Origin of the sequence: Bradyrhizobium hereditatis, from assembly GCF_020329435.1 — a bacterium.
GTDB lineage: Bacteria > Pseudomonadota > Alphaproteobacteria > Rhizobiales > Xanthobacteraceae > Bradyrhizobium > Bradyrhizobium hereditatis.
The window spans coordinates 171,011-224,356 of sequence record NZ_JAGKJK010000013.1 but is presented as its reverse complement, the minus strand read 5'-3'; the positions used below and the strand labels follow the sequence as shown (position 1 = coordinate 224,356).

Sequence of the window (53,346 nt, the reverse complement as noted above, 5' to 3'; positions counted from 1 at the left end):
CACCCGACCCACCCACAGCTCGCCGTCAGCGGCGCGATCTTCCGTGACGGCAAGGTCCTCCTGGTCCGCCGCGCCCGTTCGCCCGGCAAGGGCTTCTACTCCCTTCCCGGCGGCCGGGTCGAATTCGGCGAATCGCTGCACGCCGCGCTGCACCGCGAGGTGGACGAGGAAACCGGCTTGAGAATCGAGATTCTGGGGCTTGCCGGCTGGCGAGAGGTGCTGCCGGGGGCGTCCGGCGGCGGCCATTACCTGATCATGTCGTTCGCGGCGCGATGGGTGGCCCGGGAGCCGGTCCTGAACGACGAGCACGACGACTTCAAATGGCTGGCGCCTGGTGAGCTCGGTGATCTCAAGGTCACCGGCGGTCTTCTGGAGGTCATCGAGGCCGCCCGGAAGCTGGTCTAGGCGGTCCCTCCCGCCTTGCCTCGGACGCCGTGAGGGGGCATATGGCCCTCAAATGCTCAAGCACGCTCTCGCCGCCCTCATCCTCGTTTCGGCATGCCATCTGGCCCCCGCACGCGCCCAGGACGCCGCCGCGCCGTTTGACGGCGAGCTGCAGCGGCTGGCCGAGATTCTCGGCACCCTGCACTACCTCCGGGGCATCTGCGGCGCCAATGAAGGGGCGAAATGGCGCAACGAGATGCAGGCGTTGATCGACGCCGAAACCCCCTCCGGCGACCGCCGCGCCCGCATGATTGCCGGCTTCAATCGCGGCTATAACGGTTTTCAGCAGACCTACCGGACCTGCACGCCGGCTGCATCGGTTGCGATCCGCAGATATATTGAGGAAGGCTCAAAAATTTCGCGCGACCTGACCGCGCGCTACGCAAACTGAAGAAATGGACGCGATCTATTTCGACCTCGATGGCACGCTGACGGATCCGAAGCCGGGCATCACCCGTTCGATTCAATACGCACTGCAAAGGCTTGATCATCCTGATATTCCGACCGAGGACGAACTGACCTGGTGCATTGGCCCTCCGCTGCGCGCCAGCTTCGTGCGACTGCTCGGCGCCGATCACGCCGCCGACCGCGCGGTGGCGCTCTACCGCGAGCGATTTTCCGACATCGGCCTCTACGAGAACGGCGTCTACGATGGTATTGGCAATCTGCTGACGTCGCTGTGCGCCTCTGGCCACCGGCTGTTTGTCGCGACCAGCAAGCCGCACGTATTCGCCGAGCGCATCGTCGATCATTTCGGCCTGCGCGGTCACTTCGAGCGCGTCTTCGGTTCCGAACTTGATGGCACCCGTGTGGACAAGTCGCATCTGCTCGAATACGCGCTGAAGCAAGTTTCGGTCGATCCGGCCAAGACCCTGATGATCGGCGACCGCAGCCACGACATGGTCGGCGCTAAAAACAACGGCATGAAAGGCATCGGCGTGCTCTACGGCTACGGCAGCCGGGACGAACTGCTCAGCGCCGGCGCGCACCATGTCTGCGCGACGCCGGGAGCGATCCTGGACTGCATTTCCTAAGATCGGTGGAACCTGCGTGGGCCCTGCCTGAAATTCGCGCAGGCCTGTTAACCTTTCCTAAAGATGTGGCTAGGCGCGTCAGCACCGCGTGCTACAGCTTATTGCGTCAGGATGCGATCCGCCCTGGTTCGCGCGCAGATTTTCGTTGAGTTCATGAGCCGCCCAGCTGCCTTTTCGATCGCCCAAGACCCGCTTCCCGATCTCGAACAGAAGCAGACTGCCCTCAGCTACCTGAGCGAAGCCTGGGCGGAAGCGCGGCACGATGGCGTCGACGGCGACTGCCTCGCGCAGGCGAGCCTGTTCACGGCGCTGGCCGAACTAGTCTCGACCTACGGCGAGGATGCGGTGGCGAAGTTTGCGGAAGGACTGCCGGCGCGCGTGCGCAACGGCGAATTTTCGCTGAAGCTGGCGAAGCAGTAGCGGCAACTCCAGATGTCGTCACCCGCCACCGGGTCGCGCGAATGCGCGCCCAATGACAGGCTCCGGCGGGTGACCAGTACGCTGCGGCTTCTCGATCGAATTACAAACGCCTCTGGAATGCTGGATCGCCCGGTCAAGCCGGGCGACGACACCCGTTGGTTTGGAACGAGCTCCGAACTACGCCTTCAACGTCTCCAGGAACCGCACCGGCTCGCCGGTTGAAGGCGTCGTGAGCTCACCCTGCCACATCACGCGCTTGCCGCGCACGAAGGTGCCGACCGGCCAGCCGGTAACGCGCATGCCGTCATAGGGCGTCCACCCCGCCCGCGAGGCCACCCACTTGTTGGTGATGGTCTCGCTCCGCTTGAGATCGACGATGGTGAAGTCGGCGTCGTAACCGGCCGCGATGCGGCCCTTACAGGCAATGTTGAACAGGCGCGCGGGACCAGCGCTGGTCAGATCGACGAAGCGCGCCAGCGACAGCCGCCCGGCATTGACGTGGTCGAGCATCAACGGCACCAGCGTCTGCACCCCCGTCATGCCCGAGGGCGAAGCCGGATAGGTCTTCGCCTTTTCCTCCAGCGTGTGCGGCGCGTGGTCGGAGCCAAGCACGTCGATGATGCCCTGCTCGATGCCGCGCCAGATGCCGTCGCGGTGATCGGCCGAACGCACCGGCGGGTTCATCTGCGCAAGCGTCCCGAGCCGGTCGTAGCATTCGGGCGCCGCCATGGTGAGATGGTGCGGCGTCGCCTCACAGGAGGCGACATCCTTGTGCTCGCGTAAGTAATCGATCTCCTGCTTGGTCGAGATGTGCAGCACGTGAATGCGCTTTCCCGTTTCGCGCGCAAGATTGACCAGCCGCTGCGTCGCCATCAGCGCGGCCGTCTCGTCGCGCCACACCGGATGCGAACGCGGATCGCCCTCGATGCGCAGCGGCTTGCGCTCGTTGAGGCGGTATTCGTCCTCGGCGTGAAAGGCTGCGCGGCGGCGGATCACCTGGAAGATGCGTCGAAGGCTTTCATCGTCTTCGACCAGCAGCGCGCCAGTGGAAGAGCCGATAAACACCTTGACGCCGGCGCAGCCTTCCGCGCGCTCCAGCTCAGGCAGATGGTTCACGTTCTCGCGCGTGCCACCGATAAAGAACGCAAAATCGCAATGCATGCGATGATGGCCGGCCTTGATCTTGGCGGTGAACGCCTCCTCGGTGACCGTGAGCGGATTGGTGTTCGGCATCTCGAAAACAGCGGTGACGCCGCCCATCACGGCGCTGCGCGAACCGGTCTCGAGGTCCTCCTTGTGCGTCAGCCCGGGTTCGCGGAAGTGCACCTGCGTATCCATCACGCCGGGCAGGATGTGCAGGCCCTTGCAGTCGATCGTCTCGGCGGCAGAAGCCTGTCCGAGCCCGCCGATCGCGGCGATCCGGCCGTTGGAGATGCCGATGTCGCGGATGCCCTCGCCATCCTGATTGACCACGGTGCCGGATTTTAGAATGGTATCAAATCGTTGATTCATCGGTCCTCGACGCCTGCTTTAGGCTTACGCACAGGCCTTGTTGGCGGCACCTTAGCGCCTTAACTTCGCATGGGATATCCGTCACCTGCGTTTTCCCAGGAACTTGAAAACAACGTCAAAAGAGGCCGATTTAGCTTATGAAAGCAGCGTTTCTTCCTGATAGGGGCGTGGTGAAGGTCACGGGCGAGGATGCCCGCAACTTCCTCAACGGCCTCGTCACCACAGACGTCACGCTGCTGCAGCCCGGACTTGGCCGGTTTGGCGCGCTGCTCACGCCGCAGGGCAAGATCACGACCGACTTCCTCATCACCGAAGCTCCGGCCGGCCATGGCGGCGGCTTCCTGATCGACGCGCCCCGCGCGCTGGCGCAGAACCTTGCCGATAAGCTCGGTTTCTACAAGCTGCGCGCCAAGGTCGCGGTGGAGAATATCTCAGACGGCATGGGCGTGCTGGCGGCATGGGACGGCGAGCCCGCGACGAAGCCCGATCTGGCGTTTGCCGATCCGCGGCATGAAACTTTGGGCTGGCGTATTCTCGTGCCCGAAGAGCTCAAGCAGAAGGTGGCCGACCTGATCGGCGCCGACCTCGTTGGCAGCGATGCCTATGAGGCCCATCGCATCGCGCTGGGTGTGCCGCGCGGCGGGCTCGATTTCATGTACAGCGACGCCTTTCCGCACGAGACCAATATGGATCGCCTGCACGGCGTCGATTTCGACAAAGGCTGCTATGTCGGCCAGGAGGTGGTGTCGCGGATGCAGCATCGCGGCACCGCGCGCACGCGGATCGTGCGCGTCACGCTCGAAGACTTTTCGCCCGAAACCGGCGTTGCCGTTCTGGCCGGCGACAAGCAGGTCGGCACCATGGGATCGACCGCCGGCGGCCATGGCCTCGCGCTGGTTCGGATCGACCGCGTTGCCGATGCGCTTGATGCCGGACTATCATTGACGGCCGGTGGCCTTGCGATCCGCCTGACCGATCCGAACGACGTTCGCCTCCCACCGAAGCAGACCGTCGCATGAGCAATGTCCTATGAGTAAATCTGCCGCGCGACTGCACGCCGACGGCAAGACGCGGTGCCCCTGGCCCGGCGAAGATCCGCTTTACCTCGCCTATCACGACACCGAATGGGGCGTGCCCGAATATGACGATCGGGCGCTTTATGAAAAGCTGATCCTCGATGGCTTTCAGGCAGGGCTGTCGTGGATCACGATCCTGCGCAAGCGCGACAACTTCCGCAAAGCCTTCGACGATTTCCAACCGGAAAAGATCGCGCGCTACAGCGACAAGAAGGTCCACGCGCTGATGAACGACGCCGGCATCGTGCGCAACCGCGCCAAGATCGAGGGCGCCGTCAGTAGCGCCAAGGCCTATCTGAAGATCATGGAAGAGGGCGCGGGCTTCTCAAAATTCCTGTGGGACTTCGTCGACGGCAAGCCGATCGTAAATCAGTTCAAGACTACGGCCAGCGTGCCGGCCTCGACGCCGGTCTCGGTCAAGATTTCAAAGGAGCTCGGCGCACGCGGCTTCAAATTTGTCGGACCGACCATCGTCTATGCCTTCATGCAGGCGACCGGCATGGTCAACGACCATCTGGTCACGTGCTTCTGCCACGAGAGCTGCAGCGGCAAACTTCGCAAGCCCCGCCTCAAGGCCAAATGACGCAGCGAAAGCCGTCGAGCATCACGACCCGCGCCTGGCAGCGGATGCTGTCGGGGCGGCGGCTCGATCTGCTGGACCCCTCCCCGCTCGATATCGAGATCGTTGACATCGCCCATGGCCTGGCGCGCGTCGCACGCTGGAACGGACAGACCAGCGGCGCACATATTTTCTCGGTGGCGCAGCACACGCTGCTGGTGGAAACCGTGATGCGCGAGCAGATGCCTCGAGTCGACAATCACTTCCGGCTCGCTGCGCTGCTGCACGACGCGCCGGAGTATGTCATCGGCGACATGATCTCACCGTTCAAGGCTGTGCTCGGCGGCGACTACAAGGTCGTGGAAAAACGCCTGCTCGCCGCGATCCATGTTCGCTTCGGCCTGCCGGCGGTTCTGGCTGACGAGGTCACCAAGGCCATCAAGGCGGCCGATCGTGGCGCCGCCTATCTCGAAGCCACCCTTCTGGCCGGATTTTCGGAAAGCGAGGCAAAGCGCCTGTTCGGCAGGGACCCCGGCCTGCCGGAATCCACCGTGCGCGATTATCTGACGCCTTGGACCGCAGCCCGGGCCGAGAAGCAGTATTTGGCGCGATTCAACCTGCTACTCGGTTGATTGCCCGTCCCAAACCTGCTTTCACCGCTCTGTCAGCGGGCTATAATCGCGACAAAAGCTTGCCAGGGAACGCTTCGAAGGATTGTCATGCTTCACGTCTGTTCGCTTGCCGCACTTCCCGAGACCGTGCGAGCCACCGGCGCCAGCCACATTCTGACCGTGATGGCCAACGTCGATCAGGTGCTGCGTCCGGCTTCGGTGCTTGAAGCCAACCACCTGAAAGTATCGATGGACGACATTACCGAGCACATGGACGGCTTTGTTGCACCGGCGGATCATCATATCGAAAGGGTGCTGGATTTCGTTCGGAGCTGGGACCGCAGCGCGCCGATGGTGGTGCACTGCTATGCCGGCATCAGCCGCTCGACGGCGAGCGCCTTTGCCGCGGCCTGCGCGCTCAATCCGCATCGCGACGAGATCGAGATCGCCCGGCAGATTCGCGCCCGCTCGCCGATCGCCTCCCCCAACCGGCTGATCGTCAGCCTCGCCGACAAGGCGCTGCGGCGCGAGGGGCGGATGCTGCGCGCGCTGGATGAGATGGGCCCGGGCAGCATGATGGTCGAAGGCCGGCCGTTCCAGCTCGATCTGGACTAGCGTCGAATTTGAACTTTTAGCTGATAACGGCGCACACAGGATTGCAACCGGGCTGCGGACGTGGCCGGTTAACGCCCTGACGCGCCCGCCCGGAGGCCTGATGTTCGACGACCCCTTCGTTTTCTTCGCGCTCGTAATCGCAATCATGGCCCTGATTTTCGCGCGAAAGGCCATGAACCAGGTGGCGGAATTGCGCCAGCGCCTGGAGGCGATACAGGCCGCGCCGGGGGCCGCCGCTGCGCCCATGCCGCCGCCGCTCACGCCGTTTGAAGCATTTGAGCAGAGCCTGCCGCCGGCTCAGACCGGGGCCACTCCAACACCACCGCCCATCCTTCCCGAGGTCGAATCCATCGCGCCCGTTCCGCTCAGCGATCCCCAGGCTCAGGCTGCCCCAGGCGGGGCGGCACCACCGCCCCCGCTCCCGCCGCAGCCCGATCGCGGATTCGAGGAAACCGTCGGCACTCGCTGGGTGGTGTGGATCGGCGGGCTGACGCTCGCGCTCGGCGGCTTCTTCATGGTGCGCTATTCGATCGAGGCCGGCCTGCTTGGCCCCGGCGTGCGCACCATGCTCGGCGGCCTGTTCGCGCTGGCCCTGCTGCTGGCCGGCGAATGGACGCGTCGCAAGGAGAGCGTGTCTTCCATCGCCGCGCTGCCGATCGCCAATATCCCGGCCATCCTGACCGCTGCAGGCACGGCAGTGGCGTTTGCCACGGTGTATGCCGCCTATGCGCTCTACGACTTCCTGGTGCCTGCGACCGCGTTCGTCCTGCTCGGTCTGGTCGCGATGGGCACGCTGGCCGCGGCGCTGCTGCACGGCCCGGCGCTCGCCGGCCTCGGCGTAGTTGGCGCCTTCGTCACGCCCATTCTGGTCTCGTCCGGCAAGCCGGATTTCTGGGCGCTCTACATCTATCTCGCGATCGTCACCGCGGCGGCCTTTGGCCTGGCGCGCGTCCGGCTGTGGCGCTGGCTCGCGGTCACGACGATCGTATTCGCGCTGCTGTGGACCTTCCCCTGCCTGCAATGCGGCCCCTCGATGGTCGGCCCGCATGCGTTCCACGTGCTCGCCGGTTTCGTTCTCGCCGCGCTGCTCGTGGTATGCGGCTTCATGTTCGGCCCGCCCGCGGATGAAGGCCAGGTCGAGCCGATCTCATCCGGCTCGCTGGCGGCCTATCTGCTCGGCGCGATGTTGATCGTGCTGAACAGTTTTCATGCCGATACGGCCATGATCGTGTTCGGCTTGCTGGTGGCCGGCAGCATTGTCGTCGCCTGGCGCAGCGATGCCGCAGCCGGCGCTGTCGGCGCCGCCGCAGCACTGGTCTTTGTCGTGTTCGCCGAATGGGCCATTCGCGCCAATCCCGATATGCTGGTGCTGCCCGGCGGTCCGTTGCAGGGCATAGGACCGAGCGCCACGGATGGATCGGTGTCGCTGCACCTGATAGCAGCCGCGATCTTCGCCGCAGGCTTTGGCGTGGCGGGATTCCTCGCGCAAGGTCGCTCCGCGGGAGCAGTCATACCGGTGATCTGGTCGGCTGCGGCGGCCTTTACGCCGCTGGCGCTTCTCGTCGCGCTCTACGCTCGCATCGCGCATCTCGATCGCTCTATTCCGTTTGCGGTTCTCGCAGTGGTGCTGGCCGCAGCGTATGCCGCCGCGACCGAGATCCTCTCCAAGCGCGAGGACCGTCCCGGATTGCAGGCTTCAATCGCGCTGTTTGCGACCGGCACCCTCGCAGCGCTGGCGCTGGCGCTCACCTTTGCACTGGAAAAAGGCTGGCTGACCATCGCCCTGGCTCTGATGTCGGCCGGCACCGCCTGGATCTCGACGCAGCGGCCGATTCCGTTCCTGCGCATGCTCGCGGCCGTTCTCGCCGGCATCGTCGTGCTGCGCATCGGCTACGAGCCGCGCATCGTCGGCCAGGCCGTCGGCACCACGCCGATCTTCAACTGGCTGTTGTGGGGCTATGGCATTCCGGCGGCATCGTTCTGGGCGGGCAGCATCCTGCTGCGCCGCGGCGGCGATGATGCGCCGCTGCGGACCGTTGAATCGGCGGCGATCCTCTTCACGGTGCTGCTGGCCTTCATGGAAATCCGCCACGCCGTCAACAATGGCGACGTCTATCGCCAGAGCGCCGGCCTCACCGAGGTGGCATTGCAAGTCTGCGTCGCGCTTGCCATGGCAATCGGACTGGAGCGCCTGCGCATCCGCACCGGCAGCGTCATTCACAACGCGGGCGCGATCCTGCTCACAGCGTTTGCCGGACTCGCGACACTGTTCGGCCTGCTGTTGCTTGAGAACCCGATGCTCAGCTGGATCGATGTCGGCGGTGTCGTCATCAACCTTTTGCTGCTTGGCTACGCCCTGCCCGCGGTGCTCGCGCTGCTATTGTCCTACTCCGTGGCTGGCCACCGTCCGGTCGCCTACGCCAACACGATCGCAGGGGCAGCGCTCGTTCTCGCGCTAGCCTATGTGACGTTCGAGATCAGGCGAATCTATCACGGCCCGGCGATTGCCGTCGGCCCGACCACCGGTGCCGAACAGTATACCTACTCGATCGCATATCTCGCGTTCGGCGTCGTGCTGCTCGGCATCGGCATTCTCGTCAATTCGCAACGCGCGCGACTGGCCTCGGCAGTCGTCATCGCACTGACGATCCTGAAGGCCTTCCTGATCGACATGTCGACGCTGACAGGCGTCTATCGCGCGCTGTCCTTCATGTGCCTTGGCCTGGTGCTGGTGGCGATCGGCTGGCTGTACCAGCGGATCCTGTTCCGCAGGCAAGCGGCGGCGCCAGTTGCGCCGGCCGCTCCAACAGGGAGTTGAGCACTACGCGGCGCGTACCGACTCGAGGAATTTGGCGACCTCGACCTTCAGGCGGTTGCTGTCGCCCGACAGCAACTGCGCCGCGGCGAGAACGTGCGACGAGGCGGTCTCCGTCTCCGTCGCGCCGCGTTGTACGTCCGTGATGTTGGCGGAGACCATCTGCGTTCCCGCTGCGGCCTGCTGCACGTTGCGCGAGATTTCCTGCGTGGCCGCGCCCTGCTGCTCCACGGCAGCGGCGATCGCCGAGGAAATCTCAGCCAGCTTTTCGATCGTGCCTGAAATCTCCTTGATGGCGGCAACGGAGTCCTCTGTCGCGCCCTGGATGCCGGTAATCTGCTGACCGATCTCGCCGGTCGCCTTCGCAGTCTGCTCGGCCAGCGCCTTCACCTCCGAAGCAACGACCGCGAAGCCGCGGCCAGCCTCACCGGCGCGGGCGGCTTCGATGGTTGCATTGAGCGCGAGCAGATTGGTCTGGCCGGCGATGGTGTTGATCAGTTCGATCACATCGCCGATCCGCGCGGCGGCCTTGGACAATTCGCTGACCCGATCATTGGTCCTTGCCGCCTGATCCACGGCATCGCTCGCCATCTGCGCGGATTCCTGTACCTGTCGGCTGATCTCGGTGACCGAGGAAGCCATCTCCTCTGTGGCGGATGCGACCGACTGCACATTGGTGGAAGCCTCTTCCGAGGCCGAAGCGACGGTGGTGGCGAGCTCCTGCGCGCGCTCCGCGGTCGAGGTCAGCGTATCAGCGGAAGCCTCGAGCTCGGTCGATGCTGAGGAAACGGTTTCGACGATCTCGCCGATCATGGCTTCGAATTCCCGCGTGATGTTGTCGACGCGGCGACCGCGCTCTATCTTGGCTTCGGCATCGCGGGCCGCAGCCTCATCGGCCGCCTTCTTGGCGATCAGCGCATCCTTGAAGACCTGCAAAGCGTCAGCCATCGCGCCGATTTCGGTCTTCTCACCGCGGCGCGTCACTTCCGCAGAGAGATCGCCGTTTCCGAGTGCCTGCATCGGCTTTACAATGGCAGTAATCCCGCGCGAGAGATCGCGAACGAGATAGAGCCCGACGCCGATGCCACAGATAATGACGGCAGCCACGATGCCCAACACTGTCCAGAACGCGAGGTTGTAGCCTTGCGCTGCCTGCCTGGTCGCGTTGTCCGCGCCCGTGTTGTTCAGATCGATGGCCTTTTCCAGGAACTTGTCGGATTCCGCGGCGATGACGGCAACCTTCTTGGAGATGGCTTCGCTTGCCTCATGCGGAATGCGGCCGATGCTCTGGCGCGATAGCTCGATAACTTCCTGAACACCCGTAATGTATCGGTCCCAGGCGTGCGCCCAGTTCTCGTATATCGAGCGCTCCTCGGACGTGGAGATCAACGGCTCGTAAGCCTTGCGATCTTTCGCGATCCTCTCAAGGATGCCGGCCAATCGCTTGTCGTTGGCGGCCTTCGCCTCCGCCGTTTCCGCCATGACGTGGGCACGGAGCGCAACGCGGAACAGATTGATGTCGGCGCGCAGCTCGCCCAAGACGCGGACGCTCGGCAGCCAGCTCGAGGCGATCTCCACCGTATGGGCGTTGATCATCTGCATGCTGCGGATCGCGACCAGGCCCATGCCGGACATCGCGATCAGCATGAATGCGATCACGGCGATGACTTTGGCGCGAATGGAAAGTGCGGACATGGCTGGCCCCTCATGGCTTGTTGTAAGGACTGGCGCCATGAATTCTGAGGAACTGCCGTCAATCTTCGATGCGCCGGGAATATCCGGCAACGTACGCGCCCGGCTCCAAACGATCGTTAATTAGAGGTCCGTAATATTACTCAGGACGCAGGGCGCAACGCCCTGGGCGAGCAATCAGCTTTCAACTGATGGATTCGGCGACCAGTCGAATCCTGAATACCGGCTGCTTGGCTTCGTCCAGAAGCTCCATCTGCCATTCGGCGTTCTGTTTCAGGCTGCGCGAGAGACTGCCGAGCAGGTTACCGCACACCTTGGTCATCTCGGCCCAGGCGGCTTCGCGGCTTTCAAATTCGGCCCCCTGATCAGACGCGCCTGCGTAACGGCCGTGGCTGATCCGGAAAAAATACAGCGGCATGATTGGTCTCGTTGTGTTGGGCCGCCTCCCGGCCTCTTCTGCCGGTCACCACTTCGGACGAGATTCGCTACCAGGACATGAATGCGCCAGCCCGTATGACTACGGGTGCGCGCCCACGGACAGGGATAGGGTGACGGCGATTTGGTCGTCCGGGCAGCCGCGGCTCGGGATCAATCGGTCGAACGGCGCAGCTCCGAAGCGCCCTCGGCCTTGGCCGGTTCGGCCTTCACCGGCTCGAGCTTGGCACTCTCGACCGCAGGGGTCTCGACCCGCGCCGTCACTTCGGCTCGTGCGTCAGCCGGGCGCTGTGGCTCCTCCCGACGATGCAGCGAACGCGGCCGAGCCACGGAGCGCGCTATCAGCATCTGCGAAGCGCCCTGGTGGCGGAAATCGCAATAGGCGAAGCCCATGCCCGAGACCGAGCCACGGAACGAGCGGTCGTCGCGCTTGTCGAGATTGAAGCACGGCTCGAACGGCAGACCCTTGATGGAGGCGCAGACGGATTGACCGCGAATCTGCAGCGTATTGCCGGGCAGACGCACATGGCGGATCGGGCCGGAGCCGCTGAACTGGATCGAACCGGCCGCGCCGAGATCGTCGAGGATGCGGCCGGCGCCACGGGTGCCGTCGAAACAGGTGAAGGCGAAAACTTTGCCGCTGACAAACCTGCGTGCCTCGTCGGCAGTCATCATTCCGGCCAGCGCGGGAGCGATCATCACGACTGCCGTGGCGGCCCCCAGAACCAAACGCGCAAGCATGCAGCTACTCCAACTTTACAAGAGCGCGGGCGCCCGCCTCGGCTTGAGCATGAAACCGGGACCCCAACGTACCGGACCATGCTGCCGCCTTTACCCGCTGCTTACCATACCAACCGTGGCAACATTGGAGCACGTTGGTTGGTAAAGTCTGAACGGCGTTAGACAATTTTTACCACGATTCGACCGCGGACTTGGCCTGCAAGTATTTGTGCGCCGGTTCCAATGACTTGGTCAAGGTTAATTTCCTGAGTAATATCAACAAGTTTCTTCTTGTCCAAATCACTGGCAAGGCGGCTCCAGGCGAGCTTGCGCTGGGGTAGCGGGCACATGACGGAATCGATGCCGAGAAGGCACACTCCGCGCAAAATAAACGGCGCGACCGAGGACGGCAGGTCCATACCGGCGGCAAGGCCGCAGGCGGCGACAGCGCCGCCATACTTCGTCATGGAAAGCAGGTTAGCGAGCGTGGTCGAGCCGACGCTGTCGATACCGCCAGCCCAGCGCTCCTTCGCCAGCGGCTTGACGGCCCCTGTGAGTTCAGCGCGATCGATGATCTCGGCTGCGCCGAGGCCCTTGAGATAGTCGGCCTCCGACATCCGCCCGGTGGACGCGATGACGTGGTAGCCGAGTTTCGAAAGCACGGCGGTGGCGACCGAGCCGACGCCACCCGCAGCGCCCGTCACCACGACCGGACCACTGTTGGGCGTCAGGCCATGCTTCTCCAGCGCCAGCACCGACAGCATCGCGGTGTAGCCGGCGGTGCCGATCGCCATCGCCTCACGTGGCGACATTCCATCGGGCAGCCGTACCAGCCAGTCGCCCTTGACCCGCGCTTTCTCGGCGTAGGCGCCGAGATGGGTCTCGCCCATACCCCAGCCGTTGCAGACGACCCTGTCGCCGGTCTTCCAGTCGGGATGTGAGGATTGCGCGACCGTGCCGGCGAAGTCGATGCCGGCGATCATCGGGAAGCGACGCACCACCGGGGCTTTGCCGGTGACGGCGAGACCATCCTTGTAGTTCAGCGTCGACCACTCGACCGCGACGGTGACGTCGCCGTCCATCAACTCGGCTTCGTCGAACTGCGTCAGCGCGGCGGTGGTACCCTTGTCCGCCTTGTCGATCCTGATGGCCTTGAACGTTCCCACGGCACACTCCCCGGATTTGTTCTATGTCGGGGAGTGGTTTACCGCATCAGGCGGGTTGTGCAACCGCCCGCGCCACCGGCCGTTCGACGATCGGCAGGTTGATCAGTGCCGACAACACGCCGAACAGGATCGAGAGCCACCAGATCGGCGTGTAGGAACCGAACTGCTCGAACACGATGCCGCCGAGCCAGACGCCGAGGAAACCGCCAACCTGATGGCTGACGAAGGCGAAGCCGTAGAGTGTTGCGAACCATCTTGTGCCGAACATCAGCGCCACCAGCGCCGAGGTCGGCGGCACCGTCGAGAGCCAGGTCAGGCCGCTGATGGCGCCGAAGGCAATGGCCGAGAAGGTGGTGATTGGGAACGAGATGAAAGCGATGATGGCGAGCGCGCGCGTCAGATAGATCAGGGACAGGATGTAGCGCTTCGGATATTTGTTCTGTAGCCAGCCGACGCCGAGCGAGCCAATGATGTTGAAGAGACCGATGGCGGCGACCACCCAGCCGCCTGTCTGCGACGAGACGCCACGATCGGCGAGATACGCCGGCAGATGCACGGTGATGAACGCGAGCTGGAAGCCGCAGGTGAAGAAGCCGAGCACCAGCAGCACATAGGAGCGATGGCCGAACGCCTCTGCCAGCGCCGTCTTGAACGATTGCTGGTCCGCGACGGAAACGTTCGACGACGACGTTGCTGGCGGCGTCGCGATCGCAAGCGACAGCGGCACGATCAGGAGCATCAGCAAGGCGAACACCGTGAGCGCCGCCTGCCAGCCAAAATTGTCGATCATCGCGACGCCGAACGGTGCGAACAGGAACTGTCCGAACGAGCCGGCCGCGGTGCCGGCGCCGAGCGCAAGGCCGCGCCGCTCGGGCGGCAAGAGCTTGCTGAAGGCCGACAGCACCAAATTGAACGAACAGCCCGACAGCCCGAAGCCGATCAAAACGCCGGCACCAATATCGAGCGAAAGCGGCACGGTCGAATAACGCATCAAAAGCAGACCGCCGGCATAGAGCAGCGCGCCGACAATCATCACCCGCAAAATGCCGAAGCGGTCGGCGATCGCACCCGCGATGGGCTGACCAAGGCCCCACAGCAGGTTCTGCAGCGCCAGAGCGAGGCCGAAGACGTCACGTCCCCAGGCGAACTCGCGGCTCATCGGCTGCACAAAGAAGCCCAGACTCGAGCGCGGCCCGAAGCTGAGCAGCGCGATCAGGCAGCCGCAGATTATTATGACGAGCGGGGTACGCCAGGTGCCAACCGCCGAAGACGGGTCGCCGCTGGTTACAGCCATTTATTCCCCCTTGCGCAATCGCCGCCCGGAATCGCCAGGCGAAACGTTACGGTCAGTTAATGCAGATGCATGAAAACCCCAAGGGGCGCCGTAGAAAAATCTTCCGCTGCAGGGCAGCCCTGCAAAATTGGCGAGGACAATCAGTGCAATTTTGCAGGGGACGACGGCTCGCCACGATGTCGTCCCTGCGAACGCAGGGACCTATACGCCGCGGCCGCGCGATTTGAGGAAGTGCCCGTCGTTCGGCTTCGTCCGACAACTACTGTCGGTGGCTATGGGTCTCTGCGTTTGCAGTGACGACGGAGAGAGCTTACCGCTTGGCGCTCGCCTGCTCGGCCGAGCTTTGTGCGGCCTCGGCGAGCTTGGCGGAAATTGCCGCCGTCTCGGCGGCCGTGCCCCAACTCGGCGCGTCGCTGCCGTTGCCCCAGGCGCGCGGCCGATAGAAGGTGTGCACGCCGGTCTTGTACATCTTCCTCATTTCGCTGACCCAGGACGGACGCACCCAATAGGCGTGGTAGTGCGTCGACTTGTCGACCTCCGGCAGCCAGAGCTGGCCGTCTAGCATCGCTTTCGCAATCTTCTTGGCCCGCTCCCACATGTCAGGCTCGCGGATCACGTCCTTGTTGTTGTCGCAGGCGAAGGTGAACTGGCACGCCAGGTGGCGGTGCTTGTTCTGATAGACCACGCCGCACACGGTTTCCGGATATTTGCCGGAGAAGGCGCGATTGAGCACCACCTGCGCCACCGCGATCTGGCCGCGCACCGCTTCGCCGCGGGCTTCGAAGTAGACCGCTTCGGCGAGACACTTCTCCGCCTTGGCGCGCGACTTCTCGTCGAACAGGCCGAGACGTTCGGCCGGCGTCTTGGCGCGCTGGTTGTCAGCATTGACCTCGCCCTTCGGCGCGACGCTCTCGCCCATGTCGCCGGCCCGCACCGGACCGTCGGCATCGACCGGCAGCGAGGCCATCACCTTCATGTCGGGATCGGGACGCACGATCGGCATGACGATGACCGGCTCTTCGCCGGGCTGCCAGCGTTCGATGCTTTCGGGCGCGCCGAGCGACGAGCCAAAGAACAGGCTCGAGGTCTTGAAGGAGAGACCATCGCGCGGCGGCTCCGCCGCTTTCGGCGCAACCTTGATATCTTCCTGCGGCTTGCTTTCGAGCGACAGCGACATGTCGAGCGGCGGCGCGTTCAACGCGGCCTGCAGCTCGGGATCGAGCGGCGCGCGCTCGGCCGGCGGCGCCGTCTCGGCGGTCTTGGCACCCTTGACCAGAGCATTTGAATTCGCGGGATCTTCTGTTGCCGGCGCGCGCTCGGTTGGGACAGTGGTCTCCGCAGGCGCCGGCGGCCTCACCACGAGCCGGTCGCCCTTCAGCGTGCGGTCGACTATGGGAAATTCGGCAGCGTGATAACGCGGCGGCGGCGCGACGATCGGATTGCGCGTCACCGATCCCGTGATGTCGATGCCTTGATCATCGAGACGGGCGAGCCGATAGGTCGCAGTTTGCGGCGAGGAAGTTCCGATCGGACGGCCAAAGGAGAAGGTTGCGACCTGGATGGTGCCGGCGGACGAGAACACCCGCTTCTGCCAGCGCTCGGCGATGCCCGGCTGGCGGGCCAGCAGCGAAGCGATATCCTGATATCCGATCTCGGTCGGCATCAATGCGAAGACGCAGAGACCGAGACCGAAGGACGCGAACCGCGCGCCCTTCGGCTGGTTACGCAACACAAACATCGATACGCTCACGCAACGCTTACAAGGATCGAATGTCAGTACATCCGTGCAATTCGATCTTTTTTGTTGGTATCGAATTTAGGTTGCCGGGGAGTTAATCGGCGTGGCGCGCGTGTTACACGCAAGACATCGCACGGTTTTTGCCGATCGCATGAGAAACGTTGGTAAACGGCCGCTCGATGAAAGTGGTAAATATCTCGTCAACGAAGATGATGAAGAAATTTTTGCGCAGATGAGCGGGATCGTCTCTCGCGAACGGCCGCGAGTTCCAACGCACTCCGTCGTGCTGAGCCGTCATTGCGAGGAGCGAAAGCGACGAAGCAATCCGTCTGTCCGTTATGCCGCGCTATGGATTGCTTCGCGGAAGCCTGTCATCGGGCGCGCATTCGCGCGACCCGTTGGCTCGCAATGATGGTGGAAACAGTTCTCCCGATAGATGATCACTTCCGCGCACACCGAAACGAAAATGTCCGGGACAAGCCCGGGCATCACGTCGTTTCAGCTCGCTATCGAGAACGTTTATGCCTGACTCTCGATCTTCTTGCCGAGCGCGGCCTGCGCCGCGGCGAGGCGCGCGATCGGCACGCGGTAGGGTGAGCACGAGACATAGTCGAGCCCGATCTCGTGGCAGAATGCCACCGAGGCAGGATCGCCGCCATGCTCGCCGCAAATGCCGACCTTGAGGCTGGGCCGGACCTTGCGCCCGCGGGCGACGCCGATTTTCACGAGTTCACCGACGCCATCGCGATCGACCGAGATGAACGGATCGATTTCAAGAATCCCCTTGCTCACATAGGTGCCGAGGAAGCTTGCGGCGTCGTCGCGGCTGATGCCGTACGTCGTCTGCGTCAGGTCGTTCGTGCCGAAGGAGAAGAACTCCGCGGTCTGCGCGACGTCGCCGGCCATCAGGCACGCGCGCGGCAACTCGATCATCGTACCAACCTGGTACGAGAGCTTCTTGCCAGTCTCCTTCATCACCGACTGCGCTGTGGCGTCGATGCGCGCCTTGACCAGGTCGAATTCTGCCTTGGTCGCGATCAGCGGCACCATCACCTCGAGGCCGACGGCCTTGCCGGTGCGTTTCTCGGCTTCGACCGCCGCCTCGAAGATCGCGCGCGCCTGCATCTCGGCGATCTCAGGGTAGGCAATCGCAAGACGGCAGCCGCGGAAGCCGAGCATCGGGTTGAACTCGGCGAGATCGCGGGCGCGGTCCGCAAGCTTGCGCGGATCGGTGTTCATCGCGCGCGCGACTTCCTCGATCTCGGCCTGGGTGTGCGGCAGGAACTCGTGCAGCGGCGGATCGAGCAGACGGATCGTGACGGGGAGCCCCTTCATGATCTCGAACAGCTCGACGAAGTCGGCGCGCTGCATCGGTAGCAGCTTCGACAACGCAGCGCGGCGCGACTGCTCGTCCTCGGAGAGGATCATCTCGCGCACGGTGCGGATGCGCGTTTCCTCGAAGAACATGTGCTCGGTGCGGCAGAGACCAATGCCCTCGGCGCCGAACTTGACCGCAGTGCGCGCATCATCGGGCGTGTCGCCATTGACGCGGACGCCGAGCTTGCGCACGTCATCGGCCCAACCCATCAGCGTGCCGAATTCGCCTGACAGTTTCGGCTCGATCATCGGCATCTTGCCGGCCAGCACCTGGCCAAGCGAGCCGTCGATCGTGATGACGTCGCCGGTCTTGAAGGTGCGCGAGCCGACGCTCATCGTGCCGCGGCCGTAATCGACGCGGATGGCGCCGCAGCCGGAGACGCAGGGTTTTCCCATGCCGCGCGCGACCACGGCGGCGTGCGAGGTCATGCCGCCACGCGTGGTCAAGATGCCTTCGGCGGCGTGCATGCCGTGAATGTCTTCCGGGCTGGTCTCGACGCGCACCAGAATGACGCTGCGGCCGTCGGCCTGAAGCTTGGCGGCCTCGTCCGACGAGAACACGATCTCGCCGGAGGCGGCGCCGGGCGAAGCCGGCAGGCCCGTCGCGATCACGTCGCGCTTGGCCTGGGGATCGATGGTCGGGTGCAGCAATTGATCCAGCGAGGCCGGATCGATCCGCATCACCGCATCCTTCTTCGAGATCAGGCCCTCATTGGCGAGCTCGACCGCGATGCGCAGCGCCGCCTTCGCGGTGCGCTTGCCGCCACGGGTCTGCAGCATCCACAACTTGCCCTGCTCTACCGTGAACTCCATATCCTGCATGTCGCGGTAGTGCTTTTCAAGCATCGTGTAGATGCGCGTCAGCTCCTTGAAAGCCTCCGGCATCGCCGTTTCCATCGACGGCTTGTCGGAGCCGGATTCCACGCGCGCGGCTTCGGTGATATCCTGCGGCGTGCGAATGCCCGCCACCACGTCCTCGCCCTGCGCATTGATCAGGAATTCGCCGTAGAGCTTGCTCTCGCCGGTCGAGGGATTGCGCGTGAAGGCAACGCCGGTCGCCGACGTCTCGCCCATGTTGCCGAACACCATGGCCTGCACGTTGACCGCCGTGCCCCAGGATTCCGGGATGTCATGCAGCTTGCGATAGGTCACCGCGCGCGTGTTCATCCAGGATGAAAACACCGCGCCAATCGCGCCCCACAATTGCTCGTGCGGATCCTGCGGGAAATCCCTGCCGGTCTCGCGGGCCACAGCTTCCTTGTATTTGCCGACCAGCTCGACCCAGTCATCGCCGGAGAGATCGGTGTCGAGCGTGTAGCCCTGGCTGTCCTTGAAGGTATCAAGGATGTCCTCGAAGTGATGGTGCTCGAAGCCGAGCACCACGTCCGAATACATCGTGATGAAGCGGCGATAGCTGTCATAGGCGAACCGTCGATCGCCGGAGAGTTCGGCAAGCGCCTCGACGGTCTTGTCGTTGAGGCCGAGATTGAGCACGGTGTCCATCATGCCCGGCATCGAGGCGCGCCCGCCGGAGCGGACCGACACCAAGAGCGGATTCTTGGAATCGCCGAACGCCTTGCCGGTCAGCTTGCCGACATATTCGAGCGCCTTCTCGACCTGCGGCTTCAGCGCCGGCGGATAGGTTTTGTCGTGCGCGTAGAAATAGGTGCAGACCGACGTCGGGATGGTGAAGCCTGGAGGCACCGGCAGGCCGAGATTGGCCATTTCGGCGAGGTTGGCGCCCTTGCCACCCAGGAGGTCGCGCAGGCCCGCTTTACCCTCTGCCTTGCCGTCGCCGAAGGTATAAACCCATTTGCCGGCCTTTACCGCTTCAGGTGCCGGCTTGCGCACAGCAGCCTTCTTGGCGGCCTTGGTAACGGGTTTGGCCGGCGCCTTTTTCAACGCCTTGCGCGCGGCAGGAGCCGCGGTGGCGTTGGGGCGGGCAGATGGCTTTGATTTCGCTACAGATTTCGCTGCAGCCTTCTTGGACTTCGCGACGGCTTTGGCCATGGATTCCAACTATCCGAAAAGGTGAGAAGATTGCGCGCCTTACACCATTTTGAGGGGTTCCGCGCAAGCCGCGAAACCCCGCTTTCCTGCGGTATAGCGCTTTCGAGCAAAGCATGCCCTCGGATTTGATCCGAGGGTGGAGAGCGGTTCTGATTGATCAGAGAACTGGCGCTTTAGAACCTAAACATCTTGAGCACGCCCATACCGACCAGCCCGACGAAAATCAGGTAGATGGCGACGATGTAGTTGAGCAGCCGCGGCATGATCAGGATCAATATCCCCGCAACAAGGGCGACGATCGCAGGCACGTGCGCGGCGGTGATGGTCATTGAAGTCTCCGGCTGATGGGATGGGGAATCGAATCGAGGGGCAACTTAACCGCTGGCGCGGTTCCGGAATAGCAAGACGCTTACGCCTTCAATGAGTTCCAGCTCCGCAACAATTCCCCAGAAATGCCGCGAATGAGGCCGCCGTTTTCCGGAACAATGCGGCCTGCGAATGAATTGGCCCGCATTGTGCGCGCTGGCGAAAACCGGCGCCTCTTCTCGCGAAGGAGTTGACCATGCGGAACAGACTATTTGCCATTGCGACGATCGCCGGCGCGATGGCGGCCCCGATCGCGGCTCAGGCGCAGACCACGATCACGACGGGCGTCGGTGGCGGCGGCACAGTCGTGATCGGTGAACATGAAGGCATCGCGGCCGACGTACGTCCGGCGTTCCGCGAGTATATCGTCCGCGAACGCGTGCCGAACTACACGATCACCGAGCGCATTGTGGTCGGCGGCGTGCTGCCGGAAACCGGCGTGACCTATTACGACGTGCCGCAAACGTTCGGCGTCACGCCCTATCGCTACACGGTAGTGAACGGCCAGACAGTGCTGGTCGAACCGCGTTCGCGTCGTATCGTTCAGGTGGTCGATTAGACCTCAGTAGCCTGAACGATCTGGTCCGGGCGCCGCGCAAGCGGATGTGCGCGAGCTACGACCGGACAGAAACCCCGCTCGGCGTCCCCTCCGGGCGGGGTTTTGTTTGTGTACGTGACTGACGTGCAGCCGGACTGCGTGGGATCCTTAGACCCTCATGGTGAGGAGGCGCGTAGCGCCGTCTCGAACCGCGAGGCCCCGCTGGTGCCATTCATCCTTCGAGACGCCTGCTGCGCAGGCTCCTCAGGATGAGGTCTGGCAGTGGTGAGCGCCGCGTTAACTGCCAACTATTCCCGAATTTCTAGCCCCGGCTTCTTCACCACGAGGCGATGAATCTTCTTTCCGGACGAGGCGCTGGTGACCTCTTCGTCGAGCAGCACTGTCGTCCCCTTCAGCTCGTCTCGCACCACCGCCGAATCGAACGCCGCGTAGAGGCGTCCCTGCGCATCGCGCTCATCGGCGCCCTCGGTAACGCGCCAGCTCAGATAGAGAATGCCGCTTGGCTTGACGACATCGAGCAGACGGCGAACCGACGTCACGATCTCCTTGCGGTCGAGATGCATGATCACGGTTTCGCACAGCACGTTGTCGAACGTGCCTATGCCGTCCAGATCGGGCAATTCGGCGTGCGCGAACTTGTAGGAGGGATAGCGCCGACGCGCTTCCTTGAGCAGGCCTTCCGAGGCATCGAAGCCCATCGCCGAGAAACCGTTCGCGTGAAGCCAGGCGACCTCGCGGCCGCAGCCGCAACCGATATCGCAGGAATTGCCGCCGCGCACGAAGAAGCGTTCGACGATCTCCTGCAGGTCGACGGGCGCCGGCTGACCGAGCCAGTCGGTCGCGAACGCTGCCGCATGATCATCGTAAGCGGCGAGCGTCTGTCGATCCATGATCTAGCCTTCGATCTTCGAAAAATCTGCGACCGCGCGGGTCGCCACGCGGATTTCATTCAGAAGCCTTAGTCGGTTCTCGCGCACGGCAGGTTCATCGGCATTCACCTTGACCTTGTCGAAGAACGCATCGACGGCCGGACGCAGCTTGGCCATTGCACTCATCGCGGTGGCAAAATCTTCCTTTGCAACCGCTGCCCCAGCCTCGCTCTTGACCTGATCGATTGCCTTCGCGAGCGCCTTTTCCTCGGGCAACTGGTAGAGCCCTGCATCCGGCGCGCCGTCGAACGTACGCTTGTCCTTCTTCTCCTCGATGGCGAGGATGTTACTCGCGCGTTTTGTACCCGCAAGCAGGTTCTTGCCGTCGTCGGTGTCGAGGAAGGCGCCAAGCGCCTCGACGCGGCGGACGACGAGCAGCAGATCATCTTGCCCGCCGAGCGAGAACACAGCATCGACGAGATCGTGACGCGCACCCTGGTCGCGGAGCTGGACTTTCAGGCGGTCGGCGAAGAAGGAAAGGAGATCGCTCGCAAGCTTCTGGTCGTCGCCCTTTTCCGGCAAACCGGCCATGGCCGATTTCGCAGCGTTCAGAATCGGCAGCCGGAGCGTATTATCGACGATCAGCCTGATCGCACCCAGAGCCGCGCGCCGCAACGCGTATGGATCCTTGCTGCCGGTCGGCTTTTCATCGATCGCCCAGAAGCCGACCAGCGTATCGATCTTGTCAGCCAGTGCCACCGCCACGCTCACCGGATCGTTCGGCACGCGATCGGCGGGCCCCTGCGGCTTGTAGTGCTCTTCGCTCGCGGCAGCGACGGAAGCGTCTTCACCTTGCGCCTGCGCGTAGTACTTGCCCATCAGGCCCTGCAGCTCAGGGAATTCTCCGACGACTTCGGTCAGCAAGTCCGCCTTTGCCAGATGAGCCGCACGCTTGGCCTTTTCGACGTCGGCGCCGACCAGCGGCGCGATCTCGGCGGCCAGCCGCTCGATGCGCTTGATCCGCGCCGCCTGCGTGCCGAGCTTCTCGTGAAACACGATCTGATCGAATTTCGGCAGCCGGCTCTCGAGCTTGGTCTTGAGATCCGTCTCGTAGAAGAATTTTGCATCCGACAGCCGCGCGCGGATCACGCGCTCATTGCCGGCGACGATGACCTTGCCGCCATCGGTCGCCTCGATGTTGGCCGTCAGGATGAACTTGTTGGCGAGCTTGCCCGTCTTGGGATCGCGCACCACAAAACATTTCTGGTTGTTGCGGATGGTGGCGCGGATCACTTCATCGGGAATCGACAAGAACTCTTCATCGAACGATCCCATCAGTGCAACCGGCCATTCGACGAGGCCAGCGACCTCGTCGAGCAGCACCTGGTCTTCGACCAGCTCAAAGCCTTGTGCGAACGCCAATTGCTTGGCGTCGGCCAGGATGATGTCCTTGCGCGCCTGCGGATCGAGCACGACCTTGGCGGCTTTGAGCTTGGCCTCATAATCCTCGAAGCGGCGCACGGAGATTGCCGCCGGCGCCATGAAGCGGTGGCCGAACGTGGTTTGGCCAGCCTCAATGCCGTCGACGGAAAACCCCACGACATCAGGCTCTTCGGTCTCGGGACCAAAGGTCGCGATGATCGAGTGCAGCGGGCGCACCCAGGAGAGCGAGCCTGACTTGGCCGAACGTGCGCCCCAGCGCATCGATTTCGGCCACGGGAAGGTCCTGATGATGACAGGCAGAATCTCGGCCAGCACGTCGATGGTGGCGCGACCCGGCTTTTCGATCAGCGCGATGTAGAAATCGCCCTTCTTCGGGTCGCTCTGAATCTTGGCGTCTTCGATTCTCGCAAGGCCGGTCGCCTTCAGGAAGCCCTGGATCGCAGCATCTGGCCCGCCAACGCGTGGACCGCGGCGCTCTTCCTTCAGGTCGGATTGCCGCAATGGAATGCCATGCACGGTCAGCGCCAGCCGCCGCGGCGTCGCGAATGCTTTGGCGCCTTCGTAAACCAGGCCTTCGGCGACGAGCTTGTCGGTGACCATGCGGCGCAGATCGTCGGCCGCCTTCGCCTGCATGCGCGCGGGAATCTCTTCGGAGAAGAGTTCGAGGAGAAGATCAGGCATCAGGCCGCCCTGCCCGTTTCGGTGTGAATCCAGGCTTCGCCGCAAGCCTTTGCCAGCTCGCGCACGCGCATGATGTAGCTCTGCCGCTCGGTGACCGAGATCACGCCGCGGGCATCGAGCAGATTGAAGACATGGCTTGCCTTGATGCACTGGTCATAGGCCGGCAGCGCCATCAGATGTTCTTTCTGGTTGCCGCCTAAATTCTTCGAATTTTCTTGCCAGCCGGCAGCGAGATATTTCCGGCAGGCGTCTTCTGCCATTTTGAACTGCTCGAACAGCGCCGCGGTATCGGCGTGCTCAAAATTGTGCCGGGAATATTCCTGCTCGGCCTGCAGGAAGACGTCGCCATAGGTGACCTTCTCGGCACCCTCGCGGCCGTTGAAATTGAGATCGTAGACGCGATCGACGCCCTGCACATACATCGCAAGGCGCTCGAGCCCGTAGGTGAGTTCGCCGGAAACAGGCGCGCATTCGACGCCCGCGACCTGCTGGAAGTAGGTGAACTGGCTGACTTCCATGCCGTCGCACCAGCATTCCCAGCCAAGGCCCCACGCGCCGAGCGTCGGGCTTTCCCAATCGTCCTCGACAAAACGGATGTCATGAACGCTGGAATCGATGCCGATCGCGGCCAGCGACTTCAGGTAAAGATCCTGAAGGTTCGGCGGCGACGGCTTCATGATCACCTGAAACTGATAGTAGTGCTGCAGCCGGTTGGGATTTTCGCCGTAGCGGCCGTCCTTCGGCCGCCGCGAGGGCTGCACATAGGCCGCGTTCCAGGGTTTCGGCCCGAGCGCACGCAACGTCGTCGCAGGATGGAAGGTGCCGGCGCCCATTTCCATGTCGTAGGGCTGCAGGATCACGCAGCCCTGCTCGGCCCAGAACCGCTGGAGAGCAAGGATGAAGCCCTGGAACGAACGTTCCGGGCGCATATGGGCAGGGGTTGCGTCCATCGGCAGAATCGATCTCGCGAGGGGGATTTTAAGCGCGCGGGACCGTATCGGCGTGCAGGCGGGGAATCAAGGCGATGAAGGGGTGTCCAAGAGCGAGAATTCGCCCCTCTCGCCGTCGTGGCCGGGCATAGCCGTCTGAAGGATGGCGTCGCTCCCGCTCACCTGCCCGGCCATTCACGTTCGTCGTCGAGCCCAAGGCATGAATGCCCGGGTCAAGCCCGGGCATGACGAGTTCGGGCTAGCCCGGTCGGTAGGCGCCGGTGACCGGGTCACGACGCAGCGTCGGAACATCAGCCTTCTGGGTGGCCTCGGCGACGCGCGCCAGACGCGCCTCCTCCAGTTCCCTGTTGATGCGGACGGCAGTCTTGTAGGCCCAGCGGACCACGGCGAGCCCTCCCAGGGCACCCGCGAATGCGATCAGCGGCGGCATCGGTCGATCCTTGTCTTCACGTGTGAGCCCCCAATGAGCACATTCTCGCCGAAGCCGGCCTGCGCCGCAATTCCGCTTTTGGGACTAAATGGCGCGGCTCACTTACGCGTTAGAATCCGAATTTGGCCCAAATTGCCCGGGTCTCGAGCGCGGAAATCAGTTCGTCCGGCAATCCCCCGATACCATCGAGTGCGGCCAGCGAGCCCGCGCCCGGTGACCGCCGGCCGAGCAGGCCGGCCAGCATGCCGCTGGCGGGGGCGATGACCGGCGTCAGCACCTTCTCGCCGAAGCGCGCACGCAGCGTCGATCTGATATCGCCGATCCCATCGGCAAGGCCGAGCGATACGGACCTTTCGCCCGCCCAGTATTCGCCGGTAAACAAGACGTCATCGGCGCCGTTGAGCCGCGCGCCGCGGCTTCCCTTGACCAGCGCAATGAAGATGGCGTGGATCTCGCGCTGGAGCGCCTTCAGGCGCGCCACATCATCGGGGTCTTCGGGCAGGAACGGATCGAGCATCGCCTTGTGCTCGCCTGCCGTGTAAAGCCGCCGCTCCACGCCAATTCGCTTGATCAGATCCTGAAAGCCGAAGCTGCCGCCGACCACGCCGATCGAGCCGAGGATCGAGGACGGATCGCAAAAAATCTCGTCGCCGGCGCAGGCAATCATGTAGCCGCCGGATGCTGCGACATCCTCCACGAAGACCAGCACCGGCAGTTTCTTTTCCGCGGCAAGCTGCCTGATCCGCAAATAGATCTGGCGCGATTGCACCGGCGAGCCGCCGGGCGAATTGATCACCAGCGCCACCGCCTTGGCGTGCCGGGTGGCAAACGCGCGCTCCAGCGTCTTGGCGACGCCCGCCAGCGTCAACCCGGGCCTAAGCGGCGTCACCGCGCCGATGACGCCCGACAGGCGCACCACCGGCACGACTGGGACGTCGCGCCGGAATTTTGCCGGAATGAGTTGTTTCACCCTGTCAACGAGGTTCGGCGATTTCAGACGATCACTTAATTGTTCACTCATGCCGTTACCTCGAATTAACCATTTTTTATCGCGCCACTGTCATTGCAAAGGCTGAAACGCCCTTCCGGGCCGGGAACGCCTTTTGCATTGCAGATGTTAAAGCTGCAATGGCGCAGCGGAGACTGACATGAAAATCTACCTGCTGATAATGCTCATCGGCAGCCTTCTGGCCGCGATCCACTTTACATCGGCGCCCAAGCAACAGTCAGAGACGCTTCCGCAATAGCGTCCTGGTTCCAGGATTTGGCGTGTGCGCCACCCTTACGGGTTAGCGAGCGGCAAGCTCCCCTTCCCGGCCAGAATCTCCTGCACTCTCTTATTGGGCACGCCTGGCTCGTCATTGAGCATCAGGGCGGGAAAGATTTGCGTCGGCGCCCGCCCACCCTTGGTGGCGCGAACCAGGATGCGGTTGGCCGTTGCCTGTGCGTCGCCGTGGACCGGCAGGACCTGCAAGCTCCCGAAACCGTGATCGAGCGCCGAGAGCACCTCGGCAATGCCGTCAGCGCGCCAGATCAGCGTCAGCGCTCCCTTGGATTTGAGAATCCGACGCGCCGCATGAACCCATCTTAGAAGCGTCGTCGCGGTCGCCATATGCGCGATCCCGCGCGCCGTGTCCGGCGAGGCGCGATGCCGCGCGGGATCGTTGAACGGCGGATTCATCAGCACCGTATCGACGCTGTCGGGACCAAGGCCAGCAGCGGCAAACGCGGCTGCATCGGCTTCCACGTCGAGCACGATCACGTCAGCTTGAATCGCATTCGCGTCGGCATTGGCCCGCGCAAGACCTGCCAGCGCCGCATCTATCTCGACCAGAACCAGATTGATGCCGGTGACGCGCCTCGCCACTGCCAGGCCCGCAGCGCCGACGCCGGCACCGAGATCGGCCACGCGATCTCCCGCACGAGCTGCGGTGGCCGCCGCCAGCAGCACCGCATCGTGACCGGCGCGATGTCCCAATTTCAACTGCTTCAGATGCAATTGCCCGCCGAGAAATGCATCCTCGGTGAGTTCGAGAACGGGGTCACTCATCGGGGCGTAATTCGTGCGCCAGGCCCGCCTCGGCAAGCAATTGGCGGGCCGCGCGGTTATCGTCCTCATGCACCAGAATACGGCGCGGCAGGATGCCGAGCGATCCCTCGATCACGCTCATGTTCTGGTCCAGCACCAGATGATGGATATTGGCGCCGTCGAGCAGTGCGCCGATTGCGGAAACGAGTACCATGTCGTTTGTCCTGACCAATTCCCGCAACTGATGTTCTCCTTTTCGCCCGGGTGCGACGACGACACGGGGCTGTCAACCGCTACGTGCCCTTGCCGCCATAGCCGGCACTTTCTATTGTAGAACAAGGATAGTGCGAATTGGCCAAAATTGGAGACCTGCGTGGCGGTTATTGTACCCTTCGAAAGCCCGAACGCCTCGATAGATGCGCTGGTCGGGCTGGTCGCCGCCGATATGGAGCGGGTCAACGCCACCATCCTGTCGCGGACGGGATCGGAAGTCACAATGATTCCGGAAGTGGCCAATCACCTGATCTCATCGGGCGGCAAGCGTCTCCGCCCGATGCTGACGCTGGCCATGGCCCAGCTCTCCAACTATTCCGGCGACGGCCACATCAAGCTCGCCGCCGCAGTCGAGTTCATGCACACCGCGACGCTGCTGCATGACGACGTCGTCGACGAAAGCGAATTGCGCCGCGGCAAGCTGTCGGCGCGTATGCTGTGGGGCAATGAGGCCAGCGTCCTGGTCGGCGACTTCCTGCTCGGTCAGGCCTTTCGCATGATGGTCGAAGTCGGCTCGCTGCGCGCGCTCGACATTCTCTCCTCGGCCGCGGCTACCATCGCCGAAGGCGAAGTGATGCAGCTTGCAGCCGCCAAGAACACCGCGACCACCGAGGACGAATATCTCGCTGTTATCAGGGGCAAGACGGCCGAACTGTTCGCCGCCGCCTGCGAAGTCGGCCCCGTGATCTCCAACCGGCCGAAGGCCGAGCAGACCGCCTGCCGCTCGGTCGGCATGAATCTCGGCATCGCATTCCAGCTCGTCGACGACGTGCTGGACTATGGCGGCAAGGCCGCAAAACTCGGCAAGAACATCGGCGACGATTTTCGCGAGGGCAAGATCACGCTGCCGGTGGTGCTGGCATTCCGCCGCGGCAATGACAGCGAACGCAAGTTCTGGATCAGAGCATTGGAGCGCGGCCAGATCGGCGACAGCGATCTCGATCATGCGATCGGGCTGATGACCAAGCACCGCGCGCTGGAAGACACGATCAGCCGCGCCCAGCATTACGGCGCGATGGCCGTCGACGCGCTGGCGTTATTTCCGGCTTCGCCGATGAAGAGCGCGCTCGAACAGGTCGTGGCGTTCTGTCTGGCGAGATCGCATTGATTGCCACTCCCGTCATACCCCGCGAAAGCGGGGTATCCAGTACGCCGCGGCTTATCGATGAATCACGAACGTCTCTGGAATGCTGGATCACCCGCCTTCGCGGGTGATGACAGTTAGAGGATACCCTCAGCTCAGCGTTCCCGCGTGCACCCACCATCCGGGGTGATCGCGCCGGATCTGCTCCGCCGCGCGTCCTGCCTCGGCGGTGTTCTCGTAGATCGCAAAGCAGGTCGCGCCCGATCCGGACATCCGCGCCAGCCACGCGCCGTTGGTCGCGTTGAGCGCCGCGATAACCTCGCCGATCACCGGCTGTACGCGCATCGCCGGTGCTTCCAGATCATTGGAGTTGGCTGCGAGCGCCTCGACCCACTCTTCGAGCGATGCCTTGTCGTCGGGCCAGCGGTCGCGCAGCAGCACATCGGTGACGCCGACCAATAGTTCGCCATTGCGCAGGCCGAGCGCGTTGAAAACGTCGCGGGTGGCGACGGGAACGCCGGGATTGACCATCACGCAGGGCATTTTCGGCAGGCCGAGCGATTGCAGCGCCTCGCCGACGCCGGTCATGATGCAGCCGCGCGAGTTGACGCAGACCGGCACGTCGGCTCCGGTCAGTTGCGCCACCTCGACGATGCGTGGATCGTCGAGCGCCAGCCCGTTCAACTTCGCAAGCAGGCGCAACGCCGCTGCGGCATCGGCCGAACCGCCGCCGATGCCGGCTGCGACCGGCAAGACCTTATCGAGCGTAAAGCTGCCGGCCTTCATGCCGGGCACCCGCTCCGCCAGCAGGCGCGCTGCCTTGAGCACCAGATTATCCGAGGTCTCGCCGCAAGCCTGCGCCAGCGGTCCCGACATCTTCAACTCCAGATCCGGGCCCGGCGTCAGCGTCAGGCGGTCGGCGCAATCAGCGAACGCCACCACGCTTTCGAGATCATGATAGCCGTCCGTGCGACGGCCATTCACCCGCAAAGACAGGTTGACCTTGGCGCGCGCCTCGTCAGTCAACATCGGCATTGCCGAACAGCCCCCAAGGTCTTTCGTCAGCCACCTTTGCCGTCTTCCTTCTTCTTGTCGGCGGAAGCCGCAGAGGACGTGTCTTCGGGCAGGCCATTGGCAATCTTGGCCTCGATCTTCGGCAGTTCTTCCGGCTCGGGCTTGAGGTCGCGGGCATGGGCCCACTGGAACTTGGCTTCCAGCGTCCGCCCGACACGCCAATAGGCATCGCCGAGGTGGTCGTTGATGGTCGGATCCTCGGGCTTGAGATCGATCGCGCGTTCGAGGTGCTTCACCGCATCTTCGAAATTGCCGATCCGGTAGAACGCCCAGCCCAGCGAATCCACGATGTAGCCGTCGTCGGGGCGCTGGTCGACGGCGCGCCGGATCAACTTCATGCCCTCGTCGAGGTTGATGCCCTGATCGATCCAGGAATAGCCGAGATAGTTCAGGACATGGGGCTGCTCGGGCTGCAGCTCCAGCGCCTTGCGCATGTCAACCTCGGCCTTGCTCCACTGCTTGGAACGTTCCAGGCAAATACCGCGATAATAGTACGTGACCCAGGTGTTCTTGTCCGTCACGCCGGGCATGGCGTCGATCGCCAGCGAATAGGTGTTGGCGCAATCGTTGAACTTCTTGCGGCCGCGCTCGATGTTGCCGAGCGCCATGATGGCTTCGATGTCCTTCGGCGCCTCGGTGATGACGCCCTTCAGAATCTTGATCGCCTCTTCACTGCGGTCGGCGGCGTCGAGATTGGTGGCAAGCTGGATCTGCGCGTTGCGCTTGAGCGGCGAACTGGCCGGCATGCGCTCGTAGACCTTGATCGCCATCTTGGGCTTCTTCACGGACTCGTAGAGATCGGCGAGCGAGAGCAGCGCCAGCGGGTGGTTGGGCTGCAAATAGAGCGCGAGCTGCAGATAGACCAGCGCCAGATCTTCGCCGCCGCGGCGGGTCAACGTGGCGCCGATGCCGTAGAGCGCCTCGGCTGCGCCGGCCTGTGCCGAATCGACCAGTGGCGACATCTTCTTGCCGGCCCTGGTCTCGCGCAGGCCTTCCTGCACTAGGGGGTGCCGCGGCAGCTTCTTGTCGAACGCTTCGTAGATGGCAGCCGCCGCCGCGCCGTCCTTGTTGCGCGACAGCCAGCGCGCATAGGCGTCGGACACCCGCAGCATGGAATCGTCGAGCTTGTAGGCGCGCTCGAACCGCGCGCCGGCGTCCTTGTCCTTGTTGGAGGCCTCCAGAATCATGCCGGTGTGGAGATCCTTGAAGATTGGATACCATTCCGGGCCGGTCAGCTTGTCGATGTTGGCGACCGCCGTCTTGGCATCGCCCGCGCCGAAGCTCGCCCACCCTGACAGCAGCGTCGCGACCAGATCGGTGATCGGTCCGCGGATCGACTGATTGATGTTGATCTGCGCGGCGGCATATTTCTTCTGCTTGAGGTCGCGCACGCCGACCACGAGCCGCGCGACGCGGTTGGCCTTGTCCATGGTCAGGATGCGATCGGCGAGCTTGACCGCTTCATCGATATCGCCATCGGCGAGCGACGAGATGAAAGCGCGATCCAGCAGTTCGTTGTTCTTCGGATCGGTGCGCAGCGCGGAGCGATAGAATGCCGCGGCGGAAGCCGCATCGCGCTCAACGCTGGCATGGCGCGCGGCGAGATAGCTGCCCGCCGTGGTCAGCGATTTCAGATCCGCTTTGGTGGGAAATTGCGCGGCGCTATCGGCCGGATGGTCGGGCGTTTGGGCCCAAGCCACGCCAGGCGCGGTAAGGCTGGCAGCAGTGATTGCGGCGATGGTCCAACGATTCATACGAGTGGAAAGCATCACGGTTCGCCTAGCTCCAGGATGTTCGGCGGGATCGTTACGATCGGTCTTCTTTACGATCGGTCTCTGATGCAAACCCAAACGGCGGCATCTCGGCCAGCGACAATGCCGCTTTTGGCCCTCAACCGCAAGGATGCGGGTTGGCGAATCGATTGGCAGATTGGGCCGTTAGGCCTCGATCTGGCTACCCCCACGGGGAAACGCTTCTACTATGGCGGCATCGTGGCCGAAGGCGGTATCACCCTCCTCCGGCTCACGCAATCGTGGTCTATACGCCGCGTTACATACCCTGGTAGTTCGGCCCGCCGCCACCCTCGGGAGGAACCCAGGTGATGTTGCCGTTCGGGTCCTTCACGTCGCAGGTTTTGCAGTGGACGCAGTTCTGGGCGTTGATCTGGAAGCGCGGACCGGAAGCCTCCTCGACCCATTCATACACGGCGGCCGGGCAATAGCGATTAGACGGACCCGCATAGACGTCGTGTTCCGACATCTTCTGCAGGTTCATGTCGGCGACCTTCAGATGAATCGGCTGGTCCTCTTCATGGTTAGTGTTGGAGAGGAACACCGAGGACAGCTTGTCGAAGGTAAGTTTGCCGTCCGGCTTGGGATAGGCGATCGGGGTGTGCTGCTTGGCCGCATCCAGCGTCTTGTGGTCGGGCTTTGCGTGGGACTGGGTTCCGAACAGCGAGAATCCGAGTGTGTTGCACCACATGTCAAAGCCGCCGAGCGCGACGCCGATGATGGTGCCGAACTTCGACCATAGCGGCTTGACGTTGCGAACCTTGTGCAGGTCGCGGCCGACAGCGGAATCCCGCCAGGCGTTTTCGTATTCAACCAGTTCGTCATTGGCGCGGCCGGCGGCGAGCGCGGCCGCGACATGTTCGGCGGCGAGCATGCCGCTGCCCATCGCATTGTGCACGCCCTTGATGCGCGGCACGTTGACGAAGCCCGCCGCACAGCCGATCAGCGCGCCGCCCGGGAAGCTTAAGCGCGGCACCGACTGATAGCCGCCCTCCGTGATGGCGCGCGCCCCATAGCCGATCCGCCTGCCGCCTTCGAACACGGGCCGGATCGAGGGATGGGTCTTGAAGCGCTGGAATTCGTCGAACGGCGACAGATACGGATCGTCGTAATTGAGATGCACGACGAAGCCGACCGCCACCTTATTGTCGTCGTAGTGATAGAGGAACGAGCCGCCGCCGGTCTTGTTGTTCAGCGGCCAGCCGAACGAGTGCTGGATCAGCCCCTTCTGGTGTTTGGCGGGATCGATCTCCCAGACTTCCTTCAGCCCGATGCCGAATTTCGACGGCTCGCTCTTGGCGGCGAGCGAATATTTCGCAATCAACTGCTTGCTCAGGCTGCCGCGCGCGCCTTCGGCGAACAGCGTGTATTTGCCGAGCAGTTCCATGCCGCGCGTGAAGGAATCCTTGAGGCTGCCATCCCGGGCGATGCCCATGTCGCCGGTCGCAATGCCGCGCACCGCGCCGTTGTCGTCGTACAGCACTTCGGCCGCGGCAAAGCCGGGATAGATTTCGACCCCAAGCGCCTCGGCCTTCGGCGCCAGCCAGCGGCAGACATTGCCGAGCGAGCCGACATAGCAGTGATGATTGTTCATCAGCGGCGGCATCATGAAATTCGGCAGCCGGATCGCGCTGGTTGCGGTGGTCCAGTAGAAGCGGTCGTCCTTGACTTGCGTCTTCAGCGGGCAATCCGCATCCTCGCGCCAGTCCGGAATCAACTTGTCGAGGGAAACCGGATCGATCACCGCGCCCGACAGGATATGCGCGCCGACCTCGGAACCCTTCTCCACCACGACGACACTGAGATCGGCATTGAGTTGCTTCAGCCGGATCGCCGCGGCGAGGCCAGACGGCCCGGCGCCGACGATCACGACGTCGAATTCCATGGATTCGCGAGGAGGAAGTTCTTCTGCACTCATGATCTGGTCTCAGCCCAATTGAGAACGGCTCTAAAGGCTCGTTGTTTCCGATTTTTGCGGAGAGGACAACCATGGAAATGCAGGCGCGAGGCGTTTGATGCCGGCGCGATCCATATTAGATTGGCATAATGGATTTGATCCCCGAACCCTCGCCTAATGTTAGGCAATTGCTGGCTTTTTATCTGGAGGCCGGGGTCGATTGCGCGCTGATGGAGGAGCCAGTCGATCGGCTGGCCGAGACCGACATCCCTGCCGCCCCTGCCCCGGTCCGCGAGACGGCGCCGCCTCGTCCGGTGAGGGAAATGCCCGCAGCGATGCCGACAGTTCCGCGCAGCGAAACAGCACCGGCGCCGGAGGCGGCCATTGCGCTCGCGCGCGAAGGGGCGCGAACGGCGCCCACGCTGGAAGCGTTGCGTGCACTCCTGGAAAATTTCGAGGGCTGCGCGCTGCGAAACACCGCGACACGGCTGGTGTTCGCCGACGGCAACCCGGAGGCCCGCATCATGTTCGTCGGCGAAGCGCCCGGCCGCGACGAGGACATCGAGGGCCTGCCCTTCGTCGGTCGCTCCGGCAAGCTGCTCGACCGCATGATCGCGGCGATCGGGCTCGACCGCAGCAAGGCCTATATCGCCAACGTGATCCCCTGGCGTCCGCCCGGCAACCGGACGCCGACGCCGCAGGAGACGCAAATCTGCCTGCCGTTCATCCAGCGGCAGATCGAGCTCGTGAACCCTGACGTGCTGGTGACGCTCGGCAATCCGTCGACGCAGGCGCTATTGTCGACGCGCGAAGGCATCATGAAGACGCGCGGCAAATGGCTCGACTATGACACCGGCACGCGCACCATCCGTGCCCTGGCGACGTTCCACCCGGCCTACCTGCTGCGTTCGCCGTCCTACAAACGATTGGCTTGGCAGGACCTGCGCGCCATTGCGAAGGCGCTGGAGGCCGCTCCGTCGCGATGATGGGCAGCGGCATGAACAAGGCCGAGCGCTATCGCGACTTTTTCGACTTGCAGCTTCGCTTCGCCGAGGCGGTCGCCCAACAGACATCAAAACCGATCGCCCACGCCGTACTGCTCTACACCAATTTTCATCGCCGCTTTGGCCTTGGCGACATCAGCCGGAACGGCTTGAGCCCGGCGTGGAACGACTACGCGCACAAACTCGCCGAACTCGACACACATGAGCAGCGGGCGGACTGGACCCAGACATTCTACGCGCAGGCTCCTGACGAGCGGTCAGCTTCCCCGGAACACGTGTTCGGTTGCTTCGAGTTCCATGCCGGCGAGGAAACGGGGATCGTACGTCCGCACTTCTACAACCGCGATCCCGGCGGCCCCCTGAGCCGGACCAGAATCGGAGAGCGACGGCGCGAGCTTCAATCCATGTTTGCCTGCATCAAGCGGCGCTTTCCGGCGGCGAGGCAGGTCGAAGGCCATTCGTGGCTTTATGGCACGGAAGCCTATCGTCGACTGTTTCCTGAGGATTACGTCCGATCACGCGCCGTGATGGAGAGCGCCAGCCGATTTCAGGGCATGGCATGGTGGGGACAGTTTCTCGATCGCGAAGGCAACGTAAAGCCGCCACTGAAAGAGGCCCTGCTACGCAAGCTCGACCGGCTGAACGTAAACAGGCTTTGGGAGGCCTTCCCTCTTCCGGCCTTTCGGGTCAGCGCACCGATCGATACGTTCTACGAAACGTATGGAATCTAGTTGAGCGACGCACGCTTCGTGTTGCGCAGCATCCGGGGCAAGAGACCCCAGCTACGGCGTCTTCGGCCGCACGATGGCCCAACCAATGCGCAAGAGCGGCTGACGTCCGTTGACCAGCCATTCGAAGGCGCGCGGCACTTCCGGCACGAGGCCGGGAAAGCGCTGTGCGATTTCCGGCGGCGGCGCGCCTGAGGTGTCGGAGGCGCGCCAGACCACCACGCCGCCGGTCTCGTTGAATTTCGCGACCGACAGCCAGGGCGTCCGCTCCGGCGTGGCATCGAGCAGCAGGTGCGGGCGCCCGCGGCTCATCGCGATGATTCCAGCCAGTTGCGGATCGCCAGCCACCGCGCGCAGCCGCTGATTGGTTCGACGTTCGAAACTATCCCCGAAGAATTGCGCGATCGCCTTTGCCGGCAAAGAGGTCGACACCTCGTTCGCCCCGGTCCATGGCAGGAACACGATCGTCACGACGACCGCCACGGCCGGCGCGACAACTGCCGCCGCCCACACCGTCCGCAACACGCGCTGGCGGCGCAGATGGACAAGGTCGCCGGTCGCCACGACCACGGCAAGTCCCGACATCAAAAGCGCAACGCCCTCGCCGCCCACGACGTGGTCGAGATTAAAGAACCCGGCCAGCAAGCTTCCGAGCAGTGCCGGGATGATCGCGAAGAAGAGGACAAAGTCGCGCGCCAGCGGATCGACCGGCGGCCGATAGATGATCGGCGCCTCCCCGGCGTTGCGGGCGAACCAGCCGGAGTTGAGGATCACCAGCAGCACGATGGCCGACATCGCCAGCGCAAGACCAAGAAGCAGCCAGCCCCATTGCATGGCGCGCGTCCCAAGATCGGAGATCGCAGGCCACGGCGGCATTGCAAGCGCATCGGCGCGGAGCAGCCAGATCAGATAGGGCAGCACCAGGACGACGATCACGAGCAGTGCATAGAGCGGATCGAGCGACATCAGCACGCGCCGTCCACGCTCGGTGGCGACGGCAAATCCGGCGAGCAGTAGCAACAGCCCGATCGCGGCCGGCGTCGTCAGCAGCAACAGGCCGGCTTCGATCGACCAGGCGAACCATGCGTTGCGCCGGTTCTGGCCGATCAATTGCCAGGAATGCAGCAGCAGCAGCGCCCATAGCGGGCGCGCCAGCACCAGCGGGCCGAATTCGACGCCGGGCGAGCTGAAGGCCACGATCGTCATCGAGAGCAGCACCGCGAGCACTGCCTGCTGCCCGCCGACGATGGCGCGGGCCAGTTGATAGTAGATCCAGAACGTAACGACGGCGCAGACCTGCGCGAGAAGATAAACACCGAACATGGTATTGCCGGCGGCGCGGAAGGCGATGTCGGCAAGCCAGAACGCCAGCGGCGGCCCGAGCGAGGTGCCGACCTGGTATTCCCGGCCGAAGGCCAGCACGGTCGCGAGATCGCCGGGCGGGCTGCGGTAGAGTAGCATCGGCAGGATCAGCCACAGCGCAGCCTGCACCAGCACCACTATCCAGACCACCAGCCGTGGCCGGGCGCGGATCAGTTCGACAACGAGCGAGGTGAAACGCATGAAACGTCCGAATGCCCCGGGCCTGGCAGCCCTGTCCCCCAAGCCCTGTCCCCAAGACGTTTGATAGAGCGCAGGAGCCTCCGAGGCAACCGACCTTAGATCGTGACTGAGATCTCGGAATCGATCTCCCCATCCACCGTGAAGAGATCGGGCTCGACTTCAACCGTATCAGGGAAATGCTTCAGCCGCGCGGCGATGACTGGCGCGAAAAAGCGGCGGTGATGGATGCTGGGACCGAGCCGGTCGAGCGCCTCGCGATGCTCAGGCACGGCGTAGCCCTTGTGGCTTTCGAAGCCGTAGCCCGGGCAATCCAGCGCCAATGCACTCATCAGGCGGTCGCGCGTCACCTTGGCGATGATCGAGGCGGCTGCGATCGAGACCACAAGCCCGTCGCCGCCGATCACGGCGTCGCAGTCGCACGGCGCATCGATCTTGTCGCGGCCATCGACGAACACATGCTTTGGCATTTCGGGCAATGCGCGCACGGCGCGCGCCAGCGCCCAGAGCGAGGCGCGCAGGATATTGTCGCGATCGATCCGCGCCGGCGAAGCAAAGGCGACGGCAAAGGACGAGGTGGCGCAGATCTCCTCGAACAGTTCCTCGCGGCGTTCGACGGTCAGCCGCTTCGAATCATCGATGCCCTTCGGGATACGCTTGGGATCGAGGATGACGGCGGCGGCTACCACGGGTCCCGCCAGCGGACCGCGCCCTGCCTCGTCGCAGCCAGCCACCGGCCAGACGCCGCGCTTGATCAGCGCCCGTTCGCGGCGAAAGCTCGGCGGCGCGACCGCAATCACGCCCTTGGGCAGCTCGGCCGGTTCCTTGCCGGCCTTCTTGCCTGATTTCCTGTCGGTCTTTTTGGCGGACTTGTCCCGAATCATGGCCGGGATCCTGCGCAAGCACCCGATGGCGCGCAACCGGGAACCTAGCACAATTCACGTTATTCAGTGTGGGCTCTAGGCCGCCAGACGGACCCGCCGGTCGTCGCCGACCTCAATACCGGGCGCGACCACGGCTTCCCAAACGTGGTCGTCGGGATCGCCGAAATAGCCGCAGTAGCCGCCGTAGTCTGTCTTGTGTGCTGGCTTCAACAGCGATGCGCCGCAGGAGATTGCGAAATCGAGCACGGCGTCGACCTCCTCGACCGAGCCGCAATTCCAGGCGAGCGTCGAGCCGCGAAAGGCTTTCGGCCGCGGCTGATCCGGCAGCGCCGCATCGTTTGCGAGTTGATCCCACGGGAACAGCGCGAGCACGGTGCCGCCGGTATCGAAGAAGGCGACGGCATCACCGGTTGCGTGCATTTTTCGGACAAAGCCAAGTGCTTCATAAAAGGCGATGCTCTTGCGCATATCGCTGACGCCGAGCGTGATGACCGTGAACCGGGGAACTGGCTTCTGCGATTTTTCGCCCATTATGCTCTCCGTACTCTCCACGTCGTTGCGAGGAGCGTAAGCGACGAAGCAATCCATTGTTCCATGACGGCATGGATTGCTTCGCGGAGCCTGTCATCGGGCGCGCATTCGCGCGAGCCGTTGGCTCGCAATGACGGCCGCAAAAGTCATTTGGATCTAGAACAAACTCAGTTGCTGGCCGCTGCGCTTCGGCTTTGCAAAATGATCCGTCGTCAGTTTCGACCGCCGCTTGTTGAGCCCAAGCTTTTCGCAGGCGATCTCGAAGCGGCGCCCGATCATCCAGGCCATCGGACCGGTGCCCTTCATCCGCGTGCCCCATTGCGAGTCGTAGTCGCGCCCGCCGCGCATGTCGCGGATCAGGGTGAAGACGTGGCGGTAGCGGTCGGGATAGTTCGCCATCAGCCATTCGCGGAAGAGGTCGCGCACTTCCAGCGGCAACCGCAGCAGCACGTAGCTTGCTTCCTTAACGCCGGCATGCGCCGCGGCATCGAGAATGCGTTCAATCTCGGAATCGTTCAGCGCGGGGATCACGGGCGCCACCATCACGGTCGCGGGAATGCCGGCCGCCGACAATTGCCGCAGCGCCTCCAGCCGCTTCGGCGGCGTCGAGGCACGCGGCTCCATGGTTCGCGCCAATTTGGCATCGAGCGTCGTCACCGAGATCGCGACCTTTGCCAAGTTGCGCTTTGCCATCCGCTGCAGAATGTCGATGTCGCGCGTCACCAGCGCGGATTTCGTCACGATACCGACGGGATGGCCGGCTCTATCCAGCACTTCGAGAATGCCGCGCATGATTTTGTATTCGCGCTCGATCGGCTGATAGGGATCGGTGTTGGTGCCGATCGCGATCATCCGCGGCTCGTAACCGGGCGCCGCCAGCTCCTTCTCCAAGAGTTCGGGCGCATCGGGCTTGGCAAGCAGCTTGGATTCGAAATCGAGTCCGGGAGACAATCCGAGAAAGGCATGGGTCGGCCGCGCGAAGCAGTAGACGCAGCCATGCTCACAGCCGCGATAGGGATTGATCGACCGATCGAACCCGATGTCGGGCGAGTCGTTGCGGGTGATGACTTTGCGCGAGGTGTCCAGCGACACCGTTGTCTTGAACGGCGGCAGATCGTCCAGGCTCTGCCAGCCATCGTCGAAGGCGACCCGCGCCTCGGCCTCGAAGCGACCGCTCGCGTTGGATTGCGCGCCGCGACCGCGCCGCCGCTGGCGATCGATGGCGACCGCAAGCTCGGGAAAAGGTGTCGCACCCGCCGGCTCGGGGGGCGGCGTGACCGGCGGGTGCTTGAGGGCATGAGAGGATGCTCGGCTCATGTTCCAAACATAGCACGGCTAGAGAACAAATCAAGAACATCATCGGCAAGAATTCACAACGAGACAGGGCTTACTGGAGGAGCGCATGCACCGCGTGCCGCAAAAAGCTGCAGGCAAGCGGCTGTTTTGATTGTGACAAGGTGATAACAGTGCGGAGGTTTTTCTGGTTGAGCCGTCGAAGCCTCAATGATGTTGAGCGTAATCATTCCGACCGAAGGGGTAGAGCAGCCCGCCGTGGCCACGCTGGCGGCGTTGGTGCCGGGAGCCGCGGCCGGCGTCATCTCCGAGGTGCTGTTGGTCGATCGCGCGGGCAACGGCGTGATCGAACGCGTGGCTGATGTCGCCGGTTGCCGCTTTCTCAGATTTGAAGGCACACGCGCTGCAGCGCTGGCAGCTGGCGCACGGGCAGCGCGGGCGCCATGGCTGATGTTCCTGCATCCCGGCGCGGTGCTCGACAGCGGCTGGATCGACGAGACCACCCAGTTCATCCAGAACGTATCGCTCAGCGGCCGGCCGCGCGCCGGGGTCTTTCGCTATGCCCGCTCGCCCTACACGAACACAGGGATACGCGATGCCTTCAAGTTCGTGGGCCGCATGATTACTGGTCCGTCGGCGGAACAGGGGCTGCTGATCGCGCGCGATCATTATGAGCGGCTCGGCGGCCATGGCGTAAACTCTCGCCGCCCCGAGACGCGGCTGTTGCGCCAGCTCGGCCGCGCTTCGCGCACCCAATTGCGCAGCCGGATCATGGTCGTAGCCTGACGCGGTACGCCGCGGGGCCGGACACAAAATATCGAAAACAACCCCATGCAAAGTAGAAGCGGCACGAGCGGACGCGCCTCCCCCTCCCCGCGAGAATATACTTGCCAAAGTCAAATACATCTTTGACAATGGCAAATATTAGGTGCCTGGTGTCCGAAATGAATTCCGAACAAGAAGTCGCGGCCGTTCGTGCCTTCAACCGCTTCTACACCCGCAAGCTCGGCATCATCGAGCCGAAGCTGCTGCACAGCCCGTTCACGCTGCAGGAAGCGCGCATCATGTACGAGATCCGGCATCGCCCCGCCTGCACCGCCACCGACCTCAGCCGCGAGCTAGGCCTCGATCCCGGCTTCCTGAGCCGCACCTTGCAGGGGCTAAAGCGCCGCCAGATCGTGACGCGAAGGCCTTCAAAGGACGACGGCCGCGTCAACGAGCTCTCGCTCACCGCCAAGGGGCGCTCCGCCCAGGCCGAGCTCGAGCGCCGCGCGCGCGAGGAAGTTGGAAGCCTACTTGCTGCGCTGGACGACGATCAGCGCGCCGCTGTCGTGCAGGCGATGACGACGATCGAGCAGACGCTGGAACGGCCCATGGCAAAGCCCACCGCCTTCATCCTGCGCAGCCACCGGCCCGGCGACATGGGCTGGGTGATCTCGAGCCAGGCAAAGGCCTATGCCGAGGAATATGGCTGGGACATCAGCTACGAGGCCTTGGTCGCTGAGATCTGCGCGCAGTTCATCAGAAACTATGACCCTTCGCGCGAGCATTGCTGGATTGCGGAAGCAGGCGGCGAGCCGCTCGGCTCGATCTTTCTGGTTAAGGGCAGCGATGACGTCGCAAAGCTGAGGCTATTGCTGGTGGAGAAGAAAGCGCGCGGGCTCGGCGTCGGCCGCGCGCTCGTCGAGCAATGCATCCGCGCGGCGCGCGAGAAAGGCTACAAGGAAATGACGCTGTGGACCCAAAGCATCCTTGTCGCTGCGCGCGGCATCTATCAGGCCGCCGGCTTCCGCCGCGTCAAGGAGGAGCCGCACCACAGCTTTGGCGTCGATCTCGTCGGCGAAACCTGGGAAATGAAGCTGTGAAGATAGCGCGTCGCGATACCCCGCGGCGCGTCACGCCAGCAGCCATCGACTTCTACACCGAGCGCGCACGCCAGTTGCGCGCTGAAGCCTATCGCAACATGTGGCAGGCGCTGTGGACGCTGCTGGTCAGGCTGAAGCGCCTTGTGCTTTAGGCCGGCGCAGATGCTCGTCCAGCCGCGGCATAATCTCGACGAAGTTGCAGGGGCGCGTGCGGTAATCGAGCTGGGCGCCGAGGATGCCGTCCCAGGCGTCGCGGCAGGCGCCCGGTGATCCTGGCAGACAGAAAATGAAGGTGGCACCGGCAACGCCGGCGGTGGCGCGGCTCTGCACCGTCGAGGCGCCGATCTTGGCGTGGCTCAGCATGTGGAAGGCGATGGAAAAACCATCCATCCGCTTTTCGAACAGCGGCTCGACCGCTTCCGGCGTCACGTCCCGGCCGGTGAAACCGGTGCCGCCGGTCGTGATGATCGCATCGACGCCTGGATCTGCGATCCAGAGCTTGATGATGGTGCGGATCGCATCGATGTCATCGACGACGATCTCGCGCGCGGCCAGATGATGGCCCGCAGCGGTCAGCCGATCGGCCAGCGTGGCGCCGGACTTGTCGTCGGCCAGCGAACGCGTGTCCGAGATCGTCAGCACCGCAATGTTGAGCGGTACGAATTGTTTTGTCTCATCGATGGAGGACATGACTTTTTCTTCTCGTCGTGCCCGGGCTTGTCCAGGGCATCCTCAATTCACAGCGCCCGGCGCAAACGTATTGCAGGCCTGCACCGTGCCCTGCTGGTAGCCGGTCATGAACCATTGCTTGCGCTGGGCTGCCGAGCCGTGGGTGAAGCTGTCCGGCACCACTCTGCCCGTCGACCGCCGCTGCAGCGTGTCATCGCCGATCGCAGTCGCCGTCCTCAGCGCCGCGTCGATATCGCCGGGCTCGATGAAGCCGGGACGCTTCTTTGCCTCGCGGTTGACCCAGACACCGGAAAGGCAATCCGCCTGCAGCTCGACCTTGACCTGCAGCGCATTGGCTTCGGCCTTGCTGCCGGCCTGCTGCTGCAGCCGCGTCACGCGCGGAAGGATGCCGAGCAGGTTCTGGACGTGATGTCCCGCTTCATGCGCGATGATGTAGGCCGCCGTGAACTTGCAGGCGCTGCCCGAGCAGCCGCGAAAGCGCGTTTCGACCTCGCGGAAGAAGGCGGTATCGAGGAAGATCTGCTTGTCCGGCGGGCAGTAGAACGGCCCCATCGCCGACTGCGCCATGCCGCAACGGCCGCCATTGGTGGCGTTGCGGAACAGCACGATGCGCGGCCCTGTATAATTTTGTCCGCTCGACTGGAAGATCTCGCTCCAGCGGTCATCGATCTCGCCGAGGATGCCGGCGATCATGCTGCCGACTTCATCCGTCGGCGCGCCGGTCTTCCCCGGACCCGACCTGCGATCGGTCTGATAGGTCGGCGCTTGGTGGCCGCCGGTCAAAATCTCGGCGCCGCCGATCAGAATGCGCGGATCGATGCCGAAGGCATAGCCGACAAGGCCAAGGATGATGATGGTGCCGATGCCAAGTCCGCCGCCGCCCATCGGCAGGCCAAAGCCGCCGCCACCGCCTCCAAATCCACCGCCGTCGTCGCGACGATCGTCGATATTGTCGCTGCGACGGAAGTCATCGTAACGCATGGCGCTGTGTCCTCATCCCCAGGGCTGCTTGCTCAAATCCCAACGCTGCAGTCACGTAGAATTTCCATTTCATTAATCAATAACCCGCCCGGCAAAAATTGCCTAGTGCGCAAGGCGACGCAATCTCTGCTGGCATTCTTGCCGATGATATCTCTGCGCATTCTCTGATCATCGCATCGCTGGTTAAGTCGATTTTTACTTTGCGGGGTCAATGTATCGCCAGTCGGTTGTTTAGTCCCGCGTCGCCGACAGCGTCGCCTGAGTCAGAGTCATTGAGTCATGGTTGTGTCGCGTCGCGGGGCGTCTGCAAGGGCGCCCCGCACCAAATTTGAGTCTGACTCCAGCACTCGTATCGTCGTCGGCGATTGCGTCGCCGAGATGTCGAAGTTGCCGGCCGGTTCGGTCGATCTGGTGTTCGCAGACCCTCCATATAATCTGCAGCTGAAGGGCGAACTCAAGCGCCCCGACGAATCCCATGTCGATGCCGTCAACGACGACTGGGACAAGTTTTCGTCGTTCGCAGCCTATGACGATTTCACCCGCGCCTGGCTGCTCGCCTGCCGCCGCGTGATGAAACCGTCGGCGACGCTGTGGGTGATCGGTTCCTATCACAACATCTTCCGCGTCGGCGCGATCATGCAGGACCTCGGCTTCTGGGTTCTCAACGACATCGTCTGGCGCAAGACCAATCCGATGCCGAATTTCCGCGGCCGCCGTTTCACCAACGCCCATGAAACAATGATCTGGGCGGCGCGCGACGAGAAGGCCAAAGGTTACACCTTCAATTATGAAGCCCTGAAGGCCGCCAACGAGGACGTCCAGGCGCGTTCCGACTGGCTGATCCCACTTTGTACTGGCGAAGAGCGCCTCAAGGGCGCCGATGGCAAGAAAGTTCACCCGACCCAGAAGCCCGAGGGCCTCCTGGCGCGCGTGCTGCTGTCGTCGTCGAAGCCTGGCGATCTCGTGATCGATCCCTTCAACGGTACCGGAACCACCGGCGCCGTGGCAAAACGTCTCGGCCGCCGCTACATCGGATTCGAGCGCGACAAGACCTACGCGAAGGCCGCCGAAGCGCGCATCGCGGCGGTCGAACCGCTGCCCGAAGCGACGCTGGCGCCGTTCATGACCGCGCGCGAGGCGCCCCGCGTGGCGTTCTCCGAACTGATCGAACGCGGCATGATCCCGCCCGGCACCAAACTCGTCGATTCCAAGAAGCGGCACGGCGCGCTGGTCCGCGCCGACGGCGCCATCATGCTCGGCGACAAGGTCGGCTCGATCCACCGCATCGGCGCGGTCGCCCAGGGCTCGCCCGCCTGCAACGGCTGGACCTTCTGGCACGTCGAGACCAAGAACGGCCTCAAGCTGATCGACGAGCTGCGCGCCGAAATCCGCTCCGAGATGGCGGCGGGGTGAACGTACTGCGTCATTAGACCCTCATGGTGAGGAGCGCGAAGCGCGTCTCGAACCATGAGGCCCGTCTGTGGCCTACATCCTTCGAGACGCCCGCTCCGCGGGCTCCTCAGGATGAGGGACTTGAGCGGCCATGACGAAGACAATTAACCTCGACACCCCTGACCGAGCGTTCTGGCACGAGCACTGGCCGCGCCAATGCGCCGCAGCGTGCATATGGTTTACGGCGCGTGAATCGAACGCGAAATGCCGCCGCCCCGACTTCGCGCAGCCGGCGTGACCGGCTGGCATGGCAGCCGTGTGATGCACGCAGGTGGAAAAGCGCCTTTTCGCCCTCATTTTAAGATATATTTATTTTCCGTAAGAGATTGCACCGATGCGCACCCGAGGCTCCGAGTCCCTCATTGTGCTGCCGCTGCTGCCGGTCTTCCTGATCGGCTTGTTTCCAATGCTGCTGTTTAGTTTGCTGGGGCCCGCCGGATTGGTCATCCTCGGCATCCTGATTGCCTGCGCCGGTTTGACCGACATTCTCGATGCCAGCGGCGCCTTCAGCGAGCAGATCATCGTCCACGGCTATGCGCGAGGATCGGAGCGCGCGGGGCAACGCACCGCTCTGCGTTCTGAGATTCGCTTTGCATCGACGATGATTGCTTCCGGCGCGGCGCTTGCGGTCGCCGGTATGGTCGGTCTTTTCATATCGTAGCGCGCGGCTTCTCACGAACTCGTCGCTTGCATAGGCTATAAAAATTTGCGCAAGAACGTGCGATCCGGTGGCGCCGCCGTCGGTATCCGGAATCCGCAACAAGCCTGCCTGCAAGAAGCAATGGGAGAAAATTTCCAAAATGCTCAAATTCTACTTCAACGGATCGCCCAATCCGACCAAGGTCGCGCTCTTCCTCGAGGAAGCCGGCATCGCCTATGAGCCGGTCGCGGTCGACACGCGCAAGGGCGACCAGTTCAAGCCGGAATATCTCGCCATCAATCCGAACGCCAAGGTGCCGGCGATCGACGATGACGGCGTCAAGGTGTTCGACAGCAACGCCATCCTGCTCTATCTCGCCGAAAAGACCGGCAAGTTTCTCCCTGCGAATACGCCGGCGAGCCGCGGCGAATTGCTGTCATGGCTGATGTTTGCCGCCACCGGTGTCGGCCCCTTTTCCGGCCAGGCCGTGCACTTCAAGCATTTTGCGCCGGAGAAGATCGACTACGCCCATAACCGCTACCAATACGAGGCGCAGCGGCATTACGGCATTCTCAACGACCACCTCGCCAAGCGCCGCTACATGGTCGGCGACACCTATACCATCGTCGACATGGATGTCTGGGGCTGGGCCCGCATGATGGCCTTCATCATGGGCGAGGACGCAGCGGCGAAGTATCCCAACGTCAAGCGGCTGGTCGACGAGATCTCGGCCCGTCCCGCCGCGGCCAAGGCGATCGCGCTCAAGGATAAGTTCAAGTTCAAGGCCGAGATGGACGACGAGGCCCGCAGCAACATGTTCAAGCACATGTCCGTGAAGGCCGCCTGACCGGGCTTATTCAAGCAAAAGCGGCGCCCTCGCGGGCGCCGCTTTTCATTTATCGGCCCAGCCATCTCATGCGCGGCTTCAAACTACGGCGGCGAGCTTTCGCTCAGCGGGGAACGGTCCGAGCACACGCTCGACCAGCGCGGAGTCGCAATATTCCTTGATCTCCTTGATCTTGCCGTTCTCGATTCGCCAGACCATACAGTACTGATTGTCGTAGCGTTCCCCCGACTTGGTGACGTTGTCGCCGCGGGCTTCGACCACGACATAATCGCCCTCCGCGATAAAGTTGAACGCCACCGTGCGCGGACGCCCGGAGGCAAGCAGCGATCGCAGATGACCCATCAGGCCGTTATTGATGGCCTCACGCCCCCTGAATTCGCCCGACCAGGAATACTGGCCGGTGACGATCCAGGTGACATCCTCGGCGATATTGTCGAGAAAGGTCGTTCCGCTGCGATTGGCGGAATCCGTATAGACCTGCTGCACTAGCTTCTTGTTCTCTGCTGCGCCCATGGCGGCTTCTCCTTGATCTGATGTGCGATCATTGCGCGCCAGATGGCATTCTTCCAATTGATAGTCGGTATAATATATATTCATTCCATGAATTTGAATTCGCTTGACCTCAATCTCCTGGTCGCGCTCGACGCGCTGCTGCGCGAAGCCAATGTCAGTCGCGCCGCGATGCGGATCGGGCTGTCGCAGCCGGCAACGAGCCACGCGCTGCAGCGGCTGCGCGACCTGATCGGCGATCCGCTATTGGTGAGAACCGGCGCACGAATGGAGCTGACGCCACGGGCGCAGGCGTTGCGCGCACCGTTGGCGCAGACCCTCGATCAGGTGCGCTCGCTCTTCGTTCCCGACGATTTCGACGCGGCAAGAAGCGAACGCCAGTTTCGCCTGATGATGCCGGACCTGGCGGTCGAACTCTTGATGCCGCCGCTGATGGAAAAAATCACAAAACTGGCGCCGAACGTGCGTATCGACGTGGTGCCGTGGCGGGGCCCTGCGATCTTCACCGCCGAATTCGCCCGCACCATCGATCTCGTGATCTCGATCGGCAACGCCTTCACCGGCTTCCACCGGCAGCGGCTCTATACCGACAGCGACGCGCTTGCCATCCGGCGCGGCCATCCCGTCGGCGCACGGCTGAAGCGGCTCGAAACCTTTCTGGACGCACGCCATGTCGCTGTCGTGATCCGCGGCCAGAGCGACGATCTGATCGATATGTGGCTGCGGCCCAAGGGCATCGAGCGGCGGATCGCCCTCGTCGTGTCAGGCTATCTCGAGGCGCTGCATGTCGCCGCGCGCACCGATCTCGTGGCCTTCGTGCCGCGCCGCCTGATTGCCGCGCTGTCGAAGCAATTGTCGCTCGCGACGGTCACACCGCCGTTAGATCCCGGGATCGACGAGCAATTCATGTTCTATCCGACCCGCGCCCAGATGGACCCCGGCTCGATCTGGCTCCGCAACATCATGCTCGGCATCGGGCGGGAGATGGAGCAGGCGGGGAGGAAAACGGCATAGTAACTGCCAAACCCTCATGGTGAGGAGGCGTGAACGCGCCGTCTCGAACCACGAGGCCCCGCTGGTGGCATTCATCCTTCGAGACGCACGCTGCCGCGTGCTCCTCAGGATGAGGTCTGACATATCATTTTGGCGAGAGGACTGGTGGGCACGCTTCGCTTTGCCTACCCTACGAGCTGAATTCTACGCCCTCTCCTCCGCCAGCACCGTCGCTACCGCCGACCGCTCTTCCATCCGCTTGCGATGCGCGACGACCTTCGGCAGCTTGGACAGGTCGACGCCGTCGCCCTCCAGCCAGCCCGCGATGGTGTAGAGATAGGGATCGCAGATCGTGTACTGCTCGCCCATCACCCACGGTCCTCTGACCATATCGCGCTCGATCAGCGTAAAGCACGCGGTCATCGTCTCCGGCACCTTGCGCTTCATATCGGCGAACGACGTCTCCTCGGTCGCCCAGCGCGCCCCGCGCATCTTGTGGGCGTGCGCGACATGCACGGTGGAACAGAGATAGCTGTTGATCGACTGCACCTGCGCGAATGCAAAGACATCCTGCGGCACGAGCTTCGCGTCCGGAAAGCTCTGCGCAATGTACGCAAGGATCGCCGGCGTCTCGGTCAGCACCCCATTGTCCGTCACCAGCGCAGGCACCCGGCCCTTGGGATTGATCTTGAGATATTCCGGACTGTTCTGCTGGTTCTCCTTGAAGTTCAGCCGTTCGGCGGTGTAGGGCGCGCCAACCTCTTCCAGCGTGATATGTGAAGCCAGCGCGCAGGTGCCGGGGGCGTAGTAGAGCTTGAACATGGCGGTTCCTCATGGGGAAACCCGGACGTTAACGGCATGCCCCCGCGCCGTCCACCCCCGGTCGGTGGAGTACCCGTTCGCAGTTCAACTCGGTCGCGGCTGAATCTTTCCCTCGATATAGACGCTGACGATCGTATCGTCGGCGGGATAGTGCTCGGGCGCCACCGCCGTGAGCTGGGCCTGAATGCATTTCCACGCGCCGTTCTCGAACAGATAGGTGTCGGTATACATGGTCATGCCGGTCACTTCATTGCCGTCGCGGCGGCGGATGTGCTTGTTGGTGGAGCGCACCAGCGCCACGTCGCCGATGACAGTGATGAGCTCGTCGCGGACGTCCCAGTAGACGATGACTTTGGGATCGAAGGCGGTCGCCCAGTATTTCAGATAGGTCGCGCGATCCCAGCGCTGGCCGGTGGGCCAGATGTTGATGAAGCTGGGATGCAGAATGGCGTCGTGCGAGGCCACATCGCTGGTCACGAAATTATGGATGAAGCGGGCATTTAGCGCGCGCAGTTCGTCCATCACGGCCGGCGATTGATGATCACGCAAGGAAGTCTGCATCTCGATCTTCCGGGGTTGTCAGAGGGCCAGCTGGCGCGCCTTTTCGGCGGTCGCATCGTCAGCCGGAAAGAAGCACTCGATCTTGATCTGTTGCAGCGCCGCGTCGGTCGGCATCGCGAGCGTCGTGAAAGTGGAAAAGAAGGCAAGACGGTAGTCACCCTTCGCAAGCTGCATCGTCATGACCGGCGAGGAGGCCTGCTGATGGCGCGGCAGCCGCCAGTCGGCCGACAGCCCGGGATAGGCCATGATCTCATCGAGCAGCTCCGCCGCAGCACGGCTGCCTTGCGCGACATCGCGGTGCAGGATCTGGATCAACTGCCGTGCGAACTCGTCCCAATTCAGCATGAACTGGCGCAGGCCCTTTGGGTGAAAAACGACGTGCATGGCATTGTCGGCAAGGTGGTTTTCCATCTCGTATGAATCGCGAAACGGCTTGAGCAGACGCGCCGACGCCTGATTGCGGATGCGAACGTCCCAGTGCCCGTCGATCACGATCCCCGGATAGGGCTCCTGCTGCCTTAAGATGAAGTCCAGCGCCTGCCGCACCGGCTGCAGATTTTCAGCCGCCAGCCCCTTGTCGCCATAGGGCGGCACGAAGCCTGCGGCGACGTGCAGGGCATTGCGCTCCTCGAGCGGCAGGTCGAGCGCGCTGCCGAGTAGCTGCACCATCTCGCGGCTCGGCTGCGACCGGCCGGTCTCCAGAAAGCACAGATGCCGGGCCGATACGTTGGCGTCCGCCGCCAGTTCGATCTGGGTCAGCCGACGAACGCTGCGCCAATGCTTGAGCAGGCGGCTGAACTGTCCAGCCGGGATCTCGTGCGAGTTTGTGTCTGAAGCAGCCATGCCGACAATCTAGAGCATCGCATCAAGACGGCAATTACCTCTGATGTAAGTGACGAGCCGCGCAATTCCTTGCAGAGTGAACCCCATAGGGGCCGAAGTTCAAGGACAGCATCGATGGACAAGAGCGCAATCGCGAACACCATTACGCAATACATGGCGGCGTGGAACGAGCCGGACGATACGGCCAGACGCGCCTTGCTCGAGCAATGCTGGAGCGACACCGGCGTTTATCTCGATCCGAACGTCTCACTCGCCGGACGCGACGCGCTCGCGACAAAGATCGGCGAAGTGCTAGCCAGCCGGCCCGGCGCGCGGCTGGAGTTCATGAGCGGTATTGATGTCCACCACCATGTGGTCCGTTTCCTCTGGCGGCTGGTACGCGCGGATGGAACCTGCGGCGACACCTCGATCGATTTCGGCGAGATCGGTCCCGACGGCCGTCTGGTGAAGATCGTCGGTTTCTTCGGCCCGGCTCCGCCTCCTCCGTAAACTAGGCCGTGTACTCACAAACTTGGTTTCGTGAAGCGCTGAAACCTATCTCCGCTTTACCCACAAAACGACCAAGGTCGTGCGGCGATGCAATATGTCGCGATGGGCTACAAGCGGACGTGCCGCTTACTTCCCTCGATACCGAAGAGCTTCAACCAGCAGCGAGAATGCCGGTGAAGGTTGACGACGGCGGTTCATTCATAACTTCCACTAATGATTCCAATCAGTTTCTATCACCTAATCTTTAGCGCCCGAAAGACCTAGGTTCAGCGTGATCAGCGGGAATCTCGGACCCGCGAAGTGACAATCGAACTGAGCGAATGATCTTGCAACATGATGTGAGGAGTTGGATGAACCCCATCTATGACTTCAAAGGACAGGTGGCCCTGGTCACCGGTGCCGCCAAGGGCATGGGACTGGCAACGGCGCGGATGTTCGCCGAGAGCGGCGCCTCCGTCGTTCTGGCCGACCTGGACGGCGATCTCGCCGCGAAGGAGGCGGAACGGATCGTCCGAGACGGCGGCACCGCAATCGGCTTGGCCTGCGACGTCGCCGACGAGGCGCAGGTGGCGGCGATGGTCGATCGCGCGGTCGCAGAGTACGGACGGCTCGACATGGCGTTCAACAACGCCGGCATCCAGGTGCCGCCATCGGACGCCGCCGAGGAGCCGATCGAACATTTCGAGCGCGTCACCGCGGTAAACCAGCGGGGGGTCTGGGCCTGCATGAAGCATCAGCTGCGCGTGATGCGCGATCAAGGGAGCGGCGCGATCGTCAATTGCTCTTCTTTGGGCGGTCTCGTCGGCCTCCCGCAACGCGCAGCTTATCACGGCACCAAACACGCCGTGCTCGGAATGACCAAGAGCGCGGGTGTCGAATATGCCCCGCGCGGCATCCGCATCAACGCGGTCTGCCCCGGCACAATCGACACGCCGATGGTCGCCGACATGCTCAAAGGCCAAGCCGACGCGATGGCCGAAATCATGAAGCAGCAGTCAATCGGCCGCCTCGGCCGGGCCGAGGAGGTCGCGGCCGCCGTGTTGTGGCTATGTAGTCCGGCCGCGAGTTTCGTAATCGGCGTAGCCCTGCCGGTCGATGGCGGCTTCACCGCGCACTGAGGATCATACCAATGGGTACAGCAATGGTAGGCAGCTTCGAAGGAAAGGTTGCGCTTGTTACCGGCGCCGCTGGTGGCATTGGTCTGGCGACGGCTAGGGCATTTGGTGATGCAGGCGCGTCCGTGGTCGTTGCAGACAGCAACACAGCGTTGCTCGAAACTGCCGCTGCTGAACTGCGATCCGCGGGTCATGAGGTCCTTGCCATCGGCTGCGATGTAACGGATCGGGGCCAAGTGAACGCAATGATCGAGCAGGCGATCGAGACTTACGGGAAGCTCGATGCAGCTTTCAACAATGCGGGCATAAACTGCGATGGTGCGCCACTGGTTGAAACGGAAGATACCGAGTTTGACAACATCATCGATGTCAATCTGCGTGGTGTGTGGAACTGCATGAAGGCGGAGCTTCGCCACATGACCGCGCAAAGAAGCGGCGCAATCGTCAACTGCTCGTCGATCGGCGGGATGAGGGGCTCCAAAGGGCGCGCCGCTTATTCCGCCAGCAAATTCGGAGTGATAGGTCTCACCCGCGCCTCCGCACTCGATTATGCCGAGAAGGGCATCCGTATCAACGCAGTATGCCCGGGCATTATCGGCAATACACCGATGGCGAAGCGGGTAACAAAGAACAACAATCCAGAGATCGTCAAGGCGTTCGTAGCGGCCGAACCGATCGGACGCCTTGGCGAACCTGAAGAAATCGCTGCCGCTGTTCTATGGTTATGCGGCTCAGCGGCAAGCTTTGTGGTCGGCCATGCCTTAACGGTCGATGGAGGTATTTTGGCCTAGCCACCGGAGCAGAAAATGTCTCCTTTGGCCGGACGCCCGTGAGCCTTAATGAGCCCACACCCACCAAGCGGTAAGGGATTTGCTGCCCCTTCGCAGTTGCCCCCTGCCCTCCCTCATGCCATGACGCCCGGGAAGCAACAGGGGCGTACCATGACTGTTCTCATCGCGGGCGGCGGCATCGGCGGGCTGACGCTGGCGCTCAGCCTGCACCAGATCGGCGTATCCGCCAAAGTGTTCGAAAGCGTGCCGGAGCTGCGGCCGCTCGGCGTCGGCATCAACGTGCTGCCGCATGCAGTGCGCGAACTGATCGAACTCGGCCTGTACGATGCGCTCGATGCGGCCGCCGTCCGCACCAAGGAGCTCGCCTATTTCTCCAAGCACGGCAAGCCGATCTGGAGCGAGCCGCGCGGCATCGAAGCCGGTTACAAATGGCCGCAGTTTTCGATCCATCGCGGCACGCTGCAGCAGCTCCTGCTCGATGCGGCGATCGAGCGGCTGGGCAAGGAGAACATCCTGACCAGCCACCATCTCACCGGCTGGACCGAAACCGAGAACAGCGTCCGCGCCGAATTCATCGATAAGGCGACCGGCCAGTCGAAAGGCCAGCACGAAGGCGTGCTGTTGATCGCAGCCGACGGCATCCATTCGGCGGTTCGCGAAAAGCTCTATCCCGAAGAGGGACCACCGATCTGGAACGGGCGCATCCTGTGGCGCGGCATCACCGACAGCGACGCCTTCCTGTCCGGCCGCACCATGATCATGGCCGGCCACGAAATCCTGAAGTTCGTCTGCTATCCGATCTCGAAGCAGGCGGACAGCGCCGGCAAATTCAGGATCAACTGGGTCGCCGAGCGGCATATGCCGCCGACCTATCAGTGGCGGCGCGAGGACTATAACCGCACCGCCCGGCTCGAAGAGTTTCTGCCCTGGTTCAAGGACTGGAAATTCGACTGGCTCGACGTGCCGGGCCTGATCGAGAACTGCCCGCACGCTTACGAATATCCGCTCGTCGATCGCGATCCGATCCCGCAATGGACGTTCGGCCGCGTCACGTTGATGGGCGATGCGGCGCATCCGATGTACCCGATCGGCTCCAACGGCGCCTCGCAGGCCATTCTGGATGCGCGCGTCATCACCCGCGAAATCCTTGCGAAGGGAACGACGAACGCGGCGCTAGTCGCCTACGAGGCCGAGCGGCGGCCGGCGACATCAGATCTCGTGATGCTCAACCGCCGCAACGGTCCCGAGCAGGTGATGCAGATGGTCGAAGAGCGCGCGCCTGATGGCTTTGGCGTCGTGACCGACGTGCTCTCGCTCAAGGAGCTGGAAGACATCGCCGCCAACTACAAGCGCGTCGCCGGCTTCCAGGTCGAAGGCCTCAACGCCAAGCCCCCGATCGTTCAGATCGCGCGGGAAGCGCCGCGGGTCGGCACCGGCTAAGATCCACGGCACGGGGGTAACGGTGATGAGCGACTGGCTGCATAATTTACCAGTGTGGGCCATGGCGCTGGTCGTCTTCGGCTTCACCTATCTGCTCGCCATCGCCGTTTTCCTGGGCGTGACCGCCCTCGCGACGGAGGAGAGGGCAAAGTCGTTCAAGACCGTCTCTCCAGGCATGCTGCCGGTGCTTGGCATCATGTTCGGCCTGTTCGTTGCATTCACGGCCGCGCAGGTCTGGAATGACGGTGACCGCGCCGCCGCGGCGGTGAGCCGCGAAGCAAGCGCGCTGCGAGCTGTGACGCTTCTCGCCGCCGGCTTGCCCGCGGAGAACGAGGCCAAGTTGC

At 63.2% G+C, this 53,346-nt stretch carries 55 protein-coding genes (1 of these 55 running past the window's edge); 26 read left to right on the top strand and 29 right to left on the bottom strand.

Features of this window, described 5'->3' with window-relative positions:
• The 4 genes from J6524_RS28000 to J6524_RS27985 form a co-directional block, all read left to right on the top strand.
• Nucleotides 1-405 (top strand): NUDIX hydrolase (locus J6524_RS28000; RefSeq protein ID WP_225676608.1); only part of this gene is annotated, 405 nt, incomplete at its 5' end.
• 52 nt (nucleotides 406-457) lie between these two features.
• Nucleotides 458-835, top strand: coding sequence for a TIGR02301 family protein (locus tag J6524_RS27995; RefSeq protein ID WP_225676605.1), 378 nt, complete (start codon nucleotides 458-460; stop codon nucleotides 833-835).
• Between the two features lie 4 nt (nucleotides 836-839).
• Complete coding sequence (locus J6524_RS27990) at nucleotides 840-1,478, top strand: HAD family hydrolase (RefSeq protein ID WP_225676603.1); 639 nt, start codon at nucleotides 840-842, stop codon at nucleotides 1,476-1,478.
• Nucleotides 1,479-1,631: 153 nt separating this feature from the next.
• On the top strand, nucleotides 1,632-1,898 hold the full coding sequence (locus J6524_RS27985) for a hypothetical protein (protein ID WP_225676602.1): 267 nt from the start codon (nucleotides 1,632-1,634) through the stop codon (nucleotides 1,896-1,898).
• Between the two features lie 177 nt (nucleotides 1,899-2,075).
• Here the strand turns inward: J6524_RS27985 and J6524_RS27980 are convergent, their stop codons facing one another.
• Entirely contained in the window at nucleotides 2,076-3,410 is a 1,335-nt protein-coding gene (locus tag J6524_RS27980) for a dihydroorotase (RefSeq protein WP_225676600.1), read from the bottom strand.
• 137 nt (nucleotides 3,411-3,547) lie between these two features.
• Between J6524_RS27980 and ygfZ the strand changes: the two genes are divergently transcribed.
• The 5 genes from ygfZ (at nucleotide 3,548) to J6524_RS27955 (ending at nucleotide 9,089) form a co-directional block, all read left to right on the top strand.
• Nucleotides 3,548-4,429, top strand: coding sequence for a CAF17-like 4Fe-4S cluster assembly/insertion protein YgfZ (gene ygfZ, locus J6524_RS27975; RefSeq protein ID WP_225676598.1), 882 nt, complete (start codon nucleotides 3,548-3,550; stop codon nucleotides 4,427-4,429).
• 10 nt (nucleotides 4,430-4,439) lie between these two features.
• Complete coding sequence (locus J6524_RS27970) at nucleotides 4,440-5,069, top strand: DNA-3-methyladenine glycosylase I (protein WP_225676596.1); 630 nt, start codon at nucleotides 4,440-4,442, stop codon at nucleotides 5,067-5,069.
• Nucleotides 5,066-5,677, top strand: a complete 612-nt coding sequence (locus J6524_RS27965; protein WP_225676595.1) for a YfbR-like 5'-deoxynucleotidase — start codon at nucleotides 5,066-5,068, stop codon at nucleotides 5,675-5,677. The genes J6524_RS27970 and J6524_RS27965 overlap by 4 nt, the downstream gene beginning before the upstream one ends.
• 87 nt (nucleotides 5,678-5,764) lie before the next feature.
• Nucleotides 5,765-6,271: a tyrosine phosphatase family protein gene (locus tag J6524_RS27960; RefSeq protein WP_225676593.1), complete on the top strand. Its 507-nt coding sequence runs from the start codon at nucleotides 5,765-5,767 to the stop codon at nucleotides 6,269-6,271.
• A gap of 100 nt (nucleotides 6,272-6,371) precedes the next feature.
• Nucleotides 6,372-9,089, top strand: coding sequence for a DUF2339 domain-containing protein (locus tag J6524_RS27955; RefSeq protein ID WP_225676591.1), 2,718 nt, complete (start codon nucleotides 6,372-6,374; stop codon nucleotides 9,087-9,089).
• A gap of 3 nt (nucleotides 9,090-9,092) precedes the next feature.
• On the opposite strand, the gene J6524_RS27950 is transcribed toward J6524_RS27955, so the two are convergent.
• The 6 genes from J6524_RS27950 to J6524_RS27925 all read right to left on the bottom strand — a co-directional run bounded on the left by J6524_RS27950 (nucleotide 9,093) and on the right by J6524_RS27925 (nucleotide 16,131).
• Nucleotides 9,093-10,781, bottom strand: a complete 1,689-nt coding sequence (locus J6524_RS27950; protein WP_225676589.1) for a methyl-accepting chemotaxis protein — start codon at nucleotides 10,779-10,781, stop codon at nucleotides 9,093-9,095.
• Between the two features lie 181 nt (nucleotides 10,782-10,962).
• Nucleotides 10,963-11,196 carry a DUF6894 family protein gene (locus J6524_RS27945; RefSeq protein WP_225676587.1) on the bottom strand — a complete coding sequence of 78 codons (234 nt, stop codon included), beginning with the start codon at nucleotides 11,194-11,196 and terminating at the stop codon, nucleotides 10,963-10,965.
• Nucleotides 11,197-11,366: 170 nt separating this feature from the next.
• Nucleotides 11,367-11,954: a hypothetical protein gene (locus J6524_RS27940; RefSeq protein WP_225676585.1), complete on the bottom strand. Its 588-nt coding sequence runs from the start codon at nucleotides 11,952-11,954 to the stop codon at nucleotides 11,367-11,369.
• 158 nt (nucleotides 11,955-12,112) lie between these two features.
• Nucleotides 12,113-13,099 (bottom strand): acrylyl-CoA reductase (NADPH), encoded by a 987-nt coding sequence (gene acuI, locus J6524_RS27935; protein ID WP_225676583.1) that lies wholly within the window; start codon nucleotides 13,097-13,099, stop codon nucleotides 12,113-12,115.
• A gap of 46 nt (nucleotides 13,100-13,145) precedes the next feature.
• Nucleotides 13,146-14,393, bottom strand: a complete 1,248-nt coding sequence (locus tag J6524_RS27930; protein ID WP_225676581.1) for an MFS transporter — start codon at nucleotides 14,391-14,393, stop codon at nucleotides 13,146-13,148.
• A gap of 310 nt (nucleotides 14,394-14,703) precedes the next feature.
• Entirely contained in the window at nucleotides 14,704-16,131 is a 1,428-nt protein-coding gene (locus J6524_RS27925; protein WP_225676579.1) for a cell wall hydrolase, read from the bottom strand.
• A 103-nt stretch (nucleotides 16,132-16,234) separates the two neighbouring features.
• Between J6524_RS27925 and J6524_RS27920 the strand changes: the two genes are divergently transcribed.
• Nucleotides 16,235-16,543: a hypothetical protein gene (locus J6524_RS27920; RefSeq protein ID WP_225676577.1), complete on the top strand. Its 309-nt coding sequence runs from the start codon at nucleotides 16,235-16,237 to the stop codon at nucleotides 16,541-16,543.
• 107 nt (nucleotides 16,544-16,650) lie between these two features.
• Here the strand turns inward: J6524_RS27920 and ppdK are convergent, their stop codons facing one another.
• The gene (gene ppdK / locus J6524_RS27915; protein ID WP_225676576.1) at nucleotides 16,651-19,518 is read right to left on the bottom strand and encodes a pyruvate, phosphate dikinase; all 2,868 of its coding nucleotides are present in this window, start codon (nucleotides 19,516-19,518) and stop codon (nucleotides 16,651-16,653) included.
• A gap of 173 nt (nucleotides 19,519-19,691) precedes the next feature.
• Nucleotides 19,692-19,847: a DUF3096 domain-containing protein gene (locus tag J6524_RS27910; protein ID WP_225676574.1), complete on the bottom strand. Its 156-nt coding sequence runs from the start codon at nucleotides 19,845-19,847 to the stop codon at nucleotides 19,692-19,694.
• A 233-nt stretch (nucleotides 19,848-20,080) separates the two neighbouring features.
• Here J6524_RS27910 and J6524_RS27905 point away from each other — a divergent pair, with 233 nt between their 5' ends.
• Entirely contained in the window at nucleotides 20,081-20,443 is a 363-nt protein-coding gene (locus tag J6524_RS27905) for a DUF1236 domain-containing protein (RefSeq protein ID WP_225676572.1), read from the top strand.
• A gap of 287 nt (nucleotides 20,444-20,730) precedes the next feature.
• Here J6524_RS27905 and J6524_RS27900 read toward each other — a convergent pair whose 3' ends face one another.
• The 7 genes from J6524_RS27900 to J6524_RS27870 all read right to left on the bottom strand — a co-directional run bounded on the left by J6524_RS27900 (nucleotide 20,731) and on the right by J6524_RS27870 (nucleotide 27,086).
• Nucleotides 20,731-21,333, bottom strand: coding sequence for a class I SAM-dependent methyltransferase (locus J6524_RS27900; RefSeq protein WP_225676570.1), 603 nt, complete (start codon nucleotides 21,331-21,333; stop codon nucleotides 20,731-20,733).
• Nucleotides 21,334-21,336: 3 nt separating this feature from the next.
• Nucleotides 21,337-23,436, bottom strand: a complete 2,100-nt coding sequence (gene glyS, locus J6524_RS27895) for a glycine--tRNA ligase subunit beta (RefSeq protein WP_225676568.1) — start codon at nucleotides 23,434-23,436, stop codon at nucleotides 21,337-21,339.
• Entirely contained in the window at nucleotides 23,436-24,386 is a 951-nt protein-coding gene (locus tag J6524_RS27890; protein ID WP_225676567.1) for a glycine--tRNA ligase subunit alpha, read from the bottom strand. Before J6524_RS27890 ends, glyS begins: the two co-directional genes overlap by 1 nt.
• 238 nt (nucleotides 24,387-24,624) lie before the next feature.
• Nucleotides 24,625-24,816: a hypothetical protein gene (locus J6524_RS27885; RefSeq protein WP_225676565.1), complete on the bottom strand. Its 192-nt coding sequence runs from the start codon at nucleotides 24,814-24,816 to the stop codon at nucleotides 24,625-24,627.
• A gap of 109 nt (nucleotides 24,817-24,925) precedes the next feature.
• Nucleotides 24,926-25,837: a S49 family peptidase gene (locus tag J6524_RS27880; RefSeq protein WP_225676563.1), complete on the bottom strand. Its 912-nt coding sequence runs from the start codon at nucleotides 25,835-25,837 to the stop codon at nucleotides 24,926-24,928.
• 261 nt (nucleotides 25,838-26,098) lie between these two features.
• Entirely contained in the window at nucleotides 26,099-26,866 is a 768-nt protein-coding gene (locus tag J6524_RS27875; protein WP_225676560.1) for a tRNA1(Val) (adenine(37)-N6)-methyltransferase, read from the bottom strand.
• Nucleotides 26,859-27,086 (bottom strand): putative signal transducing protein, encoded by a 228-nt coding sequence (locus J6524_RS27870; protein WP_225676558.1) that lies wholly within the window; start codon nucleotides 27,084-27,086, stop codon nucleotides 26,859-26,861. Before J6524_RS27870 ends, J6524_RS27875 begins: the two co-directional genes overlap by 8 nt.
• Before the next feature lie 132 nt (nucleotides 27,087-27,218).
• On the opposite strand from J6524_RS27870, the gene J6524_RS27865 reads away from it, so the two are divergent.
• Nucleotides 27,219-28,226 carry a polyprenyl synthetase family protein gene (locus J6524_RS27865; RefSeq protein WP_225676556.1) on the top strand — a complete coding sequence of 336 codons (1,008 nt, stop codon included), beginning with the start codon at nucleotides 27,219-27,221 and terminating at the stop codon, nucleotides 28,224-28,226.
• Between the two features lie 126 nt (nucleotides 28,227-28,352).
• On the opposite strand, the gene J6524_RS27860 is transcribed toward J6524_RS27865, so the two are convergent.
• The 3 genes from J6524_RS27860 to J6524_RS27850 all read right to left on the bottom strand — a co-directional run bounded on the left by J6524_RS27860 (nucleotide 28,353) and on the right by J6524_RS27850 (nucleotide 32,984).
• Entirely contained in the window at nucleotides 28,353-29,237 is an 885-nt protein-coding gene (locus J6524_RS27860) for a 4-(cytidine 5'-diphospho)-2-C-methyl-D-erythritol kinase (RefSeq protein ID WP_225676554.1), read from the bottom strand.
• Between the two features lie 26 nt (nucleotides 29,238-29,263).
• Nucleotides 29,264-31,045: a tetratricopeptide repeat protein gene (locus tag J6524_RS27855; RefSeq protein WP_225676552.1), complete on the bottom strand. Its 1,782-nt coding sequence runs from the start codon at nucleotides 31,043-31,045 to the stop codon at nucleotides 29,264-29,266.
• Between the two features lie 280 nt (nucleotides 31,046-31,325).
• A complete protein-coding gene (locus J6524_RS27850) occupies nucleotides 31,326-32,984 on the bottom strand; it encodes an electron transfer flavoprotein-ubiquinone oxidoreductase (protein ID WP_225676549.1) in 1,659 nt (552 codons plus the stop codon).
• Between the two features lie 134 nt (nucleotides 32,985-33,118).
• Here J6524_RS27850 and J6524_RS27845 point away from each other — a divergent pair, with 134 nt between their 5' ends.
• Both J6524_RS27845 and J6524_RS27840 read left to right on the top strand, forming a co-directional pair.
• Nucleotides 33,119-33,949 (top strand): uracil-DNA glycosylase, encoded by an 831-nt coding sequence (locus tag J6524_RS27845; RefSeq protein ID WP_225676633.1) that lies wholly within the window; start codon nucleotides 33,119-33,121, stop codon nucleotides 33,947-33,949.
• On the top strand, nucleotides 33,946-34,698 hold the full coding sequence (locus tag J6524_RS27840) for a hypothetical protein (RefSeq protein ID WP_225676547.1): 753 nt from the start codon (nucleotides 33,946-33,948) through the stop codon (nucleotides 34,696-34,698). Before J6524_RS27845 ends, J6524_RS27840 begins: the two co-directional genes overlap by 4 nt.
• 51 nt (nucleotides 34,699-34,749) lie before the next feature.
• Here the strand turns inward: J6524_RS27840 and J6524_RS27835 are convergent, their stop codons facing one another.
• The 4 genes from J6524_RS27835 to J6524_RS27820 form a co-directional block, all read right to left on the bottom strand.
• A complete protein-coding gene (locus J6524_RS27835; RefSeq protein ID WP_225676545.1) occupies nucleotides 34,750-36,258 on the bottom strand; it encodes a glycosyltransferase family 39 protein in 1,509 nt (502 codons plus the stop codon).
• 95 nt (nucleotides 36,259-36,353) lie between these two features.
• Nucleotides 36,354-37,139 (bottom strand): ribonuclease HII, encoded by a 786-nt coding sequence (gene rnhB / locus J6524_RS27830; protein ID WP_225676543.1) that lies wholly within the window; start codon nucleotides 37,137-37,139, stop codon nucleotides 36,354-36,356.
• A 75-nt stretch (nucleotides 37,140-37,214) separates the two neighbouring features.
• Nucleotides 37,215-37,670, bottom strand: coding sequence for a VOC family protein (locus J6524_RS27825; RefSeq protein WP_225676541.1), 456 nt, complete (start codon nucleotides 37,668-37,670; stop codon nucleotides 37,215-37,217).
• Nucleotides 37,671-37,826: 156 nt separating this feature from the next.
• Nucleotides 37,827-38,987, bottom strand: a complete 1,161-nt coding sequence (locus J6524_RS27820; protein WP_225676539.1) for a PA0069 family radical SAM protein — start codon at nucleotides 38,985-38,987, stop codon at nucleotides 37,827-37,829.
• Between the two features lie 189 nt (nucleotides 38,988-39,176).
• On the opposite strand from J6524_RS27820, the gene J6524_RS27815 reads away from it, so the two are divergent.
• From J6524_RS27815 to J6524_RS27805, 3 genes are all read left to right on the top strand, one after another.
• On the top strand, nucleotides 39,177-39,749 hold the full coding sequence (locus tag J6524_RS27815) for a glycosyltransferase family protein (protein ID WP_225676631.1): 573 nt from the start codon (nucleotides 39,177-39,179) through the stop codon (nucleotides 39,747-39,749).
• Between the two features lie 149 nt (nucleotides 39,750-39,898).
• A complete protein-coding gene (locus tag J6524_RS27810) occupies nucleotides 39,899-40,828 on the top strand; it encodes a bifunctional helix-turn-helix transcriptional regulator/GNAT family N-acetyltransferase (protein ID WP_376712086.1) in 930 nt (309 codons plus the stop codon).
• A complete protein-coding gene (locus J6524_RS27805; RefSeq protein WP_225676535.1) occupies nucleotides 40,825-40,980 on the top strand; it encodes an RSP_7527 family protein in 156 nt (51 codons plus the stop codon). The genes J6524_RS27810 and J6524_RS27805 overlap by 4 nt, the downstream gene beginning before the upstream one ends.
• On the opposite strand, the gene moaB is transcribed toward J6524_RS27805, so the two are convergent.
• Together moaB and ypfJ are read right to left on the bottom strand one after the other, a co-directional pair.
• Nucleotides 40,955-41,518: a molybdenum cofactor biosynthesis protein B gene (gene moaB, locus J6524_RS27800; RefSeq protein ID WP_225676533.1), complete on the bottom strand. Its 564-nt coding sequence runs from the start codon at nucleotides 41,516-41,518 to the stop codon at nucleotides 40,955-40,957. The two genes, J6524_RS27805 and moaB, sit on opposite strands and share 26 nt — an antisense overlap.
• Nucleotides 41,519-41,560: 42 nt before the next feature.
• Complete coding sequence (gene ypfJ / locus J6524_RS27795; protein WP_225676530.1) at nucleotides 41,561-42,499, bottom strand: KPN_02809 family neutral zinc metallopeptidase; 939 nt, start codon at nucleotides 42,497-42,499, stop codon at nucleotides 41,561-41,563.
• Between the two features lie 279 nt (nucleotides 42,500-42,778).
• Between ypfJ and J6524_RS27790 the strand changes: the two genes are divergently transcribed.
• From J6524_RS27790 to J6524_RS27780, 3 genes are all read left to right on the top strand, one after another.
• On the top strand, nucleotides 42,779-43,912 hold the full coding sequence (locus J6524_RS27790; protein WP_225676528.1) for a site-specific DNA-methyltransferase: 1,134 nt from the start codon (nucleotides 42,779-42,781) through the stop codon (nucleotides 43,910-43,912).
• 403 nt (nucleotides 43,913-44,315) lie between these two features.
• Nucleotides 44,316-44,612: a hypothetical protein gene (locus J6524_RS27785; RefSeq protein ID WP_225676526.1), complete on the top strand. Its 297-nt coding sequence runs from the start codon at nucleotides 44,316-44,318 to the stop codon at nucleotides 44,610-44,612.
• Nucleotides 44,613-44,751: 139 nt separating this feature from the next.
• Nucleotides 44,752-45,438: a glutathione S-transferase family protein gene (locus tag J6524_RS27780; protein ID WP_225676524.1), complete on the top strand. Its 687-nt coding sequence runs from the start codon at nucleotides 44,752-44,754 to the stop codon at nucleotides 45,436-45,438.
• Between the two features lie 78 nt (nucleotides 45,439-45,516).
• Here the strand turns inward: J6524_RS27780 and J6524_RS27775 are convergent, their stop codons facing one another.
• Nucleotides 45,517-45,951 (bottom strand): nuclear transport factor 2 family protein, encoded by a 435-nt coding sequence (locus J6524_RS27775; RefSeq protein ID WP_225676522.1) that lies wholly within the window; start codon nucleotides 45,949-45,951, stop codon nucleotides 45,517-45,519.
• Between the two features lie 87 nt (nucleotides 45,952-46,038).
• On the opposite strand from J6524_RS27775, the gene J6524_RS27770 reads away from it, so the two are divergent.
• On the top strand, nucleotides 46,039-46,962 hold the full coding sequence (locus tag J6524_RS27770) for a LysR family transcriptional regulator (RefSeq protein WP_225676520.1): 924 nt from the start codon (nucleotides 46,039-46,041) through the stop codon (nucleotides 46,960-46,962).
• A gap of 183 nt (nucleotides 46,963-47,145) precedes the next feature.
• Here the strand turns inward: J6524_RS27770 and J6524_RS27765 are convergent, their stop codons facing one another.
• The 3 genes from J6524_RS27765 to J6524_RS27755 all read right to left on the bottom strand — a co-directional run bounded on the left by J6524_RS27765 (nucleotide 47,146) and on the right by J6524_RS27755 (nucleotide 49,167).
• Nucleotides 47,146-47,763 (bottom strand): glutathione S-transferase family protein, encoded by a 618-nt coding sequence (locus tag J6524_RS27765; protein ID WP_225676518.1) that lies wholly within the window; start codon nucleotides 47,761-47,763, stop codon nucleotides 47,146-47,148.
• 84 nt (nucleotides 47,764-47,847) lie between these two features.
• A complete protein-coding gene (locus J6524_RS27760; RefSeq protein ID WP_225676516.1) occupies nucleotides 47,848-48,324 on the bottom strand; it encodes a nuclear transport factor 2 family protein in 477 nt (158 codons plus the stop codon).
• Nucleotides 48,325-48,342: 18 nt separating this feature from the next.
• Entirely contained in the window at nucleotides 48,343-49,167 is an 825-nt protein-coding gene (locus J6524_RS27755) for a helix-turn-helix domain-containing protein (protein WP_225676514.1), read from the bottom strand.
• Nucleotides 49,168-49,281: 114 nt separating this feature from the next.
• Between J6524_RS27755 and J6524_RS27750 the strand changes: the two genes are divergently transcribed.
• The 5 genes from J6524_RS27750 to J6524_RS27730 form a co-directional block, all read left to right on the top strand.
• Nucleotides 49,282-49,656 carry a nuclear transport factor 2 family protein gene (locus J6524_RS27750; protein WP_225676511.1) on the top strand — a complete coding sequence of 125 codons (375 nt, stop codon included), beginning with the start codon at nucleotides 49,282-49,284 and terminating at the stop codon, nucleotides 49,654-49,656.
• Between the two features lie 350 nt (nucleotides 49,657-50,006).
• Nucleotides 50,007-50,774 (top strand): SDR family NAD(P)-dependent oxidoreductase, encoded by a 768-nt coding sequence (locus J6524_RS27745; protein ID WP_225676509.1) that lies wholly within the window; start codon nucleotides 50,007-50,009, stop codon nucleotides 50,772-50,774.
• Between the two features lie 11 nt (nucleotides 50,775-50,785).
• The gene (locus tag J6524_RS27740; RefSeq protein WP_225676507.1) at nucleotides 50,786-51,562 is read left to right on the top strand and encodes an SDR family NAD(P)-dependent oxidoreductase; all 777 of its coding nucleotides are present in this window, start codon (nucleotides 50,786-50,788) and stop codon (nucleotides 51,560-51,562) included.
• 150 nt (nucleotides 51,563-51,712) lie between these two features.
• On the top strand, nucleotides 51,713-53,002 hold the full coding sequence (locus J6524_RS27735; RefSeq protein WP_225676506.1) for a flavin-dependent oxidoreductase: 1,290 nt from the start codon (nucleotides 51,713-51,715) through the stop codon (nucleotides 53,000-53,002).
• A 25-nt stretch (nucleotides 53,003-53,027) separates the two neighbouring features.
• A protein-coding gene (locus tag J6524_RS27730; RefSeq protein WP_225676504.1) for a bestrophin-like domain crosses the window boundary here: on the top strand, nucleotides 53,028-53,346 show its start. It continues 470 nt past the right edge of the window; the window shows 319 of its 789 coding nt (coding positions 1-319); the start codon lies at nucleotides 53,028-53,030; its stop codon lies off the right edge, out of view.

Coding starts and splice junctions, on each gene's coding strand:
- J6524_RS27995 (WP_225676605.1), top strand. CDS start 458: ATGCTCAAGCACGCTCTCGCCGCCCTCATCCTCGTTTCGGCATGCCAT.
- J6524_RS27990 (WP_225676603.1), top strand. CDS start 840: ATGGACGCGATCTATTTCGACCTCGATGGCACGCTGACGGATCCGAAG.
- J6524_RS27985 (WP_225676602.1), top strand. CDS start 1,632: ATGAGCCGCCCAGCTGCCTTTTCGATCGCCCAAGACCCGCTTCCCGAT.
- J6524_RS27980 (WP_225676600.1), bottom strand. CDS start 3,410: ATGAATCAACGATTTGATACCATTCTAAAATCCGGCACCGTGGTCAAT.
- ygfZ (WP_225676598.1), top strand. CDS start 3,548: ATGAAAGCAGCGTTTCTTCCTGATAGGGGCGTGGTGAAGGTCACGGGC.
- J6524_RS27970 (WP_225676596.1), top strand. CDS start 4,440: ATGAGTAAATCTGCCGCGCGACTGCACGCCGACGGCAAGACGCGGTGC.
- J6524_RS27965 (WP_225676595.1), top strand. CDS start 5,066: ATGACGCAGCGAAAGCCGTCGAGCATCACGACCCGCGCCTGGCAGCGG.
- J6524_RS27960 (WP_225676593.1), top strand. CDS start 5,765: ATGCTTCACGTCTGTTCGCTTGCCGCACTTCCCGAGACCGTGCGAGCC.
- J6524_RS27955 (WP_225676591.1), top strand. CDS start 6,372: ATGTTCGACGACCCCTTCGTTTTCTTCGCGCTCGTAATCGCAATCATG.
- J6524_RS27950 (WP_225676589.1), bottom strand. CDS start 10,781: ATGTCCGCACTTTCCATTCGCGCCAAAGTCATCGCCGTGATCGCATTC.
- J6524_RS27945 (WP_225676587.1), bottom strand. CDS start 11,196: ATGCCGCTGTATTTTTTCCGGATCAGCCACGGCCGTTACGCAGGCGCG.
- J6524_RS27940 (WP_225676585.1), bottom strand. CDS start 11,954: ATGCTTGCGCGTTTGGTTCTGGGGGCCGCCACGGCAGTCGTGATGATC.
- J6524_RS27930 (WP_225676581.1), bottom strand. CDS start 14,393: ATGGCTGTAACCAGCGGCGACCCGTCTTCGGCGGTTGGCACCTGGCGT.
- J6524_RS27925 (WP_225676579.1), bottom strand. CDS start 16,131: ATGTTTGTGTTGCGTAACCAGCCGAAGGGCGCGCGGTTCGCGTCCTTC.
- ppdK (WP_225676576.1), bottom strand. CDS start 19,518: ATGGCCAAAGCCGTCGCGAAGTCCAAGAAGGCTGCAGCGAAATCTGTA.
- J6524_RS27910 (WP_225676574.1), bottom strand. CDS start 19,847: ATGACCATCACCGCCGCGCACGTGCCTGCGATCGTCGCCCTTGTTGCG.
- J6524_RS27905 (WP_225676572.1), top strand. CDS start 20,081: ATGCGGAACAGACTATTTGCCATTGCGACGATCGCCGGCGCGATGGCG.
- J6524_RS27900 (WP_225676570.1), bottom strand. CDS start 21,333: ATGGATCGACAGACGCTCGCCGCTTACGATGATCATGCGGCAGCGTTC.
- glyS (WP_225676568.1), bottom strand. CDS start 23,436: ATGCCTGATCTTCTCCTCGAACTCTTCTCCGAAGAGATTCCCGCGCGC.
- J6524_RS27890 (WP_225676567.1), bottom strand. CDS start 24,386: ATGGACGCAACCCCTGCCCATATGCGCCCGGAACGTTCGTTCCAGGGC.
- J6524_RS27885 (WP_225676565.1), bottom strand. CDS start 24,816: ATGCCGCCGCTGATCGCATTCGCGGGTGCCCTGGGAGGGCTCGCCGTG.
- J6524_RS27880 (WP_225676563.1), bottom strand. CDS start 25,837: ATGAGTGAACAATTAAGTGATCGTCTGAAATCGCCGAACCTCGTTGAC.
- J6524_RS27875 (WP_225676560.1), bottom strand. CDS start 26,866: ATGAGTGACCCCGTTCTCGAACTCACCGAGGATGCATTTCTCGGCGGG.
- J6524_RS27860 (WP_225676554.1), bottom strand. CDS start 29,237: ATGCCGATGTTGACTGACGAGGCGCGCGCCAAGGTCAACCTGTCTTTG.
- J6524_RS27855 (WP_225676552.1), bottom strand. CDS start 31,045: ATGCTTTCCACTCGTATGAATCGTTGGACCATCGCCGCAATCACTGCT.
- J6524_RS27850 (WP_225676549.1), bottom strand. CDS start 32,984: ATGAGTGCAGAAGAACTTCCTCCTCGCGAATCCATGGAATTCGACGTC.
- J6524_RS27840 (WP_225676547.1), top strand. CDS start 33,946: ATGATGGGCAGCGGCATGAACAAGGCCGAGCGCTATCGCGACTTTTTC.
- J6524_RS27835 (WP_225676545.1), bottom strand. CDS start 36,258: ATGCGTTTCACCTCGCTCGTTGTCGAACTGATCCGCGCCCGGCCACGG.
- rnhB (WP_225676543.1), bottom strand. CDS start 37,139: ATGATTCGGGACAAGTCCGCCAAAAAGACCGACAGGAAATCAGGCAAG.
- J6524_RS27825 (WP_225676541.1), bottom strand. CDS start 37,670: ATGGGCGAAAAATCGCAGAAGCCAGTTCCCCGGTTCACGGTCATCACG.
- J6524_RS27820 (WP_225676539.1), bottom strand. CDS start 38,987: ATGAGCCGAGCATCCTCTCATGCCCTCAAGCACCCGCCGGTCACGCCG.
- J6524_RS27815 (WP_225676631.1), top strand. CDS start 39,177: ATGTTGAGCGTAATCATTCCGACCGAAGGGGTAGAGCAGCCCGCCGTG.
- moaB (WP_225676533.1), bottom strand. CDS start 41,518: ATGTCCTCCATCGATGAGACAAAACAATTCGTACCGCTCAACATTGCG.
- ypfJ (WP_225676530.1), bottom strand. CDS start 42,499: ATGCGTTACGATGACTTCCGTCGCAGCGACAATATCGACGATCGTCGC.
- J6524_RS27790 (WP_225676528.1), top strand. CDS start 42,779: ATGGTTGTGTCGCGTCGCGGGGCGTCTGCAAGGGCGCCCCGCACCAAA.
- J6524_RS27780 (WP_225676524.1), top strand. CDS start 44,752: ATGCTCAAATTCTACTTCAACGGATCGCCCAATCCGACCAAGGTCGCG.
- J6524_RS27775 (WP_225676522.1), bottom strand. CDS start 45,951: ATGGGCGCAGCAGAGAACAAGAAGCTAGTGCAGCAGGTCTATACGGAT.
- J6524_RS27770 (WP_225676520.1), top strand. CDS start 46,039: ATGAATTTGAATTCGCTTGACCTCAATCTCCTGGTCGCGCTCGACGCG.
- J6524_RS27765 (WP_225676518.1), bottom strand. CDS start 47,763: ATGTTCAAGCTCTACTACGCCCCCGGCACCTGCGCGCTGGCTTCACAT.
- J6524_RS27760 (WP_225676516.1), bottom strand. CDS start 48,324: ATGCAGACTTCCTTGCGTGATCATCAATCGCCGGCCGTGATGGACGAA.
- J6524_RS27755 (WP_225676514.1), bottom strand. CDS start 49,167: ATGGCTGCTTCAGACACAAACTCGCACGAGATCCCGGCTGGACAGTTC.
- J6524_RS27750 (WP_225676511.1), top strand. CDS start 49,282: ATGGACAAGAGCGCAATCGCGAACACCATTACGCAATACATGGCGGCG.
- J6524_RS27745 (WP_225676509.1), top strand. CDS start 50,007: ATGAACCCCATCTATGACTTCAAAGGACAGGTGGCCCTGGTCACCGGT.
- J6524_RS27740 (WP_225676507.1), top strand. CDS start 50,786: ATGGGTACAGCAATGGTAGGCAGCTTCGAAGGAAAGGTTGCGCTTGTT.
- J6524_RS27735 (WP_225676506.1), top strand. CDS start 51,713: ATGACTGTTCTCATCGCGGGCGGCGGCATCGGCGGGCTGACGCTGGCG.